Source organism: Streptomyces sp. NPDC058773, from assembly GCF_042746015.1.
Lineage (GTDB): Bacteria > Actinomycetota > Actinomycetes > Streptomycetales > Streptomycetaceae > Streptomyces.
Map to the genome: position 1 here is coordinate 168,169 of NZ_JBHYPE010000005.1, position 56,466 is coordinate 224,634.

Here is a 56,466-nt window from a genome sequence, read left to right on the forward strand (position 1 = left end):
TGCCCGCATCGATGCGCGGGACGGCCGTCATGAAGTGGAGCTTGCCGGGGGTCTGGCCGCGGCCGGGCACACCGGCGGGGACATTGGCGGCGGCCTTGCGGTCGAACTCGGAGTCGAAGGGATCGGCGAGCCGCAGTTCGAGACGTCCGAGCAACTGGTCCTTGAGGGCGGCGCGTACCTCCATGTGCCGGGAGGCGGTGAGGACGACGTGGATACCGAAACCGAGGCCGCGGGAGGCGATATCGGTGACGACCGGTTCGAGCAGCTCGTACTCGTCCTTGAACGGGCCCCAGCCGTCCACGAGCAGGAAGACATCGCCCCAGGGCTGGTCGGGGAACTGTCCCTCGGCGCGCCGGTGGCGGAAAGTGGCGATGGTGTCGATGCCGTGGGCGCGGAAGAGTTCCTCCCGCCGGGCCAGGATGCCCGCCACCTCCGCGACGGTACGGCGGATGCGCTCGGGATCGAGGCGGGAGGCCACGGAGCCGACGTGCGGGAGGTCCGCCATCGAGCTCAGGGCGCCGCCGCCGAAGTCGAGTCCGTAGAACTGGACCTCCCGGGCGGTGTGGGTGAGCGCGAACGAGCCGATGAGTGTGCGCAGAAGGGTGGACTTGCCGGACCGGGGGCCGCCGATGACCAAGAGGTGCCCGGTGGCTCCGGAGAAGTCGTGGACGAGGATTTCGCGGCGCTGTTCAAAGGGCTTGTCGACCAGCCCGAGGGGGACCTTCAGGGTGCCGGCGGCGCGGTAGGCCGGGGCGTGCAGGCCGCGTTCGGACGTGCCGGCCAGGGCGGTCAGCAGCTGATCCAGCGCGGGGGCCTTGTCCAGCGGCGGGAGCCAGACCTGGTGGGCGGCGGGGCCCTGGCCCTCCAGACGGCCGACGACCACGTCCAGCACCGTGTCGGCGAGGGCGTCCTCGGGTGCGGGACCCGGGACCGTGGGCGGGGCCGCCTCCGGCTCGGCCGCCACAAGCGGCACGGGCGGCGCCTGGAAGAGCGCGGCCCGCCGCTGGACGGGCTGTGTGCCCTGGTCCGCGCGGTCGGCGCCCGAGCGATACGCCCCGGACACGTACGCGGCCTTGAAGCGGGTCATCTCGTCCGTCCCGCACTTGAGATAGCCCGAGCCCGGGACGGAAGGGAGGTGGTACGCGTCGGGGACACCCAGCGCGACCCGGGATTCGGCGCCGGAGAAGGTGCGCAGGCCGATGCGGTACGAGAGATAGGTGTCCAGGCCGCGCAGCCGGCCTTCCTCCAGCCGCTGGGAGGCCAGCAGGAGATGGACGCCCAGAGAGCGGCCGATACGGCCGATCTGGATGAACATCTCGATGAAGTCGGGCTTCGCGCTGAGCAGTTCGCTGAACTCGTCGATCACGATGACGAGTGAGGGCAGCGGGTCAAGAGCCTGTCCGGCGGCACGGGCCCGCTCGTAGTCATGGATGTTGGCCATGTTGCCCGCCTGGCGCAGGAGTTCCTGACGCCGCTGGAGTTCACCCTGCAGCGAGTCACCCATGCGGTCGACCAGCGAGAGGTCGTCGGCGAGGTTGGTGATGACGGCGGCGACATGAGGGAGAGCCGACATCCCGGCGAAGGTGGCGCCGCCCTTGAAGTCCGCCAGCACGAAGTTCAGGTTCTCGGAGGAGTGGGTGACGGACAGGCCGAGGACGAGCGTGCGCAAGAGCTCGGACTTGCCGGAACCGGTGGCGCCGACGCACAGGCCGTGCGGGCCCATACCGTTCTGCGCGGCCTCCTTGAGGTCGAGCATGACCGGCTGACCGGCCTCGTCGATGCCGATGGGGACGCGCAGACGCTCGGCCCGGGAACGGGGCCGCCAGGTGCGGACGGTGTCGATCGAGGCGGGGTCGCCCAGGTCGAGGAGGTCGGTGAAGTCGAGGTTGGCGAGCAGCGGTTCGTCGTCGTCATTGCCCTCGATGAGCAGGGGGGCGAGCCGGCGGGCGAGGGTGTCGGCGCGCTCCGGGGAGAGCGTGTCGGGGGTGCCCTCATAGAGGGAGACGGCGGATTCCAGACGCAGCCGGCCGGGTTGGACCTGCACGGACAGCCCGCCGCGCGGCTCGTCGAGTTCGCCCGGGACGACCTCGACGACGGTGACGCCCTGCAGGCCCTCGGGCGCGGCGAACGCGGAATCCGGCGGGACCATGCCGCCGTCCAGGACGACTACGAGGTGCGGCCGGTCGAGGAGGGGCGGGGCGTCGCGGCTGAAGCGCGGACGGTCGGCCAGCTGGTCGGCGAGGAGGGTTTCGAGTTCGGCGAGGTCGTCGCCGAAGAGGCGTTTGGTGCCCGCACCGTCGAGGGAGCCGGGCAGCTGGGCGTGCGGTAACCACTTCGTCCAGTCCCACCGGGCGACCGCGCCGGGGGACGCCACCACGGCGACCATGAGGTCCTGCGGCGAGTGCAGGGTGACGAGCTGGCCGATCAGGGCGCGGGCGGCGCCGTGTGCGGACTCCGGTTCGCCGGACACGGTCAGGTGGTAGAAGGCGCGCATCGAGACCGCGACCGGCATCTGCCGCAGCGAGCCATGGGTGGTGAGGAAGCGCTGCATAACGCCCGCGGTGAGTGGTTCGAGCTCATCGACCGGGGCCGTGTCGGGGGCGATGAGCGGCGTGGCGAGCTGCTGGGTGCCCAGGCCGATGCGGGCCTGGCCGAAGTCGGCGTCACCGATGCGCCGTTCCCAGACCCGGCGACCCTCGGCGACCACCGCCCACAGCTGGTCGGGGGCAGGGTGGAGGTAGTGCTGGGCGTTGCGCTGGGACGCCGCGGTGCGGCGGATCCGACGCCGGGTCCGCGCCAGATACTTGAGGTAGTCACGGCGACTTTGCGCCATCTCTCCCTGCGTGCCCCGGCGGTAACGGACTATCTGCGCGATCACCATGCCGAGGGTCGAGGCGAGCATCAGCGCGCCCATGACGCGCATGAAGCCCGGCAGCCCCGGCATGAAGAAGAACACCACCGACGAGCCCATCCCGAGCATCGGCAGGAGCTGCATCAGCACGCCCTCCTGCTGGCCACGCGGCAGTTCCGGCGGCGGTTCGAGGCGTAACTCGTCCGTGGGGACAACGGGCGGAAGCGCCCGCGGCGGACGCTTGACGACGATCTGGCTCACCGCGCACCAATCCCTCGGCGCGGAAGGGAAATCTCCGTACCGCTCACCCCCCTGGCGACGGCGCCTTCCGCATCGGCCGATCCTACTGCCGACTAATGTGAACGGCGGGGAAGATCATGTGTCACGGCCGGCCGGGCGGGGCCCCGGGCGGCGGACAGGGGGACGAATTGCGCACGAGCGTGGGGACCGGTTTCCGCAGGGTGACCGTGGTCGCGCCGGACAGCCGTATCGATGTGGCGTTACCCGAGAACATCGCGGTCTCCGACATCTATCCGGAGTTACTGCGGCTGACCCGCCAGACCCAGCCCGCCGACGCACCGACCGGCTACTACCTCTTCCGGAGCGACGGCAGCGCGCTGGACAGCTCCGGCTCGCTGGCCGACCAGCGGGTCGTCGACGGCGAGATGCTGCATCTGCGGCCCTTCGCACAATCCCTGCCGCCGGCCGTCTTCGACGATGTGTCCGATGCCGTGGCCTCCGCCGTCGCCCGCGACCGGCGCCTGTGGAACGACGGCATGCTGCGGGGCACCGGTCTGGTCGGGGTGGGCGTACTGCTCGCCCTCCTGGGAGGCGTCCTGTGGTGCGCCGACCCGCTGCGCCATGACATGCACAGCCTGCCGGGCGTCATCGCCGCCACCGCCGGACTGCTGGTGGCCGCTTTCGCGGGCGTACGGGCACGCGTCTACCGGGACCAGCCGTCCGCCGTCGCGCTGGGACTGGGGGCGTTACCGGTCGTGTGGACCGCGGGATCGGGGATCACCGGCCCGGACAGCGGCCAAGGCGCCGGACGGCTGCAGTTCCTGCTGGGCTGTATCGCCGTGCTCGTCGTCTCCGTGGCACTGGTCGCGCTGTCGCCGCAGGGCGACGCCCCGTTCATCGCCGCCACGTTCCTGGCGGCCGCCGGCACCCTCTCGGCCTTCCTCGCCCTCGTCACCGAAGCCTCCGCCACCCAGGCCGCCGCGGTCTGCGTGCCGGTGGCGATCGGACTGATGGCCTTTCTGCCCGGTCTCTCCACCCGGCTGGCCAGACTGCCGGTCGGCTACGTCACGCCCCGCAGCCTGGCCGAACGCGAGGACGGTGCCGAGGCCGGCACGTACCCCGCCGACGCCGGTCCCGTCACTCCCGTGGAGCCTGCGGACATCGCCGCCCAGGCGCGTCGCGGCCATGAGCTGCTGCTCGGTCTGCTGGGCGGCTGCTGCGCCGTCGTCATCGGCGCCGCGGGCGTCCTCGGTCTGTCGGAATCAGCGTGGGGACGACTGCTCGCCCTCGCCGCGGGTCTCGCCACGCTGCTGCGCGCCCGGCTCTTCCGCTACACCACACAGGTGGCCTGCGCGATCGTCGCGGGGTTCGGCGCGCTGGCGCTGCTCGTCCTGGGCATGGCCGTCAGCCCGCCCGCCGGGGCGCTCACCGACTTCCTCGCGGGCGACCGTGCGCAGCTGGACATCCGCACCGTCTGGCTGGCGCTCTCCCTCGCGGGCGGCGTGGCGCTGCTGACCCTGGTCGCGCTGACCGTACCGGAGCGGGGGCTCACCCCGTTCTGGGGACGCGCCCTCGACCTCGCCGACGGTCTGCTCCTGCTGACCCTGCTGCCGCTGTGCCTGGCGGTCCTGGACCTGTACGGCCGGGCCCGCAGCATGACCAGTGGGTGAGGCGGAGACAACGGCAAGAGCGGTCGGGCCCGGCAGAAACACGACCGCGCACTCGGGCAACGGTCTCAGGGGGAAGACAGCACCATGGCATCACGGCGGGACGAGCTCAACGGCTACACCTTCGCCAAGAAGCGACTCGTGGCCGCCTTTCTGCAGCCCTCCCCGGACCGTACGGACGAAGGGGCCCCGAACCCCTTACGGGCCGTGCTCCCCGGCCTGGTCATCGCGGCACTCGTGCTCGCGGGCTTCGGCGCCTGGGGCATGTTCCGCCCCAAGGCTCCCAAGGGCTGGGACACTCCGGGCGAGCATGTGCTCCTCGGCAGCCAGTCGGCCACGCTGTACGTCGTGCTCACCACGGACGGAAAGCGGCAACTGCACCCCGTCCTCAACATGGCCTCCGCCCGGCTGCTGCTGAAGACCGAACAGGTCGATGTCCTCAAGGTCGACGAGCACGAGCTGGACAGCGGGAAGATCCCGCACGGGCCGACGCTGGGCATCCCGTACGCCCCGGACCGCATCCCGGAGGCCCGGGAAGCGCAGAAGAGCAAACGCTGGGCGGTGTGCGAGCAGCCGGGCAGCAACGGCAGGACCGTACAGAAGGCCACCTTCCTCTTCGCCGACCGCGACGCGCACAAGGTGGAAGGACCGAACCGGCTGCGGGGCGGCCGGATGCTCTACGTCCGGGAGACCGGCGCCCACGGCCGCCGCTATCTCGTCGACGGCCGGGGCACCAAGTACCTCATCGACGGCGGCGCGAGCCCCGAACTGCTGCTGCGCGCGCTGGTGGGGAACCGGCCGCCGCAGCCGGTCACCGAGGAGTGGCTGGCCACCTTTCATGACGGCACGCCGATCGGCTTTCCCGCCCTTCCGCCGTCCGTCGGCCGACGGGCCGGCGTCCCGGGCCTGGACGCTCACGAGGACCAGGTCGGCAGGGTGCTCCGCGCCACGACGGGCGCCGGGGCACAGCAGTACGTCGTGCTGCCCGGCGAGGTCCGGCCGGTGTCGGACTTCGTCGCCCGGCTGCTGCTCTTCTCCCCGCAGACCGGCCGGCTGAAGCAGCGCAACGAGCCCACGGACGTGGACGCCCAGTCCTTCACCCCGGAGAGCGGGAACCTGTTCACGCAGAAGAAGTGGCCGCGGGCGGTCGCCAAGCAGGCCAACACCACCGCGGCTCCGCACCGCCGGAACACGGTCTGCAGTGTGCTGCGCAAGGTCTCCGCCACCGGACGCACCGAACTCAGCACCTGGGCCGGGCCGGACTACCCCCAGCAGGTCGTGAACGGCGGGACCAGCGCGTATGTGACGCCCGGAACCGGCATGTTCTACCAGCAGATCCAAGCCGGGGACGTGTCCACGGGAGCGCGCTTCCTGGTGACGGACTCCGGTCTGCGGTACGTGGTCCAGACGAACAACGACAGCAGCGCGAAGCCCTCCGGCAACGGCCCGGACGCCCAGGGCACCGGTGGGAAGCAGGGGACGAAGGAGACCGACCGGGCACGGACGCTGCTCGGCTACAAGGACGTCACGCCGGTGCGCGTCCCCGCGAACTGGTCGCAGTTCCTGCCGATGGGCCCCCGGCTGGACACCAACGCCGCGCGGCAGCCGCAGGGTTCGTAGGAACGGAGTGACAGCATGAGGAGGAAACGGACCGCGGCGGGCGCCCTGGCGGCGCTGCTCGTGGTGGCCACGGCGTCCTCCGCCTTCGCGGCGGGAGAGGACGTCCCGCCGGTACCGGAAGGGGACGGTGCGTGCACCTTTCCCATGAAGCAGCAGATCAAGGAGCGGCCCTGGGCCCTGCAGCGGATCGTCTTCGACCGCCTGTGGCAGGACACCAAAGGCCGTGACGCCCAAGGCCGTCCGGTCCGCGTCGCGGTGATCGACACGGGGGTCGACACCGCGAATCCGCAGCTCGCCGACGCCGTCGAGACCGAACACGGCTGGGATTTCCTCGGCAAGGACGACGGAGCGGATCCCAAGGCCCCGAAGAACGGCACCTACGACCCGGTGGGCCACGGCACCAAGGTCGCGGGCATCATCGCGGCCCGGCCACGCCGCGGCACCGGCTTCGTCGGACTGGCACCCGAGGCGACCATCATCCCCCTCCGCCAGAACGACGAGAAGGGCAGTGGAAACGTCGGCACCCTGACCGCGGCCATCGACAAGGCCGTGGCCGCACACGCCGACATCATCAACATCTCCCAGGACACGGCGGAGCCCGTCCCGGCGGACTCCCGGCTCGCCCAGGCCATCCGCAACGCGCGCCGGCAGGACGTCGTGGTCATCGCCTCCGCGGGCAACGACGGCTTCGACGGCCGCCTCAAGAAGACCTATCCGGCCGCGTACGAGGGCGTACTGGCCGTCGCCTCCTCCGACCGCAACAACGAGCGCGCCGCCTTCTCCCAGAGCGGCGACTTCATCGGCGTCGCCGCTCCCGGCGTGGACATGGTCTCCACCGTCCCCAAGGGCGGCCAGTGCGTCGACAACGGCACCAGTTTCTCGGCCCCTTACGTCGCCGGCATCGCCGCACTCCTCCGCGCCAAACACCGCGACTGGAAGGAACACCAGATCGTCGCCCAGATCGAGCAGACCGCCGAGCGCTCCGTCAACGGCCGGGACAGCTTCGTGGGATGGGGCGTCGCCGACCCGGTGCGCGCCCTGACCGACGACGACCACGCCATCGACCACGCGACGGCGGACGACGGACCGCCCCGGGCCACTCCCCCGGACCCGGTCGCCCTGGCGGAGGGTGAGACTCCGCAGAAACGCATGGAGCGATATGCGACATACGGACTGGGGGCAGGCGGCGTTGCAGTGGCCGTCATCGCGGGGGTGGCGGTCATCCGGCGGGACATACGTCGCCGCACGGCCGCGCCTGCGACGGCGACTGCGACCATTGCCGGACGAGTCAATGAGTAGCCGTACTCAGATTTCCCCGGAATAAAGCCGGATGACCGCGAACCCGACGGCCACTACCTTTACCTCCGGCTCCCGGCGGGGGCGCCCGCCCTTGGCGAATTCTGAACGGTACCGGCTCACACCACCGGTCGTTGTCAGAGGTGGTGACTAGAGTGACTACTGAAGTTTCAGACTTACGGGGGGGGTCACTGTGGGGGCTGACGAGAACACCGGCATGCGGGTGAACGCGACCGGGTCCGGCGCCGGAGGCGGATCGCTGGAAGTCGATCCCGAGGTGCTGAAGAAGTTGAAACAGCGCGTGGACGCTCTATTGGATCAGCTCAAGGGATCGAATGCGGATCACCGTGCACTCGGCCATCGCAAGATCGCACCCTCGTCATTCGGCCAGGGATTCGCCGAGGCACAGGGCCTTGCGGACACCTATGAAAAGGTGTTGTCCCAACTCGAGACATTCTCCAAAGTGTTCGGCGACCAGATCGAAACGCTGAGCCTCGGAACCGAGTTCATCGGACGGGACTACGCAGGGGTGGATGCGGACGTGCGGAACCGCCTGGCCGCGATCCAGCGTCGTACCCAAGGCTTCTACAAGGCACCACAGCCGAAGCACCAACCTGCCGACACCACCGGTCCGGAGATGGGCGACGGCCAGTCCGCGGGCTCCGACGGCATCTGAGGCAAGGGGGAACGAAAATGGCAGGAAACACCGACGGCTTAGGCGTTTCGGGCTGCACCAACTTCGAGGGCATGTCCCATCAGGCCCTCTACTCCATGGTGGCCGACGGCGACCACATGCAGCTCGGTCTCATGGGAACGGCCCTGGTCGACGCGGGCAAAGAGATCTCCCGAATCACCCATGACCTCGAGGCCTACGTCAAAGAGGTCCAGGTCCACTGGAAGGGCGAGGGCGCCCAGGCTTTCGAGGACTGGACCCGGGCAACCGCCGTGGAGAGCCGCAAACTCGGCCATTACGCCAAAAGCACCGGCGAGGCCATGGTCGATGCCGCGGGAGCCCTGGGCCAGGCCAAACTGATGCCGCGGCCTCCCGAGCCGAAGAATTACGTAGAAGTGGACAGCGGAAAGGTAAGCGCCTTTGACGCCCTCCGCAAAAACCCGGAACGCGACGAAGCCGTATCCGAGATGAACCGCCTGGCGTCTTACTACCGGACGGCCCAGGAAAAGATCGCAAAGCAGGAGGAGCCCAACTTCAGGCCGGCTTCGGGGTTTGTGCCGGAGCCTCCGCCAGGCGATGAGCGCATCGGCAACACGTTTGTCCTGGACCGGGCCGCGAACGCTGGAACTGTGAACGCACCGGGCAACACGGGCGTCACGTCCTCAGCGGGCGGCAAGGGCGCGCAGCCACACGGAACGGTGCCCCGGTCGTCGGACGGAGATCTACAGTACGACCGGCACGTGGGTACGTCCGTCGATTCCACCGCACCCGTGACCCCGCCCGCAGAAGCGCCGTCCCACTCGAGCACCGTCCCTCATCAGCCCCAGGGGCCCGACGGCCCACCTGCGGTCCCGCCCGGCTCCACAACGTTCCCCGGGAAGACGAAGGCCCCCGGGGAAAGCGGAGAAGCAGCACGCAGCACCCAGCCATCGACCGGCCGCCGAGGCGCGGCGCCGGGAGAGCGCGGCAGGGCCACCGGAGACGGCATCGTCGGTGGCACCGCTCAGCGCGGCCGTGTGTCCACCGGTCAACCGCGGTTGCCAGGGGGGACCGTCATGGGCGAGGAACACGGCGTGCTCGGACCTAGGCCTGGCAGATCCGGAGCGGAACTTCCTGCCGCTGCGGGTGGCAGGACACGGGGAGACAGGGGAAGCGTCGGTCAGCGCCTTGTCCCTCCTCGAGGAGAAGCCATGGACAGGCCACGCGGACCGGTCATGGGCGAGCAACAAGGTTCGGCCCGTGGCCTCACGGGGCACGGCATTCCAGGAAACGCCGGCAACAGCATCAGACAGGACGTGCGTGGCGTCCCGGGGCGCCGCCTGGCCTACGAGCCCGGCGGCAGCGTGGGCCCCAGGTCCGGCGCACCGGTGGCAGGCAATGAGCAGCCCTCCGGAACACCGGCCCGCAGCTACGGCGGGAGCCAGTCAGGGACGTCTCCCGGAGTGCCGGCGACTGCAGGCCGCAGCTCGGAGCCCGAGCCAGGACGGACGGTCGGACGAACCCCGACGTCACGCGGCCGGACGAGCGACTTCACGCCGGGCGGCTCGGGTCTGACCCGAACCGGCACCCCGTCCAGCAACGTGCTGCCCATGACAGGGCCTTCTTCGCAACGCAGGAATGGCGCCTCCGGTCAGCGACCGGCCTACCTCAGGGAAGACGACGAGACATGGACGGCACAGCACCCGCCAGCGGTGCCGCCGGTGATCGAATAGGCCTGGCCCGGTCGCGCAACGGAGGAGGAGGGACCGCACTGTGAATCGTGCGGCACATCACGTGCAGAGGAAGAGCCGAGCGTTATTAGCGGCACTCGCCTGCCTCACCACACTGAGCGTGGGCTTGCTCGCCCCCACGGCCTCCGCTGCCGACAAGAGGTCGCGTCAGTGGTACCTGGACGCGATGCAGGCGGAGCGCATGTGGCAGACCAGCACCGGAGAAGGCGTTTCCGTGGCTGTGATCGACAGTGGCGTCGACGACTCGGTCCCTGAGCTTCGCGGCCAATTACGCCCCGGCAAGGACTTCTCGGGGCAAGGACGCGGCGCAAACCACGACGACGAGGGTCATGGCACCAGCATGGCAATGATCATCGCCGGCAGGAGCAGCGGAAGCGGAACCTGGGGGCTCGCACCGGGAGCAAAGATCCTCCCCATCAGGAGCGTCAGCGGGGACTGGTCCTCCAACATGGCGAAATCCATTCGCTATGCGGCGGATCAGGGCGCGAAGGTCATCAACATCTCTCAAGCCGGGACGGCCACGGCCGAAACCGAGGCAGCACTGCAGCCGGCAGTCGACTACGCGCACAAGAAGGGGAGCTTGATCTTCGCTGGTACGGGAAACGACGGCGCAAAGGGCAATCTTCCTCGCTATCCCGCCGGCCTTCCGGGAGTTGTCGGAGTCAGCGCTGTCGACAGGTCGCTGAAAGTAGCCAACTTCTCCACCCACGGGCCGCAGGTGGCCCTGGCCGCGCCCGGAGTCGGAATTCCCACTCGCTGCACGAAGAAGCTCCTGGGCTGCACGGAAGAGGGCACCAGCGACGCCACCGCCCTCGCCTCCGCCTCCGCCGCCCTGATCTGGTCCGCCCACCCCACCTGGACGAACAACCAGGTCCTCCGGGTGATGATGGAAACCGCCGGCAAGCCGAAGGACGGCAAGGTCCCCAGCAAGTACCTCGGCTACGGGATCGTCCGCCCCCGGAAGGTGCTGCTGGACAAGGAGGGCGATCCCGGCCCCGCCGACGTCAGTCCACTGCCTGCGGCCCGCGGGACCGCCGCGCCGACCAAGGCTCCGCGGCCGAAGACGGACAACAAGGCAGCCGCTACCGCCCCCGAGCCGGGCGGCGAACCGGATGACTCATCGTCCTGGCCCGTCACCGCCGGACTGACCGCAGCCGTCACGGCTCTGGCCGCCGGCGGCCTGATCATCGTTCGGCGGCGCAAGACGCCCTGACACCGGGCGACGACAGCGCAACGACCCAGACTCTGGCTGCTCGCACCACGGGCAACCAGCGCAGAAAGCCGCATCTCAAGAGATGCGGCCGACAACCCGGGCTGAGCACCAAGACCTCACGCTCAGCTCGCTCAGCTCTGTAAACCCACTCAGGGGGAAGGTGGATCATGGCAGGGAATACCGCACTCACCTATGCGGAGATCGAAAAGCTCAAGAGCGAGATCCAGAGCGGAAGCCAGGCGATGGCATCCCAGCTGCGGACGCTGATCAACGCCATTTCCGCGGTCGAGTCGGCATGGACCGGCCAGGGCGCAAGTGCCTTCAAGCAGGCCCAGAACGCCCTCAATGAGGACCACGCCGCGCTGCGCCGCATGCTCGACGGCATCAATGACGCCATCGCCCGGACCGGCACCACCAGCCAGTCCAACGACTCCGAGGTGCTCTCCAGCTTCCGGAGCATCGACGTCAATGGCGGAGCGGCCGGGGGCCGGCTCAACACCGGCTCCGCCAGCGGCATCAGCAACTACTGACCGCGCGCCTGGGCTCACGTTCCCAGGCGCAGTGAAGTCCACCAATCAGCCACAACAGTGGGGGAGACATGGCCGGCGACGAGAACCTTCGGGTGACATACGGTGCGGTGGAGCAGACTGCCGCCGACATCGAGCGTTCCGCCAAGGAACTTCAGGCCGAGCTCGACAAGATCTGGGGCGCGGTCAAGCGCGTCTCCAACTCCTGGGAAGGCGAGGCCCAGCAGGCCTTCCAGGCTGCGGAACGGCAGTGGAACGCCCGTGCCGGCCACATCCAGAGCACTCTGCACGAGGTCGCAGCCAAGATCCGTTCGGGCAGTGCGGACTACCGGGCGACGGACCGGCGGGCTGCTGGGTTCTTCCAGTAGTAACAGACTGACGATGTGGCTTGGGGTGGGTGTGCAGCGGATGTACGCCCACCCCAACAGCATTGCGAGAGTTCGAGGGCCGGCACAGAGAAGTCTCCTCGGGCGTAGATGGTCAGCGCGGCCGTAGCGCTCATCCGGCGCGACCTCATGGCACATAAGTAGCCGTACCCAGGTCCCGCGTGGTCCATCGCCGTAGGATTTCCAGCCGTATAGCCGACGATGATGACGGGGGACGCTGTGTCTTGGGACGACGAATGGGCCGCGCTCAAGCGGGAGGCCGCCGAAGGGCGCGGATTACAGCTCGCGAGCGCCGGCGGGGGTAGTTGGCAAGGCGGTTCGGGCGACAGCTCGGGCGGCTTAAAGTCCAAGAGGTCCGCGTGGACCACGGTGGGGCGCGATGTCCAGTCGTTACGTGGAGACATCAAGAAGGCCCTGACGAAGCTGGAAGAGGGGCAGCAGGGTCTGGGCACCGGCGGCAGTGGCGTGCAGAGCGCTGCGGCACAGCAGGATGTCCACCGCTCCTGGAAGCGGTACTTGGAGGCCCTGAGCGGTCGGTGCGGCGCAGTCCAGGCTCGGATGGAGAAGGCGGGCGGCGAGCTGTACGGGAACGACGCAGCCGTCAAGGGCTCGTTCAGCAAGCTCTCCCACCAGTACAAGGACACCCCCGCGGTCGGCGCTCGGCAGCAGGGGAAGTGACCTGAGCCATGGACTACTCGACGCTCAAGAACCTCAAGACGTCCGAGTTCGAGGATGCCGCGGACGGTTACCGTGCCGCCGGCCATATGGCGGGCTCCGCCAAGGATGCGCTTGAGCAGCGCATCAACGTCAAGTTACAGAATTCACTCTCCGGCGAGGCAGCCGAGGCCGCTCTCACCCAACTTCGCGCGCTGGCGAAGGACTTCCATTACACCCAGGTGGAGTGCGGCGTCATCAGCACCGCGCTCACCGCTCTTGCCGCCGACCTGCAGACCGCCAAGAAGAAGCTCGATGCGGCGGTGGCGGACGCGGAGGGCGAGAAATTCACCGTGGAGAAGGACGGGTCGGTCACTTACCCGGCAGCGGGTGATGAGTACCGGGGCAAGACCCCGCCGGGTGGCACGGCGAACGGCGTCACGGACGAGACAGCTAAGGCACTCAACCGGCAGGCGGCCAACTTCGACCCCAATCCCCACTTCGCGCGGGCACAGGCCTACGCCGACCGCATCACCGCAGCTCTTGAGGAAGCCACGGCGGCCGACGAGAAGTGGGCTCCCAAACTGCGCAGCCTCAAGGCTGACGACGATCTGACGGTCTCCGCTGCGGACTGGGTCGACGCCAAGAAGGACACAGGTGGTGTGAGCGACGGCGCCGAGCGCTATCTGGACGCGATCAAGGCCCCGCCCAAGCACGGCGCCCCGGAAGACAACGCTGAGTGGTGGAAGCACCTGTCCGCCGATGAGCGGGACGCCTATATCTCGATGCACCCCGCGAGCATCGGGGCGATGAACGGCCTCCCCGCCGATGCCCGCGACGAGGCCAACCGGACTGTCCTCGCGGAAACACGTGGCCAGTACGAGATGAGACTGGCTGCGCTCAACAAGTCGGAGCCACCCGAGTTCGAGAGCGTCGGGGCCCGCGGTGACATGAAATACAGCCAGAAGTGGCTGGACTGGCGCGACAAGAAGGAGCGTCTGGAGGGGAAGCTCAAAGGGATGCAGGCGATTCAGGGCCGGTTCGATCGAACCGGCCAGGGTGGCCTCCCCGAGGCATACCTACTGGGCTTTGACCCTGACGGCGAGGGTAACGGAAGAGTTATTCTGGCCAACGGAAACCCGGATACGGCAGATCACACCGCCATATACATCCCCGGAACTAAGACAGACCTTTCGACAATTGGGGAGGACGATGGCGACACGCCTTCGGATCTCAAGCGCAGCGAAAGGCTTTGGCGTGAGAGCGGACGTCTCGCTCCGGGGCAAAAGGTCTCCAGCATCACCTGGTTCGATTACGACGCGCCGGACAACGTGCTGACCGATGCTCCGTCCGACACCTACGCAGAACGGGGCGCACCGCGACTGCACCAGTACCTCGAGGGCAACCGAGCGGCCCACACTTACGCGACCGGCGACACAGGTCACACCACCGTCCTCGGCCATAGTTACGGCAGCACCTTGATCGGCGACACGGCCAAGACGTTCGTCCGGGACCAGACCCCCTTCCCCGCGGATGACGTCATGGTCGCAGGCAGTCCCGGCATGCAAGCAAAACACGCCGCAGACCTCGGTATTGACCCTCAACACATGTGGGCGATGGAAGGCGGCGGCTCGGACAACTTCGTCACAGAAGGCGGCAGAGCCATGGGCCTAGGCGGCGGCGGACTCATTCCCACGGATCCAGCGTTCGGCGGGAACATCATGAAGAGCGACGCGGAAAGTCACGGCTCGTTCTGGGACACGAAAGCCAGCGCCGCGTCGCTTAGCTTGAAGAACCAAGCCAGAGTCATAACGGGTAGATACGGCGACGTCACCCTTGAGGACTACCTCACCCTTAAGGAAATGGCACATTAATGACTAGAATGAAAGACAAGACATTCAGGGCAATCCCCATTTATCTTGGCTCTCTGATGCTGACGGTTGGGTGTTCTGCGGTGAAAAGTGATGCCAGCGGCCTCGAATACGAGCCTGAGGAGCGCGACACTCAACAGGTGGTGCGCGAGGTAGGAACGCTTTCGAGTCGAGTCCTCGAAATGCTGAACACCAAGGGGAAATCGACCGAACCCGGCCCCGCTGCCGCGCCATGCGACGTACCCCACGACACCTCGCGCACGCACCAGAGCGTCCGCCACCCTTGGTCTTTCTACGGCGTAGGGAACGATGCTCTGGAGAAAGGGATGACCAACCTACACAGAGCACTCCCGGAGGAGGGCTGGAAAGTGGTGAAGTACGGAAAGGACTCCAGCCGGAATCGAAATCTGGAGATGATGGCCGTCCACCTGAAGACACACACCCAGCTTGAAGTCACCTGGCTGAAGGGGCTCGACGGTCACACCCCACTACTGGAAATTACCCTATACTCCAGATGCTTCACCGAAAAGTCCTAAGATCCCCGCACCCCATTCAGTGAAACTTGCCGCCAGAGCGGAGAATCGATCGCCTTGCAGAATCACGTGGGCGGCCTCACCGGAGGGCTGCACAGGGGGCATGGACAGACGGGTTCCCGAACAATCCAAACGCTCTTGGCGTGTGCGCTGGTGGCAGGATGTTCACAAATGGACGAAGGTAATCTAAAGGCGCGAGATGGCAAGGAAATCAAAGAGAGCGCCAAGAATACTTCCAGAGAGATCCTTGACCTTCTCGATTTGAAGGGGAAGGCGACAGAGCCGGGGCCGTTCACCATGCCGTGCGCGGGGTACTCAGGAGGCGCGTACAGGGCTCACCACCCATGGAGCCTGTACGACGTCCCGGTCGACGAAATGGAACAAGCCATTGATCGACTGCGAAAAGGGCTCCCCCGGAAAGGGTGGAAGATCGTCAAGGATGGTTTTGATGGCAGCCCATCAAAAGCCCCGCAGATTGTTGCGAACTCCAAGGATGGAGAAATCTCCGTTGATATCAGGTTGCATGACGAGCGGAAATACGGGAAAGATCCCTCGCTGATCGAGGTCACGGTCGAATCCGCTTGCTTCAAGACCAAGAATCCTGATTAGCCTCTGAACAGCGCCGCCGAGGTAGCGGGACTGGAGGTGCAGCGGGCTCCGCCATGAGCATCCCCTCCTGCTGGGGCGCTGATGACGATGTGATCACGGAAAGTGCTCACATGACAACATGGCGCGGCCTATCTTGGGCAAGATGGGCGAGGACATGCCCCCGCAGAAGCCCTGCCCAGATTGTGGGGGCCAAGGCACCGTGGAGTGGGAGACGCCGATGGGCGATGCAGTCACCACGCAGTGTTCCGGGTGCGGCGGCACCGGAACCGTCCTGGCGTAGAGGAGGCGGGGGCAGGCATGGCGGCCTTCGAGAGGAACGGCAAGCCGGTCGGCCTGGACGCGCAGTACGTCGGCCGACTTCCGTGTGCGACCTGCGGGATACGGTCGATGAAACTGCCCGGCCAGCAGGGCGGGTTGTGCATCCCCTGCTACGCGGATGAGTGCACGACCGCGGGGCGGCGGGCGGCGACGGCCGGCGCGTGGGTGGCCGCCAGCTTTGTGGGCGACCCGTGCCTCGCGTGCGGGTCGCGGTCCGTGGACGCCAACGGGTGGGCGTTCTGGTGCAATTCGTGTGAGATGCAGACGGCTGTGGCCCTGCCCCCGCAGTGAGAGCCCGTGCGGGTGAGGCAAGGGGATGTTGCGGGCGCGCTCTCAGGCGCCGAGCGAGTCGGCTTTGACCGCCGTGACGAAACGGCTCCAGGCACCGGCGCGGACGATAAGGGCCGAGCCTTCGGGCACCTTGGAGTCCCGGGCGGCGACGACGAGGCCGGGGAAGCCATCGGCAACCTCCAGGCATTCGCCACCGTCACCATTGCTGTAGCTGCTCTTCCGCCAACATGCGGCACTCAAGTCAAGGGATCTGCTGGCCATTTCGGTAAATACGGCCACCGCCCGCAAGCTGGCCGAGGCGCTCCGTAGGGCGACCGCGCGGTGAGCACGTCTTCCGAGCCGCATCAGCCGCAGGGCAGGCGGCCGTACCCGGGTGGAGGTCACCGACCACGGCGCGCGGGCGCTGCCGGTGCTGCTGCGGGCGGGCGGCGACGACGAGCGCGGTCGGGGCCTGGCGCTGCTGGATGCCGTCTCGCTGCGGTGGGGTGTGCGGCAAGAGGATGGCCGGAAAACCGTCTGGTGCGAGGTCGGCTGGTCGTAAAACGCCACGACAACGCACGTCAGACCCCGTGCCACCTCCCCCACAGAGGTGACACGGGGTTCCATTTTGACGCGCCGGAGGCTTTTGCTCCAGAGCGGGGGTCATCTGCTTTCGTAAAGGCCCGCTATGTCTTTGGCGAAATCCCGGGCAACCACGGCACGGCGGAGTTTGAGGGACGGGGTGAGGTGCCCGGTCTCCGCGGTGAAGTCCACCGGGAGGACGGCGAAGCGGCGGATGGACTCCGCGCGGGAGACCAGTGCGTTCGCGTCGTCGACGGCGCGCTGCAGGTCGGCCAACAGGCGTTCGTCGCGGACCAGTTGCCCGGGCGTGAGGTCCTGTTTCTTGTTCATCTGGCGCCAGTGCGCGAGGCCGTCCGGTTCCAGCGTGAGCAGGGCGGTGATGTAGGGGCGGTTGTCGCCGATGACCATGCACTGGCCGACGAGGGGGTGCGAGCGGAGGCGGTCCTCCAGAGGCGCCGGGGCGACGTTCTTGCCGCCCGTCGTCACGATGATCTCCTTCTTGCGGCCGGTGATGGTGAGGTAACCGTCCGGGTCGAGGGCTCCGAGGTCACCGGTAGCCAGCCAGCCCTGGTCGGTGACCGGGCGGGCCGCGCCGAGGGTCGCGTCCCAGTAGCCGGAGAAGACGTGGTCGCCGTGGACCAGGATCTCCCCGTCGTCGGCGATGCGTACGGCGGTGCCGGGGAGCGGCCAGCCGACCGTGCCGATACGGGGCCGGAGGGGCGGGGTGACGGTGGTGGCGGCGGTCGTCTCCGTCAGGCCGTAGCCCTCGAAGATCTCGATGCCGGCGCCGGTGTAGAACGCGGCGAGGCGGCGGCCGAGGGGTGAACCGCCGCAGAGGACATGGCGGACCTTGCCGCCCAGGGCGGCGCGGATACGGCGGTAGACCAGCGGGTCGTAGAGCTTGCGGGCGCCTTTGAGGGTGACGCCGGGGCCCTGGCCCGTCCCGTGCTCCCGCGCCTCGACGGCCTCACCGTAGGAGCGCGCGACGCGGACCGCGCGGTCGAAGGAGGCGGCGCGGCCCATCTTCTCCGCGGTGGCCCGTGCGGTGTTGAAGACCTTCTCCAGGACGTACGGGATGGCCAGCAGGAACGTCGGACGGAAGCCGGACAGGTCGGCGAGCAGGTCGTCGGTCCGGATGCTGGGGGCGTGACCGAGGCGGACCCGGGCGCGCAGGCAGCCGACGGCGACCATCCGGCCGAAGACGTGGGAGAGCGGGAGGAAGAGGAGGGTGGCGGCGGGCTCCTCGCTGACCGACTTGAAGACCGGGTGCAGCAGTTCGACGGCGTTGTCGGCCTCGGCGAAGAAGTTGGCGTGGGTGAGGGCGCAGCCCTTGGGGCGGCCGGTGGTGCCGGAGGTGTAGATGAGGGTGGCGAGGGCGTACGGGCCGGTGGCGGCGCGGCACTGGTCGACCGCCTCGTCCGGCACCTCGCGGCCCGCCGCGACGAGTTGGGAGACGGCACCGGTGTTGAACTGCCAGAGGTGGTCGAGGACGGGGAGTTCGGCGCGGATGCCGCTGATCAGCCGCGTTTCGTCGACGCCCTCCACGACACAGGCGCGGGCGCCGGAGTCGTGCAGGATCCACTGCGCCTGGTGGGCGGAGGACGTGGGGTAGAGCGGGACGGTGACCAGACCGGCCGCCCAGGCGGCGAAGTCGACGAGGGTCCACTCGTAGTTCGTACGGGCCATGATCGCGAGCCGGTCGCCGGGGCGGAGGCCGGAGGCGATCAGGCCCTTGGCAACGGCGCGCACCTCGGCGGCGAACTCCGCGGCCGTGATGTCGCGCCAGATACCGCTGGGCTGTTTACGGGCGAGCACGAGGTCGCCGGGCGCCTCCTGGGCGTTGATGAAGGGAATGTCACCGAGCGAGCCACTGCGCACGGACCGGGCCAGCGGGGGGACGTAGACCGCGCGGACCGTGCCGTCGAGCACGGTTTTCTGGGGCGCGGTGAGGGTGGGGGTGGCGGTCGCGGTGGGAGTGGCGTTGGCGAGGGAGGCGGAGGTGGTGAAGGGTCCGGTGGTGGGTGCACTTTCCTGGTGGGGCACGAGTGGCTCCTCGGGTTCCTGTGCGGGGTTGCCGGTGGCGGGGCGCCGTTTGCCTCCGCGGCGTGGGTGGCCGTGGGCTGGGGCCTGCGGGGCGCCGGTGGATGGGCCGTTCGCCTACGGGCGGTGGGTGACCGTGAGCTGGGCCCTGCGGGGTTGCCGGTGGCGGGGCGCCGTTTGCCTGCGGCTCGCGGTCGGCCGGTCGGAGGGCACGCCCGGTAAGCCCCCAGCGCCCGGCAGCGAATCCCGATAGGGCGACCAGATCGCACCCCCAAGGGGCGCGGGGAACTGCGCGCCCAGCCACCACGCACCCGCAGACACCGACCGCGCCTCGCGCACCCACGCCCCCGAACTACCGCAAGCCATCGCGACGTCGGCCCCGCCGGGCCCCAACACCATTGCGCGCAGGGCGAGTTGCACCGTCACGTCGTCGGCGTCCGCGACCGGCGACGACCGCCTCGCGCGCGGCAGGGGAACACCTGGCACTCATCCTCGCCCCCAGCTCCTGACCCGACAGTAACCTTACTTCGGCGTAAATTTACGCGAGGACCGGGAGTTGGCCAATGCCCGTGCACCACCTTCGTTCCGGCAATTGCGGCCGGGCCCCGTAGGGGCCGGAGAACGTGCATCGCCGCCCAAACGGCTGCCGCCCCACCCCCGGAAGGACCGGAGGCAGGGCGGCAGCCGTGGGGACAGGCGGGCGTCAACGCCCCGCGTGAGATGGGCTCTCCCGGTCGGCGAGACCGCTCGGCGTCCACCGTTCGCCGCCCATCACCCGGCCGAGGCCCGTCCAGGCGAAGTTCATCATCGTGGCCGCCGTGTTCTTGGCCGACGGGTGCCCCGGGCCACCTGAAACCCCGTCGCCCGTACGGACGTTGGCCCACTCGGCGAGCGACTCGGCCGCGCCGACCAGCGCGTGCGCGAGCCCGGCGATCTCCTGTTCGGCCAGCTCGCCGACGCAGCCCGCTTCCTTTGCGGCTGCACCGAGCAATTCCGTGACGCACTCGACGATCTCCCCCCGGAGCGCCGCCACTTCGCGCGCGAACGGCTCACCGTGCGTCCGCGCCTGCTGGTGGAGTACGGCCCAGCCGTACGGGTGCTCGGCGGTGTGCGCGAAGAAGCCCTGGAGGCCGCTCCACAGCTGCCGGTCGGGCGCCGCCCCCGGCTCGGCGGCCGCCGTCACGGCCGCCCTCAGCGCCTTCGACTCCCGCCGGATCACCGTGTTGAACAGGTCTTCCTTCGAGTTCAGGTAGAGATAGACCAACGGCTTGGAGACGCCGGCCAGTTCGGCGATCTCGTCCATCGAGGCCGCACGGTATCCACGCCGCGCGAACGTCAGCACCGCGGCGTCGAGCATCTCCCGTTCCCGGACGGCGCGCGGCACCCGTTTGCTCTTCACAGCTCCCACCCTGAATGTCCCTCCATCCCGCCCCTTTACTGCAAAGTAAGTTTACGATCTTCGCTTTCCGCACCTCGCTCTTTGACGCGTTCGCGCCATAGCGAGACGATACGTACCGTTACGCAGGCGCGCGGCGATATGCCGCCCTCGCCCACACCCCCTGCAGGACCGCCGCATGCAGCAGTTCGTCGACGCCGCCCCCGGCGTCCGCCTGTGGACCGAGCAGCGCGGCGCCGCCGATGCGCCCCCGCTACTGCTGATCATGGGCGCCCAGGCGACCGGTGCCGGCCGGCCGGAGCCGCTGGTCGACGCGCCGGCCGCGCGGCACCGGGTCATCCGCTGCGACCACCGCGACACCGGCCGCTCCACCTGGGCGTTCGACGAGCAGCCGTACCGGATCGCCGATCTCGCCGAGGACGTGATCGCGGCCCTGGACGGGCTGGGCATCGACCGGGCGCATCTCGTCGGCATGTCATGGGGCGGCATGCTCGCCCAGATGGTGCTCGCCGACCACCCCGACCGACTACTCAGCGCCACCCTCATCAGCACCAGGGCCCTCAGCACCACCCACTGCACCCGCCCCGACGGCAGCACGGTCCCGGCCGACGCGCTTCCGGGCATCGCACCCGAGGTCCTGGACATGTGGTCCCGCCCGGTCGAGGATCACGGTGCGACGGCCGAAGTGGAGCGCCGGGTCGAACACTGGCGCGTACTCGCCGGTGGTCAACTCCCCTTCGACGCCCGCTACTTCCGCGCCCTTGAACAGCAGGTCATCGCCCACACCGGGCCTCACCGGGCGGGCACCGCGCACGCCCGCGCGGGCGATGACGGCCCGCTCCGCACGGAACGGCTCGCCATGAACGAGGTTTCGACCCTGGTGCTCAGCGCACCCGTCGACCCACCACTCGGCTGGGTCGCCTCATCGCCCCCTGGGTACAGTGCAGGTCAAGTAATCACCCTGTTTCCGCAAAGACTTGAGATGGCGCGGAGTCAGGGGACGCGGCAGGTCAACGGGAGGACGGGGCGAATGGGTGGCACGGGGTACGACGTAGAGAGCTCGGCTCTACGTCGCTACGCGGACGCGGCGGACCAGGCGGCGGACCAGGTGGAGAAGATCCGGAACCGGGTCGGCAAACTGAAGCTGTCCAGCGGTGTGTTCGGCCAGCTGGCGGAGTCCGACGGCCTCAAGTCGGACTACGACACGCAGTCCGAGGAGGCGGTGAACGACCTCCACGACGTCAAGGAGTCGCTGGGCGCCATCGCCGACGGGGTTCGTCTGTCGGCCGAGGCGTACGACAACAACGAGGATGACCAGGTCTACGCCCTCGGCGGAGGGGCCTCGTGAGCCAGGCACTGGAGCGCATCGGGTTCGACGTCGACTGGAGCAACCCGCTGGCGGGTGCGCTCGACTCCGTCATCCGGGGAGCCATCAAGGATCTCGGCCTCGACGAATATCTGGAGAAGGTCAGCGGCGACAACGAGAAGCTGATCGAAACCGCCAGGGAATGGCGGGCCGCGGCCCGTGACATGAACGGCGTCGTCGAGGACCTGCTGGCCGAGCGCAAGACGTTGCAGCGGTCATGGACCGGCGAGGCGTCCGAGGCCTTCGGCGGCGTCATGACCGAGTTCGAAAAGGCCCTCAAGGCCGAGGCCGAGGACATGATCACGGTCGCCGAACTCCTGGAGATGGCCGCCGAGGCGTGCACCGAGGCCGAGAACACGATGATCGAGCTGATCACCGAGATCGTCGAGGCGCTGCTGGTGGCGGCCGCGACGGCGGCGATCGTCGCGATCCTCACCGCCGGTGTCGGCGCCGCGATCGGTCCGCTCATCGGCGCCGCGGGGGCCACGCACCGCGCGATGAAGGCCGTACGGATCACCGCGAAGCTGGCGGACAAGCTCAAGGATCTCGCCGACCGGATGCGGGCGGTGCAAAAGCTGCGGCGGGCGCGTATCAAGGCCAAGGCGCTGTGGCGGAACAAGAACGCCCGCAAGAAGATCAGCAAGAACGTCAAGCGGATCGCCAAGAAGGCAGCGGGCGCCAAGGCGGCCGGTGCCGCCCTCAATGCGGCGCCGCTGGCGAACAGCGTCATCGAACACCACACCGGCGTCGACGTCGGCGAATGGGCCTCCGAGAAGGCCGCCGGCGTCACCGAGAAGGTCTCCGACGCAGGCAACAGGGCCGAGCGTGCGATCCACGACGCCACCGGCATCAAAGAGGTGCACGTCGGCGACAAGAGCTGGGATCTTGAGCACCAGACGGACAACCCGGCCGCCCCGAAGGCCGAACAGCCGACGGAACAGCAGAAGCAGTACGCCGACCGGCCCGAGCCGCAGCGCTTCGACGAGCGTCTGGCGGAGGCCGTCCCACGGTCGAAGCCGGTTCGGGAGGTCTTCGGATGAGTCTGCGGGTTGCCTGGGGAAGGGTGCCGTACAAGGAGGCGAGGGAGCGCGCGGCGCAGGCACTGCCGGCCGGGGAGCGTCTCGTACAGAACGAAGTCGCTCTCCCCGGGCGGAAGTTGCCCAAGCCGTGGCGGTGGAACCGTCCCCGCGTCCTGGTCGGCCACCGCCTCCCGGGCGACCGCTGGGAAGGCACCAAGCGGGCCTTCTGGTCGGTCTACTGGCGTCTCGACGCGATCCTCGAACCGATCCCCGAGCTCTTCGGGGGGCGGCGCCCGAAGGGCAAGGCGCTCAAGGGCGGCTGGGGAAGCCTGGCGGGCGGGCTGGCCACCGCCCTGTGGCCCCGCTCGGCGACCACCGACGCGCTACCGGTGCTCCAGCTCACCGACCGCGGACTGCGGATCAGCTATGTCCAGCGGGGCCGCCGCCGCGGCGAACTGGGCGCCGTCGAGCCGGGTTGGAGCACGGCGGCGGAGCAGGTGGCCTGGGTCCGGCACCGTACCGACATCGACGCCGACACCTTCGAGTTCGGCTTCACGGACGGCTCCTGGGCCCGTGTGGAGCTGCCGAGCCAGCACGCCGTGTACTTCACCGAGTGCTTTCCCCAGGCGGAAACGGGGCGGCCCTAGAGCTGCGACCGTCGCAGGCGACCGTCGCAGGCCTCCCCGGCGAGGCTGTACACACGGATGCGCCCCGACCTTCTCTGCAGGGTCGGGGCGCATCCGTGTGGCGGGAGCAGGTCAGGCGGCAGCAGTCGCCGGGACCTTCTCCTCCGCGGCGGCGACAGCCGTCGTGCTCGGGCTGATGCTCTTCGCCCCGCCGTACGCCTCCCGGTCCAGGATCTGCTCCCTGGCGGAGACCAGGATCGGGATGACGGACTGACCGGCCACGTACGTAACTGCACACTGAGTATGTACGTTGCTCAGTGCGCTACCGAACCGCCGGGAGGGGTGGGCCAGTTGAAGCCCAAGCGCGTCGGGATCTACGTCCGTATCAGCAAGGACCGCAAAGGTCAGGAGCTGGGCATCCAGCGCCAGGAGAAGGCATGCCGCGAGCTGTGTGAGCGTATGAGGTGGACGGTCCACAAGGTCTACCCCGAGAACGACACCTCAGCATCCACTACCAGCCGGAAGAAGCGCCCTCAGTACGCCGAGATGATGCGGGACGCCCGGGACGGCGTGATTGACGCGATCGTCGTCTACTCGATCGACCGGCTCACGCGCCGCATCACCGAGCTGACTGCCTTCCTGGAGGAGCAGAAGGAGCACGGCTTCGCGTTCGCCACCACGGAGGGCGAGGACACCTCCACCGCGAACGGCCGGATGATCCTCACCATCAAAGGCGCGGTCGCCCAACAGGAGACCGAGCGCATGGCGGAGCGCGTGAACACCTCGCTGCTACAACGCAGGGAGAAGGGCAAGCCTCACGCCGGCGGCCCGCGGGTCTTCGGCTTCGAGGAGGGCTCGAACTTCCAGCGCCTTGTGTCGGCGGAGGTCGAGCTCATCCGTATCGGCTACGAGATGCTCATGAACCGCCAAACGCCCGGCGACATTGTCCGCTTGTGGAACGCGAAGGGCTCCCGCACCTCCGGCGCACAAACCGCCTGGAGCATCCAGAAGGTCAAGCGCATCTACCGGTCCGAACGTGTGGGGGGCATCGTCACTTACAAGGGGCAGGACATCGGCGACAGCGTGTATCCACACCCCCTCACTCGCGAAGAGTGGGAGAACGTGCAGGCCATCCTGGACCGGCGGAGCGGCGCCAGGAAGCCCGGCACAGCGAAGAGGAAGCACCTGTACTCGGGATTCCTGAAGTGCGGCGGCTGCGGATCGACCATGCGCGTCCAGTGGGCAACGATCCAGGGCCGGAGATTCCGTCGTACGTTCTGCCACTCCGGAGCGGTGGGACGCAACGGTGAACTGGGCTGCGGCAAGGTGAACCGTTCGTACGCCTGGATCGAGGACCGGCTCAACGAAGTGGTCGAAGCAGCGCTGAACCACCGGGCGCCCAAGCCCACCGCAGTGCCCACTGAAGACCTCTCCGGAGAGATCAACGTCCTGGAAGAGCGCATTCGCGGCCTGCGCAAGCGCTGGAAGGCGGGGGACATGGAGGATGAAGACTACTTCGACTCCTTGGCCCACCTCCGGAGTCAGCTGCAAGACCTCCGAGTGCGGGAGGCTGCGTCAGCGGTCAGGGAGGCACGCACCGAGACCGACGCTCTGGCCGTCTGGCGAGACGACAACGAGCAGAACCTTGAGCGTCGGCGAGCCCTTGTGGCCACGGTGATCAAGGAGGTCAGCGTCTACAGCGTGGGACGGGGGCGTAGGAAGCCTCCCGAGATCGACTCCATCAAGATCACGCCGATCGGCGCCGAAAGGCCCTGACGCATCGGTCAGCGTCGGCATAGCCGGAGGCGGCCCGCCAGTGGGTCAGGCCCGACCCGAAGCCGGTTCAGCGGGCACCTCGGATACTAAGCCGCTGCAGGTGCCACTAGGGTGTGAGCACGGTAGTTGTAAGAATCCGTGCTCACACCCTCCTGAGTGGCAAACTATGCCGCGTATTGGCCTACCGGGCATGTCCAACTGGCGATGCCATTTGGATCCTTCCAGACCACTGCATTGCCGACAATGCCTGGCGCTGCCGGCCGCTGTGTTCCCGGCACCAATGGGAGCCCAACGGCATAGAGTTCCACGAATGCGGTAGGCAACCGGTCGGCGAGTTCGTAAAGCACCTCTTGGTCACTCCACGAGGTGTCGACGCTGAAGCCGCACTTCATTCCCGAGTCATTTTCAATGACGACATCAAGATGACTTTCGGTGTCGCCCGGGAGGTAAGAGACCGTAGGGCCGTATTTTTTGCCACCGGGATCGAGATCGTGCAGCACCTGAGCCACCAGCATAGATAGCTGTATCATCTCATGCTCTCCCATGTTTTGAATCTCGGGTGCGAGATGCAGCATATCAGCAACTAGCGCCAACCTTGGATTAAATCGGGTGGACGATGAACTTGAATTCTGTAACGATGTGCCGCGTCCCCCCGCGCCCAATCGGAAATTTCTCGTCGATCACTAGCTTGTACGGCTTGTTCGCGCGCACCGTGGTGGACGAGTGAACCAAGTAATTTGCGGGAATCGAACCGTGTGTATCCTTGTACCCTGTGGACTTTCCATTCAAGTAGAGTTTTGCCGTTTCGGACATCACCCCCTTGGCCGCTGCGGAAATTTTAGAGTGCAGCCGGAAGCTCCAGGCAAACGTTTCCTTTTCTCCGAAGTGAATTTGACCCGAGAACCGACCGAACCGAGTGTTTCCGGAGATGCTGGGGTCCCTCAAAGAGAAGAAGTTCGTGTCGCTCCAGCCACTGTCCCTTACCCCCTGACTCTTCCCACCCTTGATCGTTTCACTTACACTGCGCGACGAGACTGACACCTCAGAAGACTTCACCGGAGAACGTTCATCTCGGCCTGAAGCCACCGCTGGTGCGACTGTCGCAACCATTGACGCCAATGCCACTGCAGCGACAATCGAGGATTTACTGACACACTTCATTGATTCATGTCCCCCTTCGACACCCCAGGTCAGGGGGTGCCTCTAAAACGATTACTGATGCCACTTACGGCCGACTGAGTCTCTTTTGGATATCGCCGTACGGCGCGATTCCCTGTTCTTTCTTGGCGCAGGAGAACCGGCAACTATGCTGCGTCATCTCGCGATGCCGGATGCCCGTTTGACGCAACAGGGAAGAGAGGGTCAGAGGCGGGCGAACGTCGACACGTGCGCGAGAAGCTTCACCCGGTGACCAGCGTGCAGAGTTGGAGGTTCTGAAGGCCGCAAACCTTTTTGCCTCGCCATGGCACAGAACTGCCATTCTTTATGGTCTTCACTGGTCCCCCGTCTCCGCGATGTACTGCGATCTCGAAATTTATATCGATTAGAGAACCGCGCGGTCCAGTTATTTAAGTGCGGACGGCTCAAAGTGCCCCACCTGGCCAAATCGCCACCGATGGCAGGCGGTTGACGAGGGGCGGTTTCCCATCCCACGAGCCCCCTCGGCAGCATGGGACACGGCCTAAGGGTCTGTCCGGGCATTCATGCAACCGCCCCTGACCGGATCGCTGGTGCGGGCATGAGGATCTGCCGGAGCAGCATGGCGCTTGGAAGACCGTGTAGGAGCGTCACCGGCTCCCGCTCACAGACGGCACAATGGGAACGACTACCACATCGGGGGGCATAACATCCTTCGCTTGATCGGATAGATATCCGTCGACAACGGCGTTCACGCGAGCGTCGTAGTCGTCCGGAGGTACCCATCGCGCGAGCACATCAGTAATCCACTTCGGGAGCGCTCGCGGCTCAGCGGCGTTCACTGTCACCCCCGCCGGCTCGCAGCTCCTCCCGCGTGATCTCTCGCGTGCGGGCAATGTCTTCGGCGACTCCCGCGGCGATGAGGGCAGCGGCCGATGTGTGACCGGAGCCGACATAGCGCCAGGAAGCATCCGTGAGTGCGCCGACCACGGCGTCGTGCCCCTCATGTGCAGCGCGCTCCGCCCGCAGTGCCGCATATGTCGCTGAATACGAGCGGGACTTAGTGAGAATGTGGCCGCGGAATCCGAGGGTGTGGGTCCAGGACCGCAGCCGCATCTGTTCGAACTCGGCCAGCCCGCCAAGCCTCCAGCAGGTGTGCATCAGGGTCCGGACATGCGCAGAGGCAGGCATCGCGTCGATGTCATCCCAAGCCGAGAGCCGTCGATCTGCGCCAGCCGCCGTTTCGCTCGCTCCCTTGGTGACGTACTTGGCCACGTACGCAGCCACGGCGTCATCACTCAGGCCGTGGTCCTCAGGGCGAGCACGGAGCGGCCGAACGTCGATCTCCTGGCCCCAGCGCAATGCGTGTTCACCGACGGCCCGGCTGTACGGCGCCTGCACGACCACGGAGCGGGCAGCAGCCTGCACGGCGGACGCGAGTCGATCGGCTGCTCCCCATGCCGGCGGGGGTTCTGCCGGACCGGCCGGGCCGTCGAGCCGGACGATGGCGTGGACGTGGACCGCCGCGCGCTTCTGGTACTCGGCCACCTTGGCGAAGGACAGCCGGGCGTGATCGGGGAAGTGGCTCTGGGGTAGGCCGGCCGCCACAGCGAGGCGTCGACGGACGGCACGTGTGAACCGGTCCCAGAGCTGACCGGCGTGCGAGTGCCAGAGGACGTGCGCCACGTAGTCGTAGCAGTCAGCGCAGAGCGGTTGGCCGACCAGGGGGTCAGCGGGGTCGTGGACGGAGGAGCAGCCGGTCGGGCGTTCGTGAGTGCAGTGGGCCGCATGGCGTCGCGGCCGGCAGCGTTCACCGGCGGTGGACGCGCGATGAACCGGGCCGAAGGACGGGGCGGTCAGGGTGACGAAGAGCCGGGGGTGTTCGCGCACGTCGTCCGGGACGTTCTTGCCGCCGATGAGCCCGGCGCGGACGAGGTGGAACGTGTCTCCGGCGTGGAGGCGGGAGCACGGTGCGCAGACGGTGGCGCGGCGGTTGCGGCAGCGGACGAGGAGGCGTTCGCCGGGTTCGTTTCGTGTGTCGTAGCTGTGCAGGATCTCGCCGGTCGTGGCGTCGCGCGTGGTGGTCGAGCCGGCCAGGTGGATCGGGTTGGCGCAGCCGCCGGTCCAGGTGGTACGGGACCCTTCGCCCTTGCAGTGAGGGCAGCGCACACGGCGCATGGGCGTATGTGTCTCCCGTTCCTAGGTGTGTTGGAAGCCGGAGAAGACCCAGGTCACGAGGCCGTTGATGGTGAAGATGACCGGGGTCTGGCCGATGTAGACGCCGAAGAGTGCGATCAGTACGGCCTCCCAGGCCCGGACGTCGCGGGAGCGCACCAGGAGCACGGTGATGATTCCGAAGGCCACCGCGAACGGGATGGCTGCTACGTCGCTCATGCGTCTGCCTCCGCGTCCAGGGATTCCAGGGCTCGTGCGAGGCCCGGCAGTTCGGGGGCCAGGTCGGCGTACTTCACCGCGGCTTCCTTTGCCTCTTCAGCCCGTGTGAGGTGCGAGCGGGCTCGTCCCCAGCCGCCGTCCGTCCCGGTGCAAACGGCTACGCCCTTCTCCTCCGCGCTGATCGACTGAGCTACGGCCACGGCGTCCTTGTTGAGGTCGCCGAGGGTCATCTCCGCCGTGCCGGGTCGTTCACCCGGTGGCAGATCCGACCGCCGAGCTGGGCCCGCAAGGCGGTGACGCCGGAGCCGAGTTCAGAGCCGACCCGCTGCCCGGCGACCACCAGGTGGAGTCCGAGTGCGCCGCCGAGCTGAGCCAGTCGCAGGAGGTACGTGGAGCACTGCTCCGCCTCCGCCCGGTCCACCCGGGTTCCGTTGGACAGGTACAACTCGGCCAGTTCGTCGACGATGAGGACGACCGGAGCCGGCCGCTGTTTCTCGGGCAGCTCCCAGATCGAGCGCGCGCCCGCCGCCCGGCAGATGCGCATCCGGTCCTGCGTCTCCACCACGAGCGCGCCGAGTATGGCGGCATCCTCGCGGCGGCAGGTGGCCAGAGCGGTGAGCCGGCTGCCGAAGAGCCCTAGTTGTATTGCCCTGTGAGGTTGGGGACGCGGCTGGCGGGTGGTTGCCCCTTGAGTGCGGTGTGTCCGCGGTGGTGATTGTAGGAGTGCAGCCAGCTGGGGAACGTCTCGCGGCGTTCGGTCTCTGAGCGGTAGGGGCGAGCGTAGGCCCACTCGTCGAGGAGGGTGCGGTTGAAGCGTTCGACCTTGCCATTGGTCTGAGGCCGGTAGGGCCGGGTTCGCTTGTGCGTGATCTGGGCCCCCGCCAGCAGGTCGCGCCAGTCACGGGAGCGGTAGCAGGCACCGTTGTCGGTCAGCACCCGCTCGACGGTGATCCCGGCTGCGGTGAAGAACGTTTGCGCGCGGGCCCGGAAGGCGGTGGCGGTTTCCTTCTTCTCGTCGCTGTGGATTTCGCTGTAGGCCAGGCGGGAGTGGTCGTCGATGGCGGTGTGAAGGTAGCTGTAGCCGGCCCCGGAGCGGGTTTTGCGGCCCGCGGCCCGGCCGAGGATTTTGTGGCCGCCGCCGTCGGGGATGTTGCCGAGTTTCTTGATGTCCACGTGCACGAGTTCGCCTGGCTGGTCGCGTTCGTAGCGGCGTATACAACGGCCGGTTGCCCGGTCGAGGTGGGTGAGGCGGGCCAGGCCGAAGCGGGTCAGCACACGGTGCACGGTCGAGGGCACCAGGCCCAGCAGGTGTGCGATGCGGGCCGGGCCCCACCGGCGCAGCACGCGGACCTTGATGATCCTGCGTTCGGTGCGGGCCGGGGTGCGGCGGGGACTGTGGTGCGGGCGGCTGGAGCGGTCAGCCATCCCGGCCTGACCGAAGGCCCGGTAGCGGTCGGCCCAGCGCTGGGCGGTGGTCGGCGAGACCTGGAAGCGTTCGGCAGCCCGCCGCAGCGACCAGCCGTCGTCGACGACGCAGCGGGCAAGACGCAGCCGTCCGGTCTCGGTCAGGGGTGCATTACGGTGGGGCACGAGGGCCTTTCGGTCGGTGTAGACGTCGCAATCCACACCGAACCCGGAAGGCCCTCACCTGTTCAAGATCCCTCAGCCGAGATCTGCCTCACCTGTCCACAACCTTCCCGGACAGAACACCTGGCCCTCGACCGCGACGCCGTTCCGGAAGCTGCCCCTCAGCCACGCTCCTCCACCCGCCCCTTCTTCTTTCCTTGGCAGCATCTTCCCGATCTGCAGCAAGGTGCTATCTCCAATGGTGCAAGAAATGCAAGGGGGTTGGGATGGTTTCGCGCAGTCGCTGCTGCGGACCGTCTAGGAAGGGCAACCGACATGCCGAGCAGGAACCAGATAGCGCGGGGAGCAGTTGGCACGGGGGTCGGCTTCATAGTCGGCAGTGGCTTCAGCGCGCCCTGGTGGGTCATCGTGACAAGCACCGCGCTAACAACGGCACTCGCGACCGTCCAGACGTTGATCCCCCAGAACTCAGCGGATCGGTTGGCGTGGTGGAAGGCACGCTGGGAGCGCAAGGCTTGACCGATGCGAGCGTAGTGGCCCCAGCGAGGGCAACGCGGCAGGGAGGGGGAAGTGTTCCCCAGCAAAGCCGCGCGGTGCCGCCTCCGGCCTTCTGATGAGGCTGCGCATGGATGTGCCCCGATCTCCGTAAGGAGACCGGGGCACATCTGCAAGGCGGGATGAAGTTAGGCAGCAGCCGGCACCGAGACCTTCTCCTCCGCGTCAGCAGCGGCCGCGTTCAGGCTGATGCTCTGAGCGCTGTTGTACGCCTCGCGGTCCAGGATCCCCTCACGCGCAGCCACGAGCAACGTGCATACAGCTTGACCGGCCACGTTGGTGGCCGTGCGCATCATGTCCAGGATCGGGTCGATGGCCATCAGCAGGCCGACGCCCTCCAGGGGGAGGCCCAGGGTGGAGAGGGTCAGGGTCAGCATGACCGTCGCGCCGGTCAGGCCGGCGGTGGCGGCGGAGCCGATGACGGAGACGAAGGCGATCAGGAGGTAGTCGCCGATGCTCAGCTGGACGTCGAAGATCTGGGCGATGAAGATCGCGGCGATCGCCGGGTAGATCGAGGCGCAGCCGTCCATCTTGGTCGTCGAGCCGAACGGCACCGCGAAGGAGGCGTACTCACGCGGCACGCCGAGGCGCTCGGTGACCTGCTGGGTGACCGGCATGGTGCCGACCGACGAGCGCGAGACGAAGGCCAGCTGGATGGCGGGCCAGGCACCACGGAAGAACTGGAGCGGGTTGACCTTGGCGACGGTCGACAGCAGCAGCGGGTAGACGCCGAACATCACCAGGGCGCAGCCGACGTAGATGTCGACGGTGAAGGTCGCGTACTTGCCGATGAGGTTCCAGCCGTACGTCGCGATGGCGTTGCCGATGAGGCCGACGGTGCCGAGCGGGGCGAGGCGGATGACCCACCACAGGGCCTTCTGGAGCAGTTCGAGGACGGAGCGGCTGATCGCGAGGACCGGTTCGGCCTTCTCGCCGAGCTGGAGCGCGGCGATACCGGCGACGGCGGCCATGAAGACGATCTGCAGGACGTTCAGCTCGGTGAACGGCGTGATGATGTCGGTGGGGACGATGCCGGTGAGGAAGTCGATCCAGGAGCCGGCGTGGTCGGGGAGCTTGCCGTCCTTGGGGGTCAGGCCGGTGCCCGCGCCGGGGTTGCTGAGCAGGCCGATCGCCAGGCCGATCGCGACCGCGATCAGCGAGGTGACCATGAACCACAGCAGGGTGCGGGAGGCGAGCCGGGCGGCGTTGTTGACCTGCCGCAGGTTGGTGATCGACACCAGGATCGCGAAGAAGACCAGCGGCGCCACGGCCAGCTTCAGCAGCTGGACGAAGAGGTCGCCGATGTGCTGGAGGGTGGCGGTGAGCCAGCCGAGGTCACCGTTCTTGGCGATCCCGCCGAGCAGCACGCCGAGGGCGAGGCCGATCAGGATCTGGGCCCAGAACGGGACCTTGGGTATGCGGGAGGACGTGGGGCTCTGCGGGGCCGGTGAGGACTCGGCGGTCTCGGCAGACGGGGACAACGGACACACTCCGGGGACAGGTAAAGGCGTCAGGGGACGGCGAAAAGAAGCGCCGGGAACTCGAGCGGCTGCGGAGCAGCAGCACTGGGGGCCTCTCCCGCCCGGAGGGGTGGGGAGAAGGATCTCCGGCCGCTGGAGAAGTGAGGGTCAGCGGCGGCAACAGGCCGCGGACATACAGCGGCAGAGATCGACATGCAGGCGCGCCACGAGCGAGGTGCTCATGGGGGGCAAAGGCGCGGCTGCTGTCTTCATGACACGTACGTTAACACTTGAACTTTGAGGAACCCAAAGAAACTCTTTGAGTTGGCGGGCGGCTGATGGGCCGGACGCTCCGTCAGAAACGCGACCGGCGCCCGGCCGTGGAGCGAGGTCCACGGCGACGGGCGCCGGTCGCGAAGAAGGTGCTGTGAGGCGTCTTACATCAGGGTTCCCACGGCATGCTGCGGCCCTTTACTCGGTGCCGTCCTCCTGGCCGGCGTTGGCCGCGAGGCGCGCACGCTGGCGGTCGACCTTCTCGACGATCTGCTCGGACATCGCGTCCCGCTGCTTGCGCAGCAGCACGAAGCTGAGCGGCGCGGAGATCACGATGGCGAGCAGCAGCAGCCAGACGGTGTTGGCGGCGCCGACCGCGAGCGGGATGACGTGCAGGTACGCCAGCGCCCACACCACGGCGAACGAGGCGACGAAGAGGCCGATGCGAAGGGCGGTGTAGCGGAGCGTGGCGAAGTTGTGGCTACTCACGGACGGGACCTTCTCCTCAACGGCAACCTAAAGGGTCTGCATCCAGTCAAGCACAGCGCTTCGGACGATCTTCGCGAGCCCCGGCGCAGTACGGCCGTCGCCCCGGCGCGGTGGGGCCGTCGTCCCGCCGGCGGCCCGGCCCGGACGTCAGTCCAGGTCCAGCCACATGGTGATGTCGTCGCGGTAGTCGCCGTCCGCCAGCCGGATCGCCCCGGGCACCCGGCCGACCTCCCGGTAGCCGCAGGCCTCGTAGAAGGGGCGGGCGCCGGAGCCGCCGCGGCAGGTGAGGCGGAGGGCGGTGACGCCCTCCGCGGAGCGGGCGGCGTCGGCGACCGCCGCCATCAGCCGGCGGCCGGTGCCCCGGCCCTGGTGGTCGGGGTGGACCATGACGGTGTAGACCCACAGCCAGTGCCGCATCAGGCGGTGGTCGTTGCCGGTGAGGAACGCGGTGGCCAGCACCCGGCCGTCCGCGTCACGGCCGACGAGCAGCCGCTGGCGGCCCTCGGCCATCGCCGTCAGGTGCTTGAGGAAGTCCGGGCGGACGTCCTCACGGGTCACCGGCGGGACGAAGCCGACCGCGCCCCCGGCGTTGGAGACATCGGCCCACAGCGCGCATATCCCGTCGCGGAGTTCGGGGGTGAGCGCAGGGTCCAGGTCGAAACGCACGTTCATGACCCGGACCCTAACGCTCCCCGCAGGCGGTGCTCCCGCGCAGGTCAGACGCGCATCGGCTGCGGGGATTCGCGGCGGTCCGGGTCCGGGCCCGGGTACTCGCGGATGGCCTCGTAGCGGGTGTTGCGCTCGACGGGGCGGAAGCCGGCGTCGCGGATCAGCTCCAGCAGGTCCTCACGGGTCAGCTTGTTGGGCGTGCCGTAGTTGTCCGCGTCGTGCGTGATCTTGTACTCGACGACCGAGCCGTCCATGTCGTCCGCGCCGTGCTGCAGGGCGAGCTGAGTGGTCTGGAGACCGTGCATGACCCAGAAGCACTTCACATGCGGGACGTTGTCGAAGAGCAGACGGGAGACCGCGAAGGTCTTCAGGGCCTCGGCGCCGGTCGCCATCGTCGTCCGGGCCTGGAGCTTGTTGCGGACCTTGCCGTCCTGCATGTCGACGAAGTCGTGCTGGTAGCGCAGCGGGATGAAGACCTGGAAGCCGCCGGTCTCGTCCTGGAGCTCACGCAGCCGCAGCACGTGATCGACGCGGTGGCGGGGTTCCTCGATGTGCCCGTAGAGCATCGTCGAGGGGGTCTTGAGGCCCTTCTCGTGGGCGAGGCGGTGGATGCGCGACCAGTCTTCCCAGTGGGTGCGGTGGTCGACGATGTGCTGCCGGATCTCCCAGTCGAAGATCTCGGCGCCGCCGCCGGTCAGCGACTCCAGGCCGGCCTCGATCAGCTCGTCGAGGATCTCGGAGGCGGAGAGCCCGGAGATGGTCTCGAAGTGGTGGATCTCGGTGGCGGTGAAGGCCTTCAGCGAGACGTTCGGCAGCGCCTTCTTCAGCTCGCTGAGCGAACGCGGGTAGTAGCGCCACGGCAGGTTGGGGTGGAGCCCGTTGACGATGTGCAGCTCGGTGAGGTTGTCGTTCTCCATCGCCTTGGCGAGGCGGACGGCCTCCTCGATGCGCATCGTGTACGCGTCCTTCTCGCCCGGCTTGCGCTGGAAGGAGCAGTAGGCGCACGACGCGGTGCACACATTCGTCATGTTGAGGTGACGGTTGACGTTGAAGTGGACGACGTCGCCGTTCTTGCGCGTGCGCACCTCATGGGCGAGACCGCCCAGCCAGGCCAGATCGTCGGACTCGTAGAGGGCGATACCGTCCTCGCGGGTCAGCCGCTCCCCGGCGTGGACCTTCGCCTCCAGCTCGCGCTTGAGGCCCACATCCATCGACGCAGCCATCCGGTCGCCTCCCAGTCTCTGCCGTATCGGTGCCGTTCCTCCGGAGCCCTACCCCGGAGCCGGAAACGGGCTTCGTCGAGCGTACTCCCCCGTAATGGGCGCGGTCGGGGCCCCCTGGCGCGCCCGTCCGCTCCGGGGTGTCCCGCCGTCGCCCGGTGGCCTATTCGGTCTCTTCGGGCAGTTCGCCGACGCGGTTCTCCCACTTGGTGGAGAGCACGATCGTGGTGCGCGTACGGGAGACGCCCTTGGTGCCGGACAGCCGCCGGATGGTGCGCTCCAGGCCGTCCACGTCGCCCACCCGCACCTTGAGCATGTAGGAGTCGTCGCCGGCGATGAACCAGCAGTCCTCGATCTCTTCGAGGTCGCGCAGCCGCTGCGCGACGTCCTCGTGGTCGGTGGCGTCCGACAGCGAGATGCCCACCAGCGCGGTGACGCCGAGACCGAGCGAGGCGGCGTCGACCGTCGCGCGGTAGCCGGTGATCACCCCGGCCGCTTCGAGGCGGTTGATCCGGTCCGTGACGCTGGGTCCGGAGAGGCCGACGAGCCGGCCGAGCTCCGCGTACGACGCCCGGCCGTTCTCGCGAAGTGCCTGGATGAGCTGCCTGTCCACCGCGTCCATGCCCTCAAGCCTTCCAATCTTTACGCATTTTCCGGTTCTGCATGTAAAATCTAAGGCATACAGGGTCCAAACCCTGCGAATCTTTCAGCCGATCACAGACGATCTCACAGGAGCTGTCACCGTGTACTCGATCGAGATGGCCTACGCCCGCATGCGCGAGCTGCAGGACCAGGCCAATCGTTCACGTGCCCACCAGGCCGCGGCACCGCGGACCCGGCGCCTCTTCGGACGCGCCGCGGCGAAGAAGCGCTAAGGAGCCCCCGGGGCCCCCTCCGCTTCCTTGGAGCCGCCCCGCAGCTCCCCCTCCCACCGCCGGTACAGCCCGTGCGGCACCTCGGCCGCATCGAGCGCCCGGCCCGCGACGAAATCCACCAGATCCTGGATGTGCGTCGCCCCCGCATAGAACGCCGGCGAGGCGGGCAGCACCACGGCGCCCGCCTCGTCCAGCGTCACCAGATGCTTCAGCGTCGGCCCGTTCAACGGCGTCTCGCGCACCGCGACCACCAGCCGCCGCCGCTCCTTGAGCGTCACGCTCGCCACCCGCTGCAGCAGATCCTTCGACAGCCCGAGCGCCACCCCGGCCACACACGCCGTGCTCGCCGGGACGATCAGCATCCCCTTCAACGGATACGAGCCCGACGAGGGCCCGGCCGCCAGATCCCCGGCCGGCCAGTACCGCACATCCGCCAGGTCCGCCTCCGCCACCGGAAACGTCCCCGGCTTGCCATCGGCCCCACGCGCCAGCCATTCCCGCAGGTCGGCGCGCCAGTGAGCGTCCCGGAAGGCGATCCCCGTCTCGTCCAGGAGGGTCAGCCGCGACGCCCGGCTGACGATCAGATCCACCGCCTCCCCGGCGGCGAGCAGCCCGCGCAGGACGGACGCCGCATACGGCGTCCCGGACGCGCCGGAGATCCCCACGACCCACGGACGGCGTCGGCCGGGGTCCGGCTTGCTGGTGTCGTTGTGCGGCGGCTCCACGCATCGAGCCTATCCGGCGGAACCATGGACCCCCTCACGGCCGTTCCTACCTGTACGCCCCTCGCGGAGATCCGCCGAGGGCCGCCCCACCGGGGGACGAGAAAGGGACGGCCGGAGATGACCTCACGAGCGAAGCCCGCGATCTGTCTGATGCTGGGCTGGGTGGCCCTGCTCTGGCTGCTGGAGGGCGTCGACTTCGCCACCGGCGGCGCGCTGGACACCTTCGGGATCACCCCGCGGGAGCCCGCCGAGCTGGCCGACATCGTGCCCGCCGCGTTCCTGCACTTCGGCTTCGGCCACCTCGCGGCGAACACCCTTCCGTTGCTGCTGCTCGGCCTGGTCGCCGCGCTGCGCAGCGGGGTGCGCCGCTTCCTCGCCGTCACCCTGCTGATCATCCTGGCCAGCGGTCTCGGCGTCTGGCTCACGGCCGCGCCGGACAGCAACACCGCGGGCGCCTCCGGCGTCGTCTTCGGCCTCTTCGGCTACCTCCTGGTCCGCGGCTTCATCGAGCGCAAGCCCCTCGACATCGGCATCGGCCTGGTGGTGGGCGTGCTCTACGGCTCGATCCTCTGGGGCGCGCTGCCGACCGACAGCGGCATCAGCTGGCAGGGGCATCTGTTCGGGCTCATAGGCGGGGTGCTGGCGGCCTTCGCCTTCCGCGTGCGCGCTCCCGGCGACCTGACCGCCACCACTGTCCGACCCATCACGTAGCCTCGGCGGAAACGGGAAACGGGAGCCGCGGAGCCGTACGCACGGCCCGCACCGCGCGCCGCTGCGCGCGAGACGCACGACGGGGGGACTGCGTATGTCCGACTACCACCAGCCCGGTCAGCCTCACTACGGACCACCGGCCGGCGGACCGCAGCAGCCGTACGGCACACCGCAGCAGGGCTGGCCCGGCGCGGCGCCGGGCGGCGGCTACGGCTACCCGGGCGCACCACAGCCCGGGGCACCACAGCCCGGGGCATTCCAGGCGGGCGGCCACGGCTACGGCACCCCGCCGCCGTCGCCTTCGTCGGGGCCCGCGATGTGGTCCCACCTCGGCGCACTGCTGACCGTCACCGCGGGCTCGATGATGTGCTGCGGCCTGGGTGCCTTCCTGGGCTGGATCCACCCGCTGACCCTGCGCGGCAACGACCGCCACAAGCACGACCCGTACATCCGCCACCACGCCACCCAGGCGGTCAACTACGGCATCACCCAGGCCATCATGGCCGCCCTCGGGACGATCCTGTACTTCACCAGCGCCCTCATCTTCGCGGCGGCCGCCACCGAGGAACAGCGCAACGGCTCCGGCCTCGCGGTCCCGCTGATCACCGTGATCGTCATCTTCGGCGGCTACGCCCTCGCCGGTGTGATCTGCGCGGTCATCGGCACCGTCAAGGCCACCCGCGGCGAGCTCTGGACCTACCCACGCCTGGTCGCCTGGCCCCTCAGCAAGGGCTGACCACGGCTGGGCCGTCGCGGGTTGCGGCGCGGCTCCGGCTCCTTCCGGCAGTCCACGAGCCCACCCCCCTCACTCCGCAACGCAAGGAACCGATTACGCTCCGTAATCGTTGCCGGATAAAAGGGAGGCACGCACACGGCCCGGACGACCGCGCGATTACCCGCGCAGAAGCCCGCTCCCACCCCTCAACTGACCGTCAGACCGACAACCCCCGCACCAGCAGATCCAGCAGCGCGCACACGAAGAGCGCGATCCCGATGAACCCGTTCACCTGGAAGAACGCCCGGTTCAGCCGGGTCAGGTCGTGCGGCTTGACGATCGAGTGCTCGTACAGGAACGCGGCCGCCACGATCACCAGGCCCAGCCAGAGGAAGACCCCGGCGCCCGTCGCCACCGCGTACCAGGCGAAGAGCGCCATCGTGACGAGGTGACAGCCGCGCGCGCCCCAGATCGCGGCCGGGATGCCGAAGCGGGCCGGGACCGACCGCACGCCGATCTCGCGGTCCGTCTCCACGTCCTGGCAGGCGTAGATCAGGTCGAAGCCGCCGATCCAGATGCCGACCGCAAGGCCGAGGATCATCGCCTCCCAGGACCACGCCGCGCTGACCGCGAGCCAGGCGCCGATCGGTCCCATCGCCTGGGCCAGGCCGAGGATCGCCTGCGGGAAGTTGGTGAACCGCTTGCCGTACGGATAGACCACCATCGGCACCACCGCGAGCGGCGCGAGCGCCAGGCACAGAGGGTTCAGCAAGGCGGCGGCGCCCAGGAAGATGACCAGTGCGATCAGGGCGCCCGTCCAGGCGGACTTCACCGACACCGCGCCGGTGACCAGTTCGCGTTGCGCGGTGCGCGGGTTACGGGCGTCGATCTCGCGGTCGATGATGCGGTTCGCGGCCATCGCGAACGTCCGCAGGCCGACCATGGCGACGGTGACGAGGAGCAGCCGGTCCCAGTGGATACGCCGGTCCCACTCGTACATCGCGGTCAGCGCGGCGATGTAGGCGAAGGGCAGCGCGAAGACCGAGTGCTCGATCATCACCAGGCGCAGGAAGGCCTTGGTGCGGCCCGGCTGCGGGACCGCTGCGGATGCGCTGCTCACGAGAGGCCGTACTCCTTCCAGCGGCGGTCGACCAGCGCCGCCGTGCGCGGGTCGGACTCGACCATGTCCGGCCAGCCCCCGTCCCTCGTGTAGCCCTCCTCGGGCCACTTCTTCGTCGCGTCGATCCCCGCCTTGCCGCCCCAGAACTGCTGGTAGGAGGCGTGGTCGAGATGGTCGACGGGGCCTTCGACGACAGTGAGGTCGCGGGCGTAGTCGGTGTTGCCGAGCGCCCGCCACGACACCTCGTGGAGGTTGTGCACATCGCAGTCCGCGTCCACGACCACGATCAGTTTGGTCAGCGACATCATGTGCGCGCCCCAGATGGCGTGCATGACCTTCTGCGCGTGCTTGGGGTACTTCTTGTCGATCGAGACGATCGCGCAGTTGTGGAAGCCGCCGGACTCGGGGAGGTGGTAGTCCACGATGTCCGGGACGATGATCTTGAGGAGCGGGAGGAAGAACCGCTCCGTCGCCCGGCCCAGCGGCCCGTCCTCCGTCGGCGGCCGGCCGACCACGATCGACTGGAGCAGCGGCCGCTTACGCATCGTCACGCAGTCGATGGTCAGCGCCGGGAACGGCTCCTGCGGTGTGTAGAAGCCGGTGTGGTCGCCGAACGGCCCCTCGGGCAGCATCTCGCCGGGCTCCAGCCAGCCCTCGATGACGACCTCGGCGTTCGCCGGGACCTGCAGCGGGACGGTCTTGCAGTCGACCATCTCGATCCGCTTGCCCTGGAGGAAGCCCGCGAAGAGGTACTCGTCGATGTCCCCGGGCAGCGGCGCGGTCGAGGCGTACGTCACGGCCGGCGGGCAGCCGAAGGCGATGGCGACCGGCAGCCTTTCGCCGCGCTTGGCGGCGACCTGGTAGTGGTTGCGGCTGTCCTTGTGGATCTGCCAGTGCATGCCGATGGTGCGCTTGTCGTGGCGCTGGAGGCGGTAGAGGCCCAGGTTGCGGACGCCGGTCTCGGGGTGCTTGGTGTGCGTGAGCCCCAGATTGAAGAACGAGCCGCCGTCCTCGGGCCAGGTGAACAGCGCGGGCAGCCGGTCGAGGTCGACGTCGTCGCCCCGGAGCACGACCTCCTGGACGGGCGCTTCCTTGACCTTCTTCGGCGGCACGTGCGTCATGCCGGCGAGCTTCCCGAACGCCTCGCGTACGCCGACGAAGCCGTGCGGCAGCTCCGGCTTGAGCAGTCCGCCGATCTTGCCGCTGATCTCCTCGTACGACGTGAGATCGAGCGCCTTGAGGAGCCGTCGGTCGGTGCCGTAGACGTTCATGGCGAGCGGCATCGCCGAGTCCTTGACGTTCTCGAAGAGCAGCGCCGGGCCACCGGACTTCTGCACCCGGTCCACGATCTCGCCGACTTCCAGATACGGGTCGACCTCGGCCTTGATGCGCTTGAGATCGCCTTCCCGCTCGAGCGCGCGCAGGAACGAGCGAAGATCGTCATAAGCCATGCGTTCCAGTATCGGGTACGCACTACCCTGGACGGGTCACCGGGCCCCGTCGCGGGCCCGCCGTCGCGCGCAGGGGGCCCGTTCCGCAATGCTCAGGTATCTGCCGTTCCTACTGGTGCTGGCGTTGTGGATCTATGCGTTCATCGACTGCGTCAACACTCCCGAGTCGCAGGTGCGCGGTCTGCCCAAGGTGGTCTGGGTCCTGATCATCCTGCTGTTCGGCGAGGTGCTGGTCGGCCCGATCGCATGGCTGGCGGCGGGCAAGCAGCGGCAGCCGGTGAACGGCGGCGGCAGCACCCCGTCGGAGTGGCACCGCGGCCACCGGACGAAGTTCGTCGCACCGGACGACAACCCCGAGTTCCTCGCGTCCCTCAAGAACGAGAACCGGAACGCGGACAAGGCGGCCAAGAAGGACGAGGCGCTGCTCAAGGACTGGGAGGCCGATCTGCGCCGCCGCGAGGAGGAGCTGCGCCGCAAGGAGGGCAGGCCGGGCGAGTCGAACGGCCCGGAGGACACCCCGCCGGCCACGGGCTGAGGCACCCTCCACGGCGTACGGTGAGTCCATGGACCGTACGCAGGACTGGGGGCAGGACCGCGACGAGTTCCGGCTGCACGGGGGCGTCGACGGGCACAGCGATCCGGCCGGGCACCCCGACCATGTGCAGGAGCAGGCCCGCGCCATGCTGGCGACGGCGGTCGCCGAGGCGCGTGCCGGGCTGGCCGAGGGCGGTATCCCGATCGGCGCCGCGCTCTACGCCCCGGACGGCGCCCTGCTGGGCCGCGGCCACAACCGCCGCGTCCAGGACGGCGACCCCACGCTGCACGCCGAGACCGCGGCCTTCCGCGCGGCCGGCCGCCGGCGCGGCTACCGCGGCACGACGATGGTCACCACCCTCTCCCCCTGCTGGTACTGCAGCGGCCTGGTCCGCCAGTTCGGCATCTCCCGGGTGGTCATCGGCGAGGCCCGCACCTTCCACGGCGGCCACGACTGGCTGGCCCGGCACGGCGTACGGATCGTGCTGCTCGACGACCCCGAGTGCGCGTCGCTGATGCGGGACTTCATCGGGGAGCGGCCGGAGCTGTGGCGGGAGGATATCGGGGACGAGTGAGGGGCGGGGAGGGTATGACGGGTGGTCCGGATGCCCCGGCCCCTCGGCCGTCGGCGCCTCTCCCCGTCTCCGGCCCCCACAATTCACTGGCCCCCACCCCCACCCCCCGGCCAAGATGGCCAGCCATGACCACCAGCACCAACGGTCCGGTGCGGGCCGCGCAGCACGCCGTTCGGACCGACGCTCAAGCCTCCGGTCGGACCGCCGTTCAGGCCCAGGTCCAGACGCCCGCCGAGACCGCCGTTCAGCCCTCCGTGGATGCCTCCGCGCACCGCGGCGAGCCCCACCGTCGCGTCCGTGCCCAGTACACCGGCACCACCGTGACCGTCTATCAGGCGTACTCCCCTGCGCTGGGGCTGCCGGCCGTGCGGGACGGGCGGTTTCCGGTGGCCTGGAAGCGGGAGCGGATGACGTGGATCAAGCCGTCGTTCCTGTGGATGATGTACCGCTGCGGGTGGGGGACCAAAGCGGATCAGGAGACGGTGCTCGCGGTGGAGATCTCGCGGGACGGGTTCGACTGGGCTCTGCGGAATGCCTGTCTGTCGCATTACGACGGTGGTGAGCATGCCGACCGGGCGGCCTGGCGGCGGGAGTTGAAGGCGGCGCCGGCGCGGGTGCAGTGGGATCCGGAGCGTGATCTGTGGTTGCGGGCGCTGCCGTACCGTTCGTTGCAGCTGGGGCTGGCGGGTGAGGCCTCGCGCCGGTACGCGGACGAGTGGACGGTGGGGATCAGGGATGTCACCCCGCTGGCCCGGGAGGTGCGGGCGCTGGTGGGTGCCGGGGAGGCCGCGGCGGCGGCCGCGCTGCTGCCGGAGGAGCGTCCCTACCCGGCACCCGGGGGAACTCCGGGCCTGGGCCGCGTGTCCTGACGTCGCTTCGCAAACGCGTAAATCCCGCCACCGCGCGGTCCGCCGCGCGCTGCTTCGTGTGGCGTACGGGACGTAGCGAGGTCCGGCCAACTGAGCGCCTTTCACAGCCATTTGGTGCAGCCTTCAGCAACCTCCCCCTGCCCGGGAATCCCCTCCGCCGCCACAGTCAAGTCGGCCCACGGAGGGCTCCCGCGACTCAGGGAGAGTGGCTCATATGCCTGACATGACCCGACGCAGACTCCTCGGCTCCGCGGCCGGCACGGTCGGCGGCGCCGCCGCGCTGTCGCTGCTGCCGCCCAGCGTTCAGAAGGCCGTCGCCGCCGGACCCGCACGTCACGGCTCACTGCGCGACGTGGAGCACGTCGTGCTGCTGATGCAGGAGAACCGCTCGTTCGACCACTACTTCGGCACCCTGCGCGGCGTCCGTGGCTTCGCCGATCCGGAGGCGCTGACGCTGCCGGACGGCCGGTCGGTCTTCCATCAGCCGGACGCGCAGAACCCGGACGGCTATCTGCTGCCGTTCCGCCTCAACACCCACACCTCCAGCGCGCAGGCCATCCCCTCCACCAGCCATGCCTGGTCGGTGCAGCACGAGGCGTGGAACGGCGGGAAGATGGACCGCTGGCTGCCGGCGCACCGGAAGGCGGACGGGGTCAACGGGCCGTATGTGATGGGCTATCACACGCGGGAGGACATCCCGTTCCAGTTCGCCCTGGCGGAGGCGTTCACGCTCTGCGACAACTACTTCTGCTCGGTGTTCGGTCCGACCTGGCCCAACCGGCTGTACTGGATGACCGGGACCCTCGACCCGGGCGGCACGCGGGGCGGGCCGGTGCTGAACAACACCGCGCCGCGGCCGTACCGCTGGACGACGTACGCGGAGCGGCTGGAGGCGGCGGGCATCAGCTGGAAGGTCTACCAGGAGGAGGACGACTACGGCTGCAATCTCCTGGAGCAGTTCCAGACGTTCCGGGACGCCAAGCCCGGGGAGCCGCTCTACGAGCGCGGGATGCGGGCGCAGCCGGCCGGCACCTTCGAGGACGACGCGCGCGCCGACCGGCTGCCGGCGGTGTCCTGGCTGATCCCCACCAGCCATCAGTCCGAGCATCCGGACTATCTGCCGGCGGCCGGGGCCGACTACGTCGCGAAGAAGATCGAGGCGATCGCGTCCAACCGGAAGGTGTGGGCGAAGACCGTCTTCATCCTCAATTACGACGAGAACGACGGGCTCTTCGATCATGTGCCGCCGCCGGTGCCGCCGCCGGGGACGAAGGACGAGTTCGTCCGGGGGCTGCCGATCGGCGGCGGGTTCCGGGTGCCGTGTCTGATCGTGTCGCCGTGGACGGTGGGCGGCTGGGCGGCCGGGGACCCGTTCGACCACACGTCGGTGCTGCAGTTCCTGGAGCGCTGGACGGGGGTCGCGGAGCCGAACATCAGTGACTGGCGGCGGTCCGCTTTCGGCGATCTGACCTCGGCGTTCGGCTTCCGGCACCGGGTGCGCCGGCCGCCGCGGCTGCCGGACGACACCGCGCAGCAGCTGGCCGAGGCGCAGTGGGAGGTGGCGCATCTGCCGAAGCCGACGCTGCCGGGCGGCGGGCAGCGTCCGCCGCGTCAGGAGCGCGGGCGGCGCCGGCGGCGCTGAGGCGGCAACGGCGGCGCCGGGAGACCGACGGCGGCGGGGACGCGGGCAGCGGCGCTCACCGTGGGCCGGGCGCGGCGCTCCGGAAACGGCGGTGCCGTACGGGCGGCCTCGGGGTGAGACGTTCCGTACGGCACCGGGGTGGCGGCTCGCGCCGCCGTGGGTCACGTGGGGCGACCGCCGTGGTCAGACTCCCGCGTAGGAGTGCAGGCCGGTCACGAAGATGTTCACGCCGTAGTAGTTGAACAGGTAGCAGGCGAAGGCGATCAGGCCGAGCCAGGCGGCCTTGCGGCCCTTCCAGCCGGCGGTGGCGCGGGCGTGCAGGTAGCCGGCGTAGGCGACCCAGGTGATGAAGGACCAGACCTCCTTGGGGTCCCAGCCCCAGTAGCGGCCCCAGGCGGCCTCGGCCCAGATGGCGCCCGCGATGATGGTGAACGTCCACAGCGGGAAGACGGTGGCGTTGACGCGGTAGGCGAACTTGTCCAGGGAGGCCGCGGAGGGCAGCCGCTCCAGTACGGAGGTGGCGAAGGCGCCGGGCTGCTTGGCCGTGGGGTCGGCGAGCTTGGCCTCGTGGTTGTCGCGGAAGAGGAACAGCAGCGTGGCGACGGCGCCGAGGTAGAGCACCGCGCCGGAGAGGATCGCGCAGCTGACGTGGATCCACAGCCAGTACGAGTGCAGCGCGGGGACCAGCTGGTCGCTGGCGGTGTAGAGCACCGAGACAGCCAGCCCGAGGTCGAGCAGGACGGTGGTGATCAGGGGGAGCCCGATCCAGCGGACGTTCTTCTTGAGCACGAGCAGCAGCAGGTAGACGCCCACCGCGACCGCGGCGAAGGTCGTGGAGAACTCGTACATGTTGCCCCAGGGGGCACGCTGCACGGACAGTGCGCGGGCGACGACGCCGCCCACGTGCAGCGCCCAGGCCAGGACGGTCAGCGAGATGGCGATCCGCCCGTAGAGGTCGCCCTTCTCGGTGCCGCCGGCGGCGCCCGGCCCGTCGGGGACGTCACGGCTGCCGGCGACGGACCGGGTGATGATCTTGGGGCGTTCCAGTACGGCGGTTCCGGCGGCGGCTCCTGACCGGGCGGCCGCCGTCGCGGGCGCCGCGGCCCGCTCGGTGAGGGCGGCGGCGGTGCGGCCGACCTTGCTGCGGCTGCCGAACACCCACTCGGCCATGTGCGCGACGAAGGCGAGCGTGTAGACCGCCATCGCCGAATAGACCAGCAGGTTGCTGTTGTGCGCCATTGTCTCGTTGGCTGCGGCAGCGAGGTTCACGCGCGCGCTCCTTCAGAGGGGTCAGCAGGTCCGTCAGAGTCAGTGGGCTCCGCGGGGTCTTCGGGGGCGGGGTCGGTGTCCGGCCCGGGGGTGGTGTCGCCGGCCGGGGCGAGCGGGGCGTCGGCCTCCAGCGCCAGGGCGAGAGCGGCGAGTTCGTCCGGCAGCCGGGCGGACTCGCTGCGGCCGAGTCCGGCCATTTCGACGACGGTGTGCCCGTCGGCGTCCGCCTCGGCGCGGACCCAGACCCGGCGCCGCTGGATGAACAGCGAGCCGGCCAGGCCGATCAGGGCGGCGGCGGCGCCGGTCAGCGCGAGGCCGTTGCCGGGCTGGTGGCTGATCTTGAAGCTGGCCCAGCTCTTGATGCCGGTGAACTTGATGCTGCCGTCGCCGTTGGGCAGCTTCATCGTCTCGCCGGGCAGCATCATCTTGGCGACCGGGGCGCCCTTGTCCTTGTATTGCTTGAGGCGCTTCTTGTCGAGCTGGTAGACGTTCTGCGGCAGTCCGGAGCCGACGCCCAGGTCACCGTGGTAGGCGGTGAGCGTCAGTACGGGGTAGTCCAGCGCCGGGAACTGGGAGAACATCGAGCCGGAGCCCTTGCCGCCGAAGGTCGGCACGAAGAAGCCCTGGAAGCCGAGCTGGTTGGGCTTGCCGTCCTTGGTCCGCGCGCCCGGCACCTTCACGACGCCGGTCGAGGTGAAGTTCTTGGGGTCCTGCGGGAGGAAGGGGACCGCGCCCTCGTAGACGACCTTGCCGCGGCCGTCCTTGACGGTGACCTCCGGCGAGTAGCCGTGCGAGAGCAGGTAGACCTTGGAGCCGGCGATGTCGAGGGGGGTGTTCACCTCGATCGCGGTCTTGTGCTCCTTGCCGTCCGCGCCGGAGAAGTACCTGATGTGGGCGCGGAAGATCCGCGGGGTGCCCTTCTGCGGGCCGGTCCGCTCGTAGGTCGCCTCGAACTTGTCGAGGGTGAAGCCGAAGGGCTCCAGGGTGTCGGTGTCGAAGAAGGCACCGGACTTGAAGTCGTCGTACTGGGTGAGGCTGTTGGCGAAGCCGTCGCCCTCGGTGATCAGCTTGCCGCCCTCGGACTTCCACAGGCTGCCGACGGCGAACGCCACCAGCATCACGATCAGCGCGAGGTGGAAGACGAGGTTGCCGACCTCCCGGAGATAGCCCTTCTCGGCGGCGACGGCCGAGCCGTTGAGGTGGGCGCGGAACCGCCGCTTCCTCAGCAGCCGCTGCGCCGCGCCGAGGACCTCGTCGGGCGCCGCTTCGGTGCGCCAGGTGGTGTACGCGGGCAGCCGGGTCAGCCGGCGCGGGGCGGCCGGCGGGCGGCCGCGGAGCTGTCCGACGAACTGCCAGCTGCGCGGCACGATGCAGCCGATCAGCGAGATGAACAGCAGCAGGTAGATCGCCGAGAACCACACCGAGCTGTAGACGTGGAACATCCCGAGCTTGTCGTAGATGCCGGCGAGGGTGCCGTGCTCGGCCTTGAACTGGTCGACCTTGACGGGGTCGATGCTGGTCTGCGGGATCAGCGAGCCGGGGATCGCGCCGATCGACAGCAGGAAGAGCAGCAGCAGCGCGATCCGCATCGAGGTCAGCTGCCGCCAGAACCAGCGCGCCCAGCCCAGGGGGCCGAGCGAGGGGAGGGTGACGTCCTCCGTGGGCGCGGTCGACAGCTGGGACCCGGCGGCGCCGAGCTCGCTGCCCGCGTCGGCCTCGGGGCGCGGGTCGCGGGGGGTGCCGGTCTTGGTGGACATCAATCAGATCCCAACGGTGGAGCTTTGCGTCCAGGCCTGCACCTCGGACATCAGACTGTCCCAGACGCCGGTGACGAGGAGGATGCCGAGCGCGATCATCATGCCGCCGCCGAGCCGCATGACCCACACGTAGTGCCGCTTGACCCAGCCGAAGGCGCCGAGCACCCGGCGGAAGGCCAGCGCGACCGCGATGAACGGCAGGCCCAGGCCCAGGCAGTACGCCACGGTGAGCAGGGCGCCGCGGAGGGCGCTGGCATCGTAGAACGTGAGGGTGCTGACGGCGGCGAAGGTGGGGCTCAGGCACGGGGTCCAGCCGACGCCGAAGAGCACTCCGAGGACCGGCGCGCCGGCCAGGCCCATGGCGGGCTTCTTGTGGAAGCGGAATTCGCGCTGTCCGAAGCCCTTGAGGACGCCGGCGAAGGCCAGCCCGAGGAGGATCATCAGCACGCCGAGGACGCGCGAGATGACGTCCCGGTACTCCTGGAGGTCCCGGCCGACGAATCCGAAGAGCGCGCCGCCGGAGACGAAGACCGCGGTGAAGCCGAGGACGAAGAGGCCGGCGCCGGCCAGCATCCGGCCGCGCCGGGCCTCGCCGAGGTCGGTGCCGGTGACGCCGGTGACGTACGACATGTAGCCGGGCACCAGCGGCAGGACGCAGGGCGAGAAGAACGAGACGAGTCCGGCGAGGACCGCGATGGGGGCGGCGGCGAGCAGGGTGCCGGTGAGGACGGTCTGGTTCTGCGCGGCGGCGGCGAGCACGGTCACGTGATCACTTCTCGGCGATCAGCGGGTCGACCATTTTGCGCAGTTCGTCCTCCGCGAGCGGGCCGATCGAGCGCGCGGCGATCTTGCCCTGCCGGTCGATGGCGATCGTGGAGGGGATGGACTGCGGGTTGAGGCTGCCCTTGGGGAAGCGCAGCATCAGCCGGCCGGTCGGGTCGAACAGGCTCGGGTAGGGCACCTTGTGCTCTTCCTCGAAGCTGGTGGCCTGCGACTTCCGGGTGTCGCGGGTATTGATCCCGACGAACTGGACGCCCTTGCCCTTGGTCTCGTTCGCGACCTTGGCGAAATTCGGCGCCTCGGCGATGCAGGGGCCGCACCATGATCCCCAGACGTTGAGGATGACGACCTTGCCCTTGTAGTCGGCGACGTCGAGCTTCTTGCCGGTGGTGGTCTCACCGGAGAGCTCGGGGGCCGGCTGCCGCTGGTCCTTCTTGACGGTGTCGACGCCGTTCTTGCCCTGGACGAAGCGGGTCTGGGCGGAGCCGCCGGAGGCGCCGTCGCCGCAGGCGCTCAGCGTCAGCGCGACGGCCGCGGTCCCCGCGGCGAGCAGGGCGACGCGACGGCGGCTGGTGAGGCGGCGTGGGGCGCGGCAGACACTCATGTGAAAAGTTTCGCATGGGCGAATTCCGGATCTTCCACACCCCCCTCGCCCGCCGGGTCCCCCCGTGCGGGGGCTTGTCAGGCCGCGGTCAGGTACGCCTTCCAGCCCCCGGCCGGCCGCTGCCCGACGGGGATGCGCTGGAGCTTGTGGACCACCTCCGGGTCCTGTGCGTCGATCCAGTCGGTGAACTGCCGGAACGACACCAGACGCACGTCCCGGGTCTGCTCATTGGCAATGTGCTTGATCGCCTCCTCGACGGCGTCCATATAGATGCCGCCGTTCCACTGCTCGAAGTGATTTCCGACGAAGAAGGGCGCGCGGTTGGTCTCGTAGGCCCGGCGGAATCCGGAGATATAGGCGTCGGTGGCCTGCTGCCGCCAGCCCGGGTAGTTGACCGGCGGGGCCTTCGTCGAGTGCTTCGACTGATTGGCGAGCATGTTGTAGTCCATCGAGAGGACCTCGAATGAGTGACCCGGGAACGGAATCTGCTGGAGCGGGAAGTCCCAGATACCCATTTTCTTCTTCGGCCACATCTGCACCCCGCCGGGCGAACTGGCGTCATAGCGCCAGCCGAGTTCTTTGGCGGTGGGCAGCAGATTCCGCTGCCCGAGGAGGCAGGGGGTGCGGCTGCCGACGAGTTCCTGCCGGTAGTCGAAGGGCAGCGGCTCCATATCGGTGAATCCGGTGTGGGTGCGCCACTTGGTGACGAAGTCCATCACCTGCTCGATCTCGGACTGCCATTCCTGCGGGCTCCAGTGCCGGACGGCGCCGGAGCCGGAGCAGAAGTGCCCGTTGAAGTGGGTGCCGATCTCGTGGCCGTCCAGCCAGGCCTCCCGCACGTACCGGAGCGTCTCCTTGATGTGGTCGTCGCTGAGGTAGCCGATGTCGGAGGCGCCCTGCGGGTTGTTCGGCGGCTCGTAGAGGTGCTTTTGGGATTCGGGGAGGAGGTAGAGCCCGGAGAGGAAGAAGGTCATGGCCGCGCCGTGGTCCCGGGCGAGCTGGAGAAAGCGGGGGAAGAGGCCGTTGCCGACCTCTCCCGCGCCGTCCCAGGAGAAGACCACGAATTGTGGCGGGGGCTGACCGGGCTCCAGCCGTTCGGGGGATTTCGGCTGATGCGGCTGGGTACCGGAATGCGCTGTCGAACCGTCACCGATGAGCTGGGGGCGGGCCTGTACGGATTTATTGACGCGCTGCTTGTTGGCGCCCGTGTCCGAGTCCGACGAGGAGCAGCCGGCGACGACCGGCGCCGCCGCCGCACCGACTCCCATACTCAGCAGGTTTCGCCGACTGATCGCGCGCATACCCTCGTCCCCTCGTGCTCGCCGAACTCGATATCCATATAAACGGACAACCGAGTGGAGGGCATGTTGAGCGTCAGGGGTTACCGGGTTATTCGCTCAGGTATTTCATTCCGCGGGTTTTTGACGTTGCGCCATGTGATGCAGCGTCAGGCACCGAAGGCCTTGGCCTTTCCCTTGACGGGTTTGGCGCCGGCCAGGAGATGGGAGGGAACCAGGTCGCGCGCCGGTTCGCTGTACCCCACCGAAACGATCTTGTCGCCGTGGAAGGTGAACGACGTCAGCGAGGCCAGCGTGCACTGCCGCCGCCGCGGGTCGTGCCACAGCCGCCGCCGCTCCGCGAAGCTGCGCACGATCCAGATCGGCAGCTGATGGCTGACCGCCACCGCCTCGTGCCCCCGCGCGGCATCGCGCGCCGCGCCCAGCGCCGCCATCATCCGCACGACCTGCTCGATGTACGGCTCGCCCCACGACGGCCGGAACGGGTTCGTCAGGTACTTCCAGTTCCCCGGCTTCTTCAGCGCACCGTCGCCGACCCCGAAGGTCTTCCCCTCGAAGACGTTCGCCGCCTCGATCAGCCGGTCGTCGGTGGCCAGGTCCAGCCCGTGCGCACCGGCGACCGGCGCCGCGGTCTCCTGCGCCCGCTCCAGCGGCGAGGCGACGACATGTGTGATGTCCCGCCCCGCGAGATGCTCCGCCACCCGGTCGGCCATCTTCCGGCCGAGGTCGGACAGGTGGTAGCCGGGGCGGCGCCCGTAGAGCACGCCGTCGGGGTTGTGCACCTCGCCGTGCCGCATCAGATGCACGACGGTGATGTCTTCGCTGCTCATGTCACCCATTCATTCACTCGTCTCAGGCGGTCGCCGCGGCCGCGGCGCGCGCGGCGGCCGGCAGCGCGGCGGCGATCCGCTCGACGGCCGCCGTGTCGTGCGCGGTCGAGACGAACCACGACTCGAAAGCGGACGGCGGGAGGTAGACGCCCTGCGACAGCATCGAGTGGAAGAAGGCGGTGAAGCGGAACGACTCCTGCGCCTTGGCCTTCTCGTAGTCGGTCACCTCGGCGTCCGTGAAGAAGACCGAGAACATGTTCCCCGCGGCCTGGAGGCGGTGCGCCACGCCCTCCTTCGCCAGCGCGGCGGTGACCAGGCCCCGCAGCTCCGCCGAGACCGCGTCGACCTTCTCGTACGCGGCGTCGTCCAGCAGCCGCAGCTGTGCGACACCGGCGGCGGTGGCGATCGGGTTCCCGGACAGGGTGCCCGCCTGGTAGACGGGGCCGGCCGGGGCGAGGTGGGCCATGACGTCCGCGCGGCCGCCGAAGGCCGCCGCCGGGAAGCCGCCGCCCATCACCTTTCCGAAGGTCATCAGATCGGGACGCACCCCGTCGATCCCGTACCAGCCGGACCTGCTGACGCGGAAGCCCGTCATCACCTCGTCGGAGATGTAGAGCGCGCCGTCCGCGGAGCAGAGGTCCTTCAGGCCCTGGTTGAAGCCCGGCAGCGGCGGCACCACGCCCATGTTGCCCGGCGACGCCTCGGTGATCACACAGGCGATCTCGCCCGGGTGCGCGGCGAACGCGGCGCGCACCGCGGCCAGGTCGTTGTACGGCAGCACGATCGTGTCGCCGGCCTGCGCGCCGGTGACGCCCGGCGTGTCGGGCAGCCCGAAGGTCGCCACGCCCGAACCGGCCGCGGCCAGCAGCGCGTCCACGTGCCCGTGGTAGCAGCCGGCGAACTTGATCACCTTCGGCCGGCCGGTGAACCCACGGGCCAGCCGGATCGCCGACATGGTCGCCTCGGTGCCGCTGGAGACCAGGCGCACCTGCTCGACCGGCTCGATCCGGGCCACGATCTCCTCGGCCAGCTCCACCTCGCCCGCACCGGGCGTACCGAAGGACGTACCGCACGCGACGGCCTCCTGGACCGCGGCGATCACCTCGGGGTGCGAGTGGCCGAGAATCATCGGTCCCCACGAGCACACGAGGTCGACGTACTCACGGCCGTCGGCGTCGGTGAGGTACGGACCGGTACCGGACACCATGAACCGGGGCGTACCGCCCACGGCGCGGAACGCCCGCACCGGAGAGTTGACGCCGCCCGGCGTCACAGCGGACGCACGGTCGAACAGCGACTGCGAAACAGGGGCTTCATAGGGAAAAGACACGGGATCCTGACCTGCACAAACGGAGGGAGGGCGGCGGCACGTGGACACGGCCCGGCGGACATCGGTACGGGAATCCCCTCGCGGTACGCCTGTGGACGCCGCTCGGTTCATTCTCGATCCTTTTTTGATTCCTCTCGCTTTCGACCGGGCGTCAGCCCCCACTCGTCTGCGAAACTGTGGAGACGTACGAGTAAGTCACGCAAGCAATGGTCTCAGAGGCGCACGGGGGCGTGCGGCCGGGCGTTTCACACGCCGGTGACGGGGGAGGTCTCTGAGACGATGATCGGGTTGCGCGGCTGGGGCTGCGAGTGGTCGGGTGGAGATATGCATCGCGGTGGCGAACTGGGCGAGGGAACCAATGACCGGGGTCCCGAGCGCGCCCAGCGCGGCCGTCACCGGCGCGAGGAATCCACCGGCGACAGGACCACGCGCGAGGAAACCACGGGCGACAAGACCACGGGCGGGGAAATCAGAGGCGGCCGCATGGGGGTGACGTACAGGTACTTCGGTGCGCCCAATGGTGCGACCGCCGCCCGGGTCCCGGTCTCCATGCGCCCCGAGGAGCTCGGCGGTGACGAGCTCGGCATGGGCGGCATGTTCAGCAAGATCAAGCCGGAGACGATGGCCGCCATGGTCCTCACCGGTATAGAGGGCATACCGCTCCATAAGGTTCCGCCCCTCGAACTCGTCGTCCTGCACCCCGACTACGCCGTCGTGAAGCTCCCGATGACCGTGGTCGACCCGCTGCGCGGGGTCGGTGAGGAGTCGGTCGGCGCGGCCGCCTTCATCTGGTCCACGGTCCCCGACCGCGGCGGCCCGCAGGACGCCTTCACCGTCTACCAGCTGCTGCACGAGTGGCAGGACTTCAGCCACCGGCTGCACGAGGCGGGGCACCAGGCGTACTGCCTGGTCTGGCCGTAACGGTTCAGCGCGGGCGCGGCGGCCTGCGCAGGCGGCGGGCCGCGCCGGTCACCACGTGGGGCGGGCCGAGACCCCGCCGTCCACGACCAGATCCTGCCCGGTGATCCAGGACGCCATCGGCGAGGCGAGGAAGACACAGGCGTCGCCCACGTCCTCCGGTGTGCCCAACCGCCCGGTGGGCGCCGCCGCTTGCCAGCGGCGCACCCCGTCCGGCCAGTCCTCGGCCAGACCGGGCCGGCCGATCAGGCCGGGCGAGACGCTGTTGACGCGGATGCCGTCCGGGCCGTATTCGAGCGCCGCCGCGCGGGCGTGCATGACCACCGCCGCCTTGGACGCGCAGTAGTGGGCGTGCAGTGGCGCCGGACGGTCCGCCTCGATCGAGGCGATATGGGTCACCGAACCGCCGCCGGCCGCCCGCATCACGGCCGCCGCGGCCTGGGTGCAGGCGAAGACGCTGTGCACGTTCGGGTCGGTCACCGACCGCCAGTCGGTGAGCGTCATCTCCGCCAGCTCCTGGGTGGGCTGCACGCCCGCGTTGTTCACCAGGGCGGTGAGCCGTCCGCGCCAGCCGGCCGCGTCGGCCACCAGCCGGTGGCACGCGTCCTCGACGGCCAGGTCGGCCTGCAGGGCCAGCGCCCGCCCGCCGTCCGCCTCGATCCTCGCGACCAGCTCCTTCGCCGCGTCGGCGCCCGTGCGGTAGTGCGCCACGACGGCGGCGCCCGCGGCGGCGAACCGCAGCGCGATACCGCGGCCGAGGACGCCGGCCGCGCCGGTGACGAGGGCGACCTGACCCTGTAGGTCGGGGAGACCGGGGTGGCGGGTGGCATCGGACGTGGTGTCGGTCATGGCCTGCTCAGCGCGGTGATCCGCGCTGCCTCCCTGGGGAAGCGCGCGGCCAGTGCGGCGGCGTCCCCGTGCTCGTAGTCCGCGAAGGTGAAACCGGGCGCCATCGTGCAGCCGAAGAGCGACCAGGAGCCGCCGTCGGCCACTTCGGCGGCCATCCAGGTGCCGGCCGGCACCGTGAACTGGACGTGCTGCCCGCCCAGGACGTCCGGCCCGAGGACGGCCGTACGGGACGCGCCCCCGGCGCTGTCCTCCTGGAGGAGGTACAGGGTGAGCGGGTCGCCCCCGTAGAAGTGCCAGATCTCGTCGGACGGGAGCCGGTGCAGGGCGGAGAAGTCGCCCGGCTCGGCGGTCAGCAGCATCACGATCGCCGTCCCCTCGGGCCGCCCGTCGGGGCGCTCGGGACCGGTCCAGGTAGAGCGGTACCGCCCGCCCTCGCGGGGCAGCGGCGCCAGCCCGTAGAAGTCGATCAGCGCCTGGGGAAGGCGGTCGCGCGAGGTGCGGTGCTCATCCATCTGCGCGCTGCCTCCGCCTCGCTCGTGCCTGTCCGTTGTCCGGTCGGCGATGTCCGGTTGCCTCACCCTAGGCGCGAAGTCCGCGTGGCGCGCGCGTAATCGGGCCATCTCCGGAGGCCGGGCCGACGCCCCGTCAGCTCTTCGTGTCAGCTGCCGTCCAGTACGGGTCGCGGCCCGTCTCCGCCAGCAGCGTCTCCAGCTCGGAGGCGCCGGGCGGGACGGGGAACGGGTCGGCGAAGACGTTCATCGTGCGGGCCGTCGGGCCCATCCGGGCGGCCAGCTCCCGCAGCTCGGCCACACAGCCGGCGGCCGGTGCGTACGGCCGGCCGGTCGCCCGTGCCACGTCCCATGCGTGCACGGTCAGATCCAGCAGCACCATCGCGCCGACGGTCCGGGCCGGCAGCTGCATCCCGCCGGTCATCCCGTCCTCCGCGCCCGGCGCCGCCCATGCCTCGACCAGCCGCGCGGTCTCGTCCGTGAACCGGTCGGGCCACGCCGCCCCGTACTCACCGAGCCGGTCCGGGGTGTGGCTGAAATCCACGTCCTTCTTGGCGGCCAGCGCCTGGAAGGCGACGACCACCTGGAAGAGGTGGTTGAGCAGCGCCCGGAGGTCGTACTCGGCGCAGGGCGTCGGCCACCCCAGCTGGTCGTCGCGCACCGCGCGGAGTACCGGGAGCGCCGCCCCGGCCGCCGCGTCGAGCAGCGCACTGATCGGCGGGGATGGTTCGGCCGGGTGGGGCGCCTGGGATGGCTGTTCCGTTCGCGCCGTGTGAGAAAAGGTACCGGCGGGCGTTTCGCCCGGAAAGTCTTGTCTGTCGCTCATATCGAGGACGCTACGGGCCGCCGCCCGTGGTGGATTGAAAAAACGCGACAGGGCCACGCTCACGGCGGCCGGTCCGTCCTAGGATCGCGCCATGGCCGCTCCACGGCGCGACACCCGGGGCATCGTGGACGCCCCCGGGCTCCTCGCGCGGGTGCGCTTCCGCCGCCGCACCCCCGCCGCACCGCTACGCCCGTTTGCCGAGCACTACTGGTTGATCGACTGGGACCTGTCCGAGCCGTACGCCACCCATGTCGTCCCGCACCCGTGCGTGAACCTGGTCTTCCAGCGGTACGCCGACCGCCCCGGTTTCGGCGAGGTCGCGGGCGTCGGGCTGGAGCTGTTCGAGCAGAAGCTGGCGGGGCGGGGGCGGGTGTGCGGGGTGCAGTTCCGGCCCGGTGGGTTCCGCCCGTTCACGCCGGAGCGGCCGGCCACGGACTGGACCGGCCGCCGACTGCCGCTGGCCGCCGCCTTCGGGCCCGCCGAATCCGCGGCCGCCGTACTGGAGCCGGACGGGGAGGACGCCCGGGTGGCCGCGCTCGACGCCTTCCTGACCCCGCGGCTGCGGGCCGATGCGCGGATTCTCGCCCAGGCCGAGCTGGCCATGGGGCTGGCCGACCGCATCCGCACGGACCGTTCGATCCGCCGGGTCGCGGACTTCGCGCGGGCCGAGGGCCTGTCCGTACGGGCCCTGCAGCGGCTGTTCGCCGGCTATGTCGGGGTGAGCCCCAAGTGGGTGCTGCTGCGCTACCGGGTGCACGAGGCCCTGGAGCGCGCGGCCTCCGGTGCGGAGATGGACTGGGCCGCGCTCGCCGCCGAGCTGGGCTACAGCGACCAGGCGCATCTGGTCCGCGATGTCACCGCCACCGTGGGGGTCCCGCCGACCGCGTACGGGCGGTGAGCCGCCGCGGCGCCGCCCGGGTGGCCGGGCGGCGCGGGTGCCTCAGGGGTGTTCGGCCGTCAGATAGCGCTGGACGGTGGGCGCCAGCCAGGCGACGAGCTCGTCGTGGCCGAGTCCGACGGCCGGCGGGATGTGCAGTACGTAGCGGCACAGCGCCATGCCGAGTATCTGGGAGGCGATCAGCGCGGCGCGGGTCGGCGCCTCCTCGGGCACCGGGCAGACCGCGGTGACGACCGGCTTGATCTGCTCGGCGAACACGCCGCGCATCCGCTCCGCGCCCGCCTCGTTGGTGACGCCGACGCGCATCATCGCGGTCAGCGTCTCGTCGGTCTCC

At 69.1% G+C, this 56,466-nt stretch carries 53 protein-coding genes and 3 pseudogenes (2 of these 56 cut by a window edge); 26 read left to right on the forward strand and 30 right to left on the reverse strand.

Annotation, left to right across the window (positions count from 1 at the left end):
- Nucleotides 1-3,112 carry the 5' portion of a type VII secretion protein EccCa gene (gene eccCa / locus ACFW5B_RS06940; protein WP_386434343.1) on the reverse strand. 839 nt of this gene lie to the left of the window's left edge, so 3,112 of the gene's 3,951 nt are visible here — the first part of the coding sequence; the start codon lies at nt 3,110-3,112; the stop codon falls past the left edge of the window.
- A gap of 167 nt (nt 3,113-3,279) precedes the next feature.
- Between eccCa and eccD the strand changes: the two genes are divergently transcribed.
- The 12 genes from eccD to ACFW5B_RS07000 all read left to right on the forward strand — a co-directional run bounded on the left by eccD (nt 3,280) and on the right by ACFW5B_RS07000 (nt 15,870).
- Nucleotides 3,280-4,761 (forward strand): type VII secretion integral membrane protein EccD, encoded by a 1,482-nt coding sequence (gene eccD / locus ACFW5B_RS06945; RefSeq protein WP_386434346.1) that lies wholly within the window; start codon nt 3,280-3,282, stop codon nt 4,759-4,761.
- 84 nt (nt 4,762-4,845) lie between these two features.
- Nucleotides 4,846-6,378: a type VII secretion protein EccB gene (gene eccB / locus ACFW5B_RS06950; RefSeq protein ID WP_386434349.1), complete on the forward strand. Its 1,533-nt coding sequence runs from the start codon at nt 4,846-4,848 to the stop codon at nt 6,376-6,378.
- A gap of 15 nt (nt 6,379-6,393) precedes the next feature.
- Nucleotides 6,394-7,677 carry a type VII secretion-associated serine protease mycosin gene (mycP, locus tag ACFW5B_RS06955; RefSeq protein ID WP_386434352.1) on the forward strand — a complete coding sequence of 428 codons (1,284 nt, stop codon included), beginning with the start codon at nt 6,394-6,396 and terminating at the stop codon, nt 7,675-7,677.
- A 190-nt stretch (nt 7,678-7,867) separates the two neighbouring features.
- Nucleotides 7,868-8,350 carry a hypothetical protein gene (locus tag ACFW5B_RS06960; protein WP_386434355.1) on the forward strand — a complete coding sequence of 161 codons (483 nt, stop codon included), beginning with the start codon at nt 7,868-7,870 and terminating at the stop codon, nt 8,348-8,350.
- A gap of 17 nt (nt 8,351-8,367) precedes the next feature.
- On the forward strand, nt 8,368-10,059 hold the full coding sequence (locus ACFW5B_RS06965; RefSeq protein WP_386434358.1) for a hypothetical protein: 1,692 nt from the start codon (nt 8,368-8,370) through the stop codon (nt 10,057-10,059).
- 118 nt (nt 10,060-10,177) lie between these two features.
- Nucleotides 10,178-11,290, forward strand: coding sequence for a type VII secretion-associated serine protease mycosin (mycP, locus tag ACFW5B_RS06970; RefSeq protein ID WP_386434361.1), 1,113 nt, complete (start codon nt 10,178-10,180; stop codon nt 11,288-11,290).
- A 167-nt stretch (nt 11,291-11,457) separates the two neighbouring features.
- The gene (locus ACFW5B_RS06975; protein WP_386434364.1) at nt 11,458-11,820 is read left to right on the forward strand and encodes a WXG100 family type VII secretion target; all 363 of its coding nucleotides are present in this window, start codon (nt 11,458-11,460) and stop codon (nt 11,818-11,820) included.
- 68 nt (nt 11,821-11,888) lie between these two features.
- Complete coding sequence (locus tag ACFW5B_RS06980) at nt 11,889-12,185, forward strand: WXG100 family type VII secretion target (protein WP_386434367.1); 297 nt, start codon at nt 11,889-11,891, stop codon at nt 12,183-12,185.
- Between the two features lie 237 nt (nt 12,186-12,422).
- Entirely contained in the window at nt 12,423-12,881 is a 459-nt protein-coding gene (locus ACFW5B_RS06985; protein WP_386434370.1) for a hypothetical protein, read from the forward strand.
- A gap of 8 nt (nt 12,882-12,889) precedes the next feature.
- Nucleotides 12,890-14,731, forward strand: coding sequence for an alpha/beta hydrolase (locus ACFW5B_RS06990; RefSeq protein WP_386434373.1), 1,842 nt, complete (start codon nt 12,890-12,892; stop codon nt 14,729-14,731).
- Between the two features lie 8 nt (nt 14,732-14,739).
- Nucleotides 14,740-15,264 (forward strand): hypothetical protein, encoded by a 525-nt coding sequence (locus ACFW5B_RS06995; RefSeq protein ID WP_386434376.1) that lies wholly within the window; start codon nt 14,740-14,742, stop codon nt 15,262-15,264.
- Between the two features lie 168 nt (nt 15,265-15,432).
- Nucleotides 15,433-15,870, forward strand: coding sequence for a hypothetical protein (locus tag ACFW5B_RS07000; RefSeq protein ID WP_386434379.1), 438 nt, complete (start codon nt 15,433-15,435; stop codon nt 15,868-15,870).
- A 651-nt stretch (nt 15,871-16,521) separates the two neighbouring features.
- On the opposite strand, the gene ACFW5B_RS07005 is transcribed toward ACFW5B_RS07000, so the two are convergent.
- The gene (locus tag ACFW5B_RS07005; protein WP_386434588.1) at nt 16,522-16,740 is read right to left on the reverse strand and encodes a DUF397 domain-containing protein; all 219 of its coding nucleotides are present in this window, start codon (nt 16,738-16,740) and stop codon (nt 16,522-16,524) included.
- Between the two features lie 97 nt (nt 16,741-16,837).
- Here ACFW5B_RS07005 and ACFW5B_RS07010 point away from each other — a divergent pair.
- Nucleotides 16,838-17,020 (forward strand): annotated as a pseudogene (locus ACFW5B_RS07010) (ATP-binding protein); the annotation flags it as partial.
- Between the two features lie 101 nt (nt 17,021-17,121).
- Here ACFW5B_RS07010 and ACFW5B_RS07015 read toward each other — a convergent pair.
- Together ACFW5B_RS07015 and ACFW5B_RS07020 are read right to left on the reverse strand one after the other, a co-directional pair.
- Nucleotides 17,122-19,083 carry an AMP-dependent synthetase/ligase gene (locus ACFW5B_RS07015; RefSeq protein ID WP_386434382.1) on the reverse strand — a complete coding sequence of 654 codons (1,962 nt, stop codon included), beginning with the start codon at nt 19,081-19,083 and terminating at the stop codon, nt 17,122-17,124.
- A 700-nt stretch (nt 19,084-19,783) separates the two neighbouring features.
- Nucleotides 19,784-20,488 (reverse strand): TetR/AcrR family transcriptional regulator, encoded by a 705-nt coding sequence (locus ACFW5B_RS07020; RefSeq protein ID WP_386434385.1) that lies wholly within the window; start codon nt 20,486-20,488, stop codon nt 19,784-19,786.
- Nucleotides 20,489-20,654: 166 nt separating this feature from the next.
- On the opposite strand from ACFW5B_RS07020, the pseudogene ACFW5B_RS07025 reads away from it, so the two are divergent.
- From ACFW5B_RS07025 to ACFW5B_RS07035, 3 genes and pseudogenes are all read left to right on the forward strand, one after another.
- Nucleotides 20,655-21,380: pseudogene (locus ACFW5B_RS07025) on the forward strand (alpha/beta fold hydrolase); the annotation flags it as partial.
- 440 nt (nt 21,381-21,820) lie between these two features.
- Nucleotides 21,821-22,882, forward strand: a complete 1,062-nt coding sequence (locus ACFW5B_RS07030) for a WXG100 family type VII secretion target (RefSeq protein ID WP_386434387.1) — start codon at nt 21,821-21,823, stop codon at nt 22,880-22,882.
- Nucleotides 22,879-23,508 (forward strand): hypothetical protein, encoded by a 630-nt coding sequence (locus ACFW5B_RS07035; protein WP_386434390.1) that lies wholly within the window; start codon nt 22,879-22,881, stop codon nt 23,506-23,508. Before ACFW5B_RS07030 ends, ACFW5B_RS07035 begins: the two co-directional genes overlap by 4 nt.
- A gap of 111 nt (nt 23,509-23,619) precedes the next feature.
- On the opposite strand, the gene ACFW5B_RS07040 is transcribed toward ACFW5B_RS07035, so the two are convergent.
- The gene (locus ACFW5B_RS07040) at nt 23,620-23,769 is read right to left on the reverse strand and encodes a hypothetical protein (protein WP_386434393.1); all 150 of its coding nucleotides are present in this window, start codon (nt 23,767-23,769) and stop codon (nt 23,620-23,622) included.
- A 69-nt stretch (nt 23,770-23,838) separates the two neighbouring features.
- Here ACFW5B_RS07040 and ACFW5B_RS07045 point away from each other — a divergent pair, with 69 nt between their 5' ends.
- Nucleotides 23,839-25,263 (forward strand): recombinase family protein, encoded by a 1,425-nt coding sequence (locus tag ACFW5B_RS07045; RefSeq protein ID WP_386434396.1) that lies wholly within the window; start codon nt 23,839-23,841, stop codon nt 25,261-25,263.
- A gap of 164 nt (nt 25,264-25,427) precedes the next feature.
- Here ACFW5B_RS07045 and ACFW5B_RS07050 read toward each other — a convergent pair whose 3' ends face one another.
- The 11 genes and pseudogenes from ACFW5B_RS07050 to ACFW5B_RS07100 all read right to left on the reverse strand — a co-directional run bounded on the left by ACFW5B_RS07050 (nt 25,428) and on the right by ACFW5B_RS07100 (nt 35,669).
- A complete protein-coding gene (locus tag ACFW5B_RS07050) occupies nt 25,428-25,838 on the reverse strand; it encodes a hypothetical protein (RefSeq protein ID WP_386434399.1) in 411 nt (136 codons plus the stop codon).
- Between the two features lie 25 nt (nt 25,839-25,863).
- The gene (locus ACFW5B_RS07055) at nt 25,864-26,319 is read right to left on the reverse strand and encodes a hypothetical protein (protein ID WP_386434402.1); all 456 of its coding nucleotides are present in this window, start codon (nt 26,317-26,319) and stop codon (nt 25,864-25,866) included.
- Nucleotides 26,320-27,228: 909 nt separating this feature from the next.
- A complete protein-coding gene (locus ACFW5B_RS07060) occupies nt 27,229-28,578 on the reverse strand; it encodes a replication initiator (protein WP_386434405.1) in 1,350 nt (449 codons plus the stop codon).
- Between the two features lie 21 nt (nt 28,579-28,599).
- On the reverse strand, nt 28,600-28,794 hold the full coding sequence (locus tag ACFW5B_RS07065) for a hypothetical protein (RefSeq protein WP_069567944.1): 195 nt from the start codon (nt 28,792-28,794) through the stop codon (nt 28,600-28,602).
- A pseudogene (locus ACFW5B_RS07070) lies at nt 28,791-29,440 on the reverse strand (FtsK/SpoIIIE domain-containing protein); the annotation flags it as partial. The pseudogene ACFW5B_RS07070 and the gene ACFW5B_RS07065, both read right to left, overlap by 4 nt.
- Complete coding sequence (locus ACFW5B_RS07075; protein ID WP_386434409.1) at nt 29,431-30,384, reverse strand: IS481 family transposase; 954 nt, start codon at nt 30,382-30,384, stop codon at nt 29,431-29,433. The pseudogene ACFW5B_RS07070 and the gene ACFW5B_RS07075, both read right to left, overlap by 10 nt.
- 680 nt (nt 30,385-31,064) lie before the next feature.
- Nucleotides 31,065-32,417: a dicarboxylate/amino acid:cation symporter gene (locus ACFW5B_RS07080; protein WP_386434413.1), complete on the reverse strand. Its 1,353-nt coding sequence runs from the start codon at nt 32,415-32,417 to the stop codon at nt 31,065-31,067.
- Nucleotides 32,418-32,867: 450 nt separating this feature from the next.
- The gene (locus tag ACFW5B_RS07085) at nt 32,868-33,158 is read right to left on the reverse strand and encodes a DUF4229 domain-containing protein (RefSeq protein WP_386434416.1); all 291 of its coding nucleotides are present in this window, start codon (nt 33,156-33,158) and stop codon (nt 32,868-32,870) included.
- Between the two features lie 147 nt (nt 33,159-33,305).
- On the reverse strand, nt 33,306-33,830 hold the full coding sequence (locus tag ACFW5B_RS07090; protein ID WP_386434419.1) for a GNAT family N-acetyltransferase: 525 nt from the start codon (nt 33,828-33,830) through the stop codon (nt 33,306-33,308).
- Nucleotides 33,831-33,874: 44 nt separating this feature from the next.
- The gene (gene mqnE, locus ACFW5B_RS07095) at nt 33,875-35,038 is read right to left on the reverse strand and encodes an aminofutalosine synthase MqnE (RefSeq protein ID WP_386434590.1); all 1,164 of its coding nucleotides are present in this window, start codon (nt 35,036-35,038) and stop codon (nt 33,875-33,877) included.
- A 172-nt stretch (nt 35,039-35,210) separates the two neighbouring features.
- The gene (locus tag ACFW5B_RS07100; RefSeq protein WP_386434422.1) at nt 35,211-35,669 is read right to left on the reverse strand and encodes an Lrp/AsnC family transcriptional regulator; all 459 of its coding nucleotides are present in this window, start codon (nt 35,667-35,669) and stop codon (nt 35,211-35,213) included.
- A gap of 121 nt (nt 35,670-35,790) precedes the next feature.
- Here ACFW5B_RS07100 and ACFW5B_RS07105 point away from each other — a divergent pair, with 121 nt between their 5' ends.
- On the forward strand, nt 35,791-35,922 hold the full coding sequence (locus tag ACFW5B_RS07105) for a hypothetical protein (protein WP_386434425.1): 132 nt from the start codon (nt 35,791-35,793) through the stop codon (nt 35,920-35,922).
- On the opposite strand, the gene ACFW5B_RS07110 is transcribed toward ACFW5B_RS07105, so the two are convergent.
- Entirely contained in the window at nt 35,919-36,647 is a 729-nt protein-coding gene (locus tag ACFW5B_RS07110; RefSeq protein WP_386434427.1) for a UbiX family flavin prenyltransferase, read from the reverse strand. The genes ACFW5B_RS07105 and ACFW5B_RS07110 overlap by 4 nt on opposite strands.
- Before the next feature lie 117 nt (nt 36,648-36,764).
- On the opposite strand from ACFW5B_RS07110, the gene ACFW5B_RS07115 reads away from it, so the two are divergent.
- Together ACFW5B_RS07115 and ACFW5B_RS07120 are read left to right on the forward strand one after the other, a co-directional pair.
- A complete protein-coding gene (locus tag ACFW5B_RS07115) occupies nt 36,765-37,358 on the forward strand; it encodes a rhomboid family intramembrane serine protease (protein WP_386434430.1) in 594 nt (197 codons plus the stop codon).
- Between the two features lie 94 nt (nt 37,359-37,452).
- Nucleotides 37,453-38,094 carry a DUF4870 domain-containing protein gene (locus tag ACFW5B_RS07120; RefSeq protein ID WP_386434433.1) on the forward strand — a complete coding sequence of 214 codons (642 nt, stop codon included), beginning with the start codon at nt 37,453-37,455 and terminating at the stop codon, nt 38,092-38,094.
- A gap of 196 nt (nt 38,095-38,290) precedes the next feature.
- On the opposite strand, the gene mqnP is transcribed toward ACFW5B_RS07120, so the two are convergent.
- Together mqnP and ACFW5B_RS07130 are read right to left on the reverse strand one after the other, a co-directional pair.
- On the reverse strand, nt 38,291-39,193 hold the full coding sequence (gene mqnP / locus ACFW5B_RS07125) for a menaquinone biosynthesis prenyltransferase MqnP (protein ID WP_386434436.1): 903 nt from the start codon (nt 39,191-39,193) through the stop codon (nt 38,291-38,293).
- Nucleotides 39,190-40,644: a menaquinone biosynthesis decarboxylase gene (locus tag ACFW5B_RS07130; protein WP_386434439.1), complete on the reverse strand. Its 1,455-nt coding sequence runs from the start codon at nt 40,642-40,644 to the stop codon at nt 39,190-39,192. Before ACFW5B_RS07130 ends, mqnP begins: the two co-directional genes overlap by 4 nt.
- An 88-nt stretch (nt 40,645-40,732) precedes the next feature.
- On the opposite strand from ACFW5B_RS07130, the gene ACFW5B_RS07135 reads away from it, so the two are divergent.
- The 4 genes from ACFW5B_RS07135 to ACFW5B_RS07150 all read left to right on the forward strand — a co-directional run bounded on the left by ACFW5B_RS07135 (nt 40,733) and on the right by ACFW5B_RS07150 (nt 44,264).
- Nucleotides 40,733-41,179, forward strand: a complete 447-nt coding sequence (locus ACFW5B_RS07135) for a PLD nuclease N-terminal domain-containing protein (protein WP_386434442.1) — start codon at nt 40,733-40,735, stop codon at nt 41,177-41,179.
- 28 nt (nt 41,180-41,207) lie between these two features.
- Nucleotides 41,208-41,753 (forward strand): nucleoside deaminase, encoded by a 546-nt coding sequence (locus tag ACFW5B_RS07140; protein WP_386434445.1) that lies wholly within the window; start codon nt 41,208-41,210, stop codon nt 41,751-41,753.
- Between the two features lie 254 nt (nt 41,754-42,007).
- Nucleotides 42,008-42,622 carry a DUF4291 domain-containing protein gene (locus ACFW5B_RS07145; RefSeq protein WP_386434593.1) on the forward strand — a complete coding sequence of 205 codons (615 nt, stop codon included), beginning with the start codon at nt 42,008-42,010 and terminating at the stop codon, nt 42,620-42,622.
- Nucleotides 42,623-42,836: 214 nt separating this feature from the next.
- On the forward strand, nt 42,837-44,264 hold the full coding sequence (locus tag ACFW5B_RS07150) for an alkaline phosphatase family protein (protein ID WP_386434448.1): 1,428 nt from the start codon (nt 42,837-42,839) through the stop codon (nt 44,262-44,264).
- Between the two features lie 183 nt (nt 44,265-44,447).
- On the opposite strand, the gene ccsB is transcribed toward ACFW5B_RS07150, so the two are convergent.
- The 7 genes from ccsB to hemL form a co-directional block, all read right to left on the reverse strand.
- Nucleotides 44,448-45,533, reverse strand: coding sequence for a c-type cytochrome biogenesis protein CcsB (gene ccsB, locus ACFW5B_RS07155; protein WP_386434451.1), 1,086 nt, complete (start codon nt 45,531-45,533; stop codon nt 44,448-44,450).
- The gene (locus tag ACFW5B_RS07160) at nt 45,530-47,290 is read right to left on the reverse strand and encodes a cytochrome c biogenesis protein ResB (RefSeq protein ID WP_386434454.1); all 1,761 of its coding nucleotides are present in this window, start codon (nt 47,288-47,290) and stop codon (nt 45,530-45,532) included. The genes ccsB and ACFW5B_RS07160 overlap by 4 nt, the downstream gene beginning before the upstream one ends.
- 3 nt (nt 47,291-47,293) lie before the next feature.
- A complete protein-coding gene (locus ACFW5B_RS07165; RefSeq protein WP_386434457.1) occupies nt 47,294-48,055 on the reverse strand; it encodes a cytochrome c biogenesis CcdA family protein in 762 nt (253 codons plus the stop codon).
- A gap of 4 nt (nt 48,056-48,059) precedes the next feature.
- Nucleotides 48,060-48,674: a TlpA family protein disulfide reductase gene (locus ACFW5B_RS07170; protein WP_386434460.1), complete on the reverse strand. Its 615-nt coding sequence runs from the start codon at nt 48,672-48,674 to the stop codon at nt 48,060-48,062.
- 77 nt (nt 48,675-48,751) lie between these two features.
- Nucleotides 48,752-49,975 (reverse strand): hypothetical protein, encoded by a 1,224-nt coding sequence (locus ACFW5B_RS07175; RefSeq protein WP_386434462.1) that lies wholly within the window; start codon nt 49,973-49,975, stop codon nt 48,752-48,754.
- A 146-nt stretch (nt 49,976-50,121) separates the two neighbouring features.
- Complete coding sequence (locus ACFW5B_RS07180; protein ID WP_386434465.1) at nt 50,122-50,802, reverse strand: histidine phosphatase family protein; 681 nt, start codon at nt 50,800-50,802, stop codon at nt 50,122-50,124.
- Nucleotides 50,803-50,824: 22 nt separating this feature from the next.
- Complete coding sequence (gene hemL / locus ACFW5B_RS07185; protein WP_386434467.1) at nt 50,825-52,132, reverse strand: glutamate-1-semialdehyde 2,1-aminomutase; 1,308 nt, start codon at nt 52,130-52,132, stop codon at nt 50,825-50,827.
- 324 nt (nt 52,133-52,456) lie between these two features.
- Between hemL and ACFW5B_RS07190 the strand changes: the two genes are divergently transcribed.
- Nucleotides 52,457-53,053, forward strand: a complete 597-nt coding sequence (locus ACFW5B_RS07190) for a hypothetical protein (protein WP_386434596.1) — start codon at nt 52,457-52,459, stop codon at nt 53,051-53,053.
- Nucleotides 53,054-53,101: 48 nt separating this feature from the next.
- Here the strand turns inward: ACFW5B_RS07190 and ACFW5B_RS07195 are convergent, their stop codons facing one another.
- The 3 genes from ACFW5B_RS07195 to ACFW5B_RS07205 all read right to left on the reverse strand — a co-directional run bounded on the left by ACFW5B_RS07195 (nt 53,102) and on the right by ACFW5B_RS07205 (nt 55,234).
- Entirely contained in the window at nt 53,102-53,899 is a 798-nt protein-coding gene (locus ACFW5B_RS07195) for an SDR family NAD(P)-dependent oxidoreductase (RefSeq protein WP_386434470.1), read from the reverse strand.
- Nucleotides 53,896-54,411, reverse strand: a complete 516-nt coding sequence (locus ACFW5B_RS07200) for a cupin domain-containing protein (protein WP_386434473.1) — start codon at nt 54,409-54,411, stop codon at nt 53,896-53,898. Before ACFW5B_RS07200 ends, ACFW5B_RS07195 begins: the two co-directional genes overlap by 4 nt.
- Nucleotides 54,412-54,544: 133 nt before the next feature.
- Nucleotides 54,545-55,234, reverse strand: a complete 690-nt coding sequence (locus tag ACFW5B_RS07205; protein WP_386434476.1) for a TIGR03086 family metal-binding protein — start codon at nt 55,232-55,234, stop codon at nt 54,545-54,547.
- Between the two features lie 91 nt (nt 55,235-55,325).
- Here ACFW5B_RS07205 and ACFW5B_RS07210 point away from each other — a divergent pair, with 91 nt between their 5' ends.
- Nucleotides 55,326-56,132 carry a DUF6597 domain-containing transcriptional factor gene (locus ACFW5B_RS07210; RefSeq protein WP_386434479.1) on the forward strand — a complete coding sequence of 269 codons (807 nt, stop codon included), beginning with the start codon at nt 55,326-55,328 and terminating at the stop codon, nt 56,130-56,132.
- 42 nt (nt 56,133-56,174) lie between these two features.
- Here the strand turns inward: ACFW5B_RS07210 and ACFW5B_RS07215 are convergent, their stop codons facing one another.
- Nucleotides 56,175-56,466 carry the end of a TetR family transcriptional regulator gene (locus ACFW5B_RS07215; protein WP_386434482.1) on the reverse strand. The gene runs 344 nt beyond the window's last position, so the window shows 292 of its 636 coding nt (coding positions 345-636); its start codon lies off the right edge, out of view; its stop codon occupies nt 56,175-56,177.

Coding starts and splice junctions, on each gene's coding strand:
- ACFW5B_RS07035 (WP_386434390.1), top strand. CDS start 22,879: ATGAGTCTGCGGGTTGCCTGGGGAAGGGTGCCGTACAAGGAGGCGAGG.
- ACFW5B_RS07005 (WP_386434588.1), bottom strand. CDS start 16,740: ATGGCCAGCAGATCCCTTGACTTGAGTGCCGCATGTTGGCGGAAGAGC.
- eccB (WP_386434349.1), top strand. CDS start 4,846: ATGGCATCACGGCGGGACGAGCTCAACGGCTACACCTTCGCCAAGAAG.
- ACFW5B_RS07130 (WP_386434439.1), bottom strand. CDS start 40,644: ATGGCTTATGACGATCTTCGCTCGTTCCTGCGCGCGCTCGAGCGGGAA.
- ACFW5B_RS07190 (WP_386434596.1), top strand. CDS start 52,457: ATGCATCGCGGTGGCGAACTGGGCGAGGGAACCAATGACCGGGGTCCC.
- ACFW5B_RS07195 (WP_386434470.1), bottom strand. CDS start 53,899: ATGACCGACACCACGTCCGATGCCACCCGCCACCCCGGTCTCCCCGAC.
- ACFW5B_RS06980 (WP_386434367.1), top strand. CDS start 11,889: ATGGCCGGCGACGAGAACCTTCGGGTGACATACGGTGCGGTGGAGCAG.
- ACFW5B_RS07140 (WP_386434445.1), top strand. CDS start 41,208: ATGGACCGTACGCAGGACTGGGGGCAGGACCGCGACGAGTTCCGGCTG.
- ACFW5B_RS07210 (WP_386434479.1), top strand. CDS start 55,326: ATGGCCGCTCCACGGCGCGACACCCGGGGCATCGTGGACGCCCCCGGG.
- ACFW5B_RS06975 (WP_386434364.1), top strand. CDS start 11,458: ATGGCAGGGAATACCGCACTCACCTATGCGGAGATCGAAAAGCTCAAG.
- ACFW5B_RS06965 (WP_386434358.1), top strand. CDS start 8,368: ATGGCAGGAAACACCGACGGCTTAGGCGTTTCGGGCTGCACCAACTTC.
- ACFW5B_RS07170 (WP_386434460.1), bottom strand. CDS start 48,674: ATGAGTGTCTGCCGCGCCCCACGCCGCCTCACCAGCCGCCGTCGCGTC.
- ACFW5B_RS07115 (WP_386434430.1), top strand. CDS start 36,765: ATGACCTCACGAGCGAAGCCCGCGATCTGTCTGATGCTGGGCTGGGTG.
- ACFW5B_RS07180 (WP_386434465.1), bottom strand. CDS start 50,802: ATGAGCAGCGAAGACATCACCGTCGTGCATCTGATGCGGCACGGCGAG.
- ACFW5B_RS07000 (WP_386434379.1), top strand. CDS start 15,433: ATGGACGAAGGTAATCTAAAGGCGCGAGATGGCAAGGAAATCAAAGAG.
- ACFW5B_RS07060 (WP_386434405.1), bottom strand. CDS start 28,578: ATGCGCCGTGTGCGCTGCCCTCACTGCAAGGGCGAAGGGTCCCGTACC.
- ACFW5B_RS06990 (WP_386434373.1), top strand. CDS start 12,890: ATGGACTACTCGACGCTCAAGAACCTCAAGACGTCCGAGTTCGAGGAT.
- ACFW5B_RS07120 (WP_386434433.1), top strand. CDS start 37,453: ATGTCCGACTACCACCAGCCCGGTCAGCCTCACTACGGACCACCGGCC.
- ACFW5B_RS07100 (WP_386434422.1), bottom strand. CDS start 35,669: ATGGACGCGGTGGACAGGCAGCTCATCCAGGCACTTCGCGAGAACGGC.
- ACFW5B_RS07200 (WP_386434473.1), bottom strand. CDS start 54,411: ATGGATGAGCACCGCACCTCGCGCGACCGCCTTCCCCAGGCGCTGATC.
- mqnE (WP_386434590.1), bottom strand. CDS start 35,038: ATGGATGTGGGCCTCAAGCGCGAGCTGGAGGCGAAGGTCCACGCCGGG.
- ACFW5B_RS07090 (WP_386434419.1), bottom strand. CDS start 33,830: ATGAACGTGCGTTTCGACCTGGACCCTGCGCTCACCCCCGAACTCCGC.
- ACFW5B_RS07135 (WP_386434442.1), top strand. CDS start 40,733: ATGCTCAGGTATCTGCCGTTCCTACTGGTGCTGGCGTTGTGGATCTAT.
- ACFW5B_RS06995 (WP_386434376.1), top strand. CDS start 14,740: ATGAAAGACAAGACATTCAGGGCAATCCCCATTTATCTTGGCTCTCTG.
- ACFW5B_RS07050 (WP_386434399.1), bottom strand. CDS start 25,838: ATGCTGCATCTCGCACCCGAGATTCAAAACATGGGAGAGCATGAGATG.
- ACFW5B_RS07160 (WP_386434454.1), bottom strand. CDS start 47,290: ATGTCCACCAAGACCGGCACCCCCCGCGACCCGCGCCCCGAGGCCGAC.
- ACFW5B_RS07150 (WP_386434448.1), top strand. CDS start 42,837: ATGCCTGACATGACCCGACGCAGACTCCTCGGCTCCGCGGCCGGCACG.
- ACFW5B_RS07175 (WP_386434462.1), bottom strand. CDS start 49,975: ATGCGCGCGATCAGTCGGCGAAACCTGCTGAGTATGGGAGTCGGTGCG.
- ACFW5B_RS07205 (WP_386434476.1), bottom strand. CDS start 55,234: ATGAGCGACAGACAAGACTTTCCGGGCGAAACGCCCGCCGGTACCTTT.
- mycP (WP_386434352.1), top strand. CDS start 6,394: ATGAGGAGGAAACGGACCGCGGCGGGCGCCCTGGCGGCGCTGCTCGTG.
- ACFW5B_RS07065 (WP_069567944.1), bottom strand. CDS start 28,794: ATGAGCGACGTAGCAGCCATCCCGTTCGCGGTGGCCTTCGGAATCATC.